This is a genomic window from Undibacterium umbellatum, from assembly GCF_014284125.1.
In the GTDB taxonomy this organism is placed as follows: domain Bacteria; phylum Pseudomonadota; class Gammaproteobacteria; order Burkholderiales; family Burkholderiaceae_D; genus Undibacterium; species Undibacterium umbellatum.
This window is the reverse complement of record NZ_JACOFX010000001.1, coordinates 456,661-514,331: the sequence shown is the minus strand read 5'-3', so window position 1 is coordinate 514,331 and position 57,671 is coordinate 456,661. Positions and strand designations below refer to the sequence as shown.

55 protein-coding genes (2 of these 55 only partly in view) are annotated in these 57,671 nt (G+C 47.8%); 35 read left to right on the top strand and 20 right to left on the bottom strand.

The window, feature by feature from the left end:
- From moaA to H8L47_RS02415, 3 genes are all read right to left on the bottom strand, one after another.
- Nucleotides 1-128, bottom strand: partial view of a GTP 3',8-cyclase MoaA gene (moaA, locus tag H8L47_RS02425; RefSeq protein WP_186951634.1) — the start only. 991 nt of this gene lie to the left of the window's left edge; only the first 128 of its 1,119 coding nucleotides appear in the window; its start codon is at nt 126-128; the stop codon falls past the left edge of the window.
- Nucleotides 129-212: 84 nt separating this feature from the next.
- A complete protein-coding gene (chrA, locus tag H8L47_RS02420) occupies nt 213-1,520 on the bottom strand; it encodes a chromate efflux transporter (protein WP_186951633.1) in 1,308 nt (435 codons plus the stop codon).
- A gap of 148 nt (nt 1,521-1,668) precedes the next feature.
- Nucleotides 1,669-4,647, bottom strand: coding sequence for a ribonuclease E/G (locus tag H8L47_RS02415; protein WP_186951632.1), 2,979 nt, complete (start codon nt 4,645-4,647; stop codon nt 1,669-1,671).
- 627 nt (nt 4,648-5,274) lie between these two features.
- On the opposite strand from H8L47_RS02415, the gene H8L47_RS02410 reads away from it, so the two are divergent.
- The 7 genes from H8L47_RS02410 to ccoS all read left to right on the top strand — a co-directional run bounded on the left by H8L47_RS02410 (nt 5,275) and on the right by ccoS (nt 11,556).
- Nucleotides 5,275-6,282 carry an RluA family pseudouridine synthase gene (locus H8L47_RS02410; protein WP_186951631.1) on the top strand — a complete coding sequence of 336 codons (1,008 nt, stop codon included), beginning with the start codon at nt 5,275-5,277 and terminating at the stop codon, nt 6,280-6,282.
- A gap of 92 nt (nt 6,283-6,374) precedes the next feature.
- Nucleotides 6,375-7,034, top strand: coding sequence for an HAD-IIIA family hydrolase (locus H8L47_RS02405; RefSeq protein WP_186951630.1), 660 nt, complete (start codon nt 6,375-6,377; stop codon nt 7,032-7,034).
- Between the two features lie 26 nt (nt 7,035-7,060).
- Complete coding sequence (locus H8L47_RS02400) at nt 7,061-7,426, top strand: Rieske (2Fe-2S) protein (RefSeq protein WP_186951629.1); 366 nt, start codon at nt 7,061-7,063, stop codon at nt 7,424-7,426.
- A 14-nt stretch (nt 7,427-7,440) separates the two neighbouring features.
- Nucleotides 7,441-8,421 carry a S49 family peptidase gene (locus tag H8L47_RS02395; RefSeq protein ID WP_186951628.1) on the top strand — a complete coding sequence of 327 codons (981 nt, stop codon included), beginning with the start codon at nt 7,441-7,443 and terminating at the stop codon, nt 8,419-8,421.
- Nucleotides 8,422-8,895: 474 nt separating this feature from the next.
- Nucleotides 8,896-9,138 carry a heavy metal translocating P-type ATPase metal-binding domain-containing protein gene (locus H8L47_RS02390; RefSeq protein WP_186951627.1) on the top strand — a complete coding sequence of 81 codons (243 nt, stop codon included), beginning with the start codon at nt 8,896-8,898 and terminating at the stop codon, nt 9,136-9,138.
- 4 nt (nt 9,139-9,142) lie between these two features.
- The gene (locus tag H8L47_RS02385) at nt 9,143-11,389 is read left to right on the top strand and encodes a heavy metal translocating P-type ATPase (protein WP_186951626.1); all 2,247 of its coding nucleotides are present in this window, start codon (nt 9,143-9,145) and stop codon (nt 11,387-11,389) included.
- Nucleotides 11,390-11,412: 23 nt separating this feature from the next.
- Nucleotides 11,413-11,556, top strand: coding sequence for a cbb3-type cytochrome oxidase assembly protein CcoS (ccoS, locus tag H8L47_RS02380; RefSeq protein WP_186951625.1), 144 nt, complete (start codon nt 11,413-11,415; stop codon nt 11,554-11,556).
- 7 nt (nt 11,557-11,563) lie between these two features.
- Here ccoS and mnmH read toward each other — a convergent pair whose 3' ends face one another.
- Nucleotides 11,564-12,652 (bottom strand): tRNA 2-selenouridine(34) synthase MnmH, encoded by a 1,089-nt coding sequence (gene mnmH / locus H8L47_RS02375; protein WP_230413546.1) that lies wholly within the window; start codon nt 12,650-12,652, stop codon nt 11,564-11,566.
- A gap of 1 nt (nt 12,653) precedes the next feature.
- Entirely contained in the window at nt 12,654-13,304 is a 651-nt protein-coding gene (locus H8L47_RS02370; protein ID WP_186951624.1) for an arylesterase, read from the bottom strand.
- A 13-nt stretch (nt 13,305-13,317) separates the two neighbouring features.
- On the opposite strand from H8L47_RS02370, the gene H8L47_RS02365 reads away from it, so the two are divergent.
- Nucleotides 13,318-14,010, top strand: a complete 693-nt coding sequence (locus tag H8L47_RS02365; protein WP_186951623.1) for an ABC transporter ATP-binding protein — start codon at nt 13,318-13,320, stop codon at nt 14,008-14,010.
- 12 nt (nt 14,011-14,022) lie between these two features.
- Here H8L47_RS02365 and H8L47_RS02360 read toward each other — a convergent pair whose 3' ends face one another.
- Genes H8L47_RS02360 through H8L47_RS02340 form a run of 5 tightly spaced genes read right to left on the bottom strand, consistent with a single transcriptional unit; the run spans nt 14,023 to nt 18,354 of the window.
- On the bottom strand, nt 14,023-14,814 hold the full coding sequence (locus tag H8L47_RS02360) for a UDP-2,3-diacylglucosamine diphosphatase (RefSeq protein WP_186951622.1): 792 nt from the start codon (nt 14,812-14,814) through the stop codon (nt 14,023-14,025).
- 18 nt (nt 14,815-14,832) lie between these two features.
- Entirely contained in the window at nt 14,833-15,321 is a 489-nt protein-coding gene (locus H8L47_RS02355) for a peptidylprolyl isomerase (RefSeq protein WP_186951621.1), read from the bottom strand.
- Nucleotides 15,322-15,356: 35 nt separating this feature from the next.
- Nucleotides 15,357-16,019 carry a peptidylprolyl isomerase gene (locus tag H8L47_RS02350; RefSeq protein ID WP_408057680.1) on the bottom strand — a complete coding sequence of 221 codons (663 nt, stop codon included), beginning with the start codon at nt 16,017-16,019 and terminating at the stop codon, nt 15,357-15,359.
- A gap of 47 nt (nt 16,020-16,066) precedes the next feature.
- Nucleotides 16,067-17,335 (bottom strand): L,D-transpeptidase family protein, encoded by a 1,269-nt coding sequence (locus H8L47_RS02345; protein ID WP_230413545.1) that lies wholly within the window; start codon nt 17,333-17,335, stop codon nt 16,067-16,069.
- Nucleotides 17,335-18,354 (bottom strand): YybH family protein, encoded by a 1,020-nt coding sequence (locus H8L47_RS02340; RefSeq protein WP_186951619.1) that lies wholly within the window; start codon nt 18,352-18,354, stop codon nt 17,335-17,337. Before H8L47_RS02340 ends, H8L47_RS02345 begins: the two co-directional genes overlap by 1 nt.
- Before the next feature lie 482 nt (nt 18,355-18,836).
- Between H8L47_RS02340 and H8L47_RS02335 the strand changes: the two genes are divergently transcribed.
- The 21 genes from H8L47_RS02335 to H8L47_RS02235 all read left to right on the top strand — a co-directional run bounded on the left by H8L47_RS02335 (nt 18,837) and on the right by H8L47_RS02235 (nt 43,489).
- Entirely contained in the window at nt 18,837-19,811 is a 975-nt protein-coding gene (locus H8L47_RS02335) for an acetyl-CoA carboxylase carboxyltransferase subunit alpha (protein ID WP_186951618.1), read from the top strand.
- On the top strand, nt 19,808-21,199 hold the full coding sequence (gene tilS, locus H8L47_RS02330; protein WP_186951617.1) for a tRNA lysidine(34) synthetase TilS: 1,392 nt from the start codon (nt 19,808-19,810) through the stop codon (nt 21,197-21,199). Before H8L47_RS02335 ends, tilS begins: the two co-directional genes overlap by 4 nt.
- Nucleotides 21,200-21,232: 33 nt before the next feature.
- On the top strand, nt 21,233-21,937 hold the full coding sequence (gene dnaQ / locus H8L47_RS02325) for a DNA polymerase III subunit epsilon (protein ID WP_186951616.1): 705 nt from the start codon (nt 21,233-21,235) through the stop codon (nt 21,935-21,937).
- A gap of 536 nt (nt 21,938-22,473) precedes the next feature.
- On the top strand, nt 22,474-22,791 hold the full coding sequence (gene flhD, locus H8L47_RS02320) for a flagellar transcriptional regulator FlhD (protein WP_110254236.1): 318 nt from the start codon (nt 22,474-22,476) through the stop codon (nt 22,789-22,791).
- 38 nt (nt 22,792-22,829) lie between these two features.
- Nucleotides 22,830-23,384, top strand: coding sequence for a flagellar transcriptional regulator FlhC (flhC, locus tag H8L47_RS02315; protein WP_186951615.1), 555 nt, complete (start codon nt 22,830-22,832; stop codon nt 23,382-23,384).
- Between the two features lie 15 nt (nt 23,385-23,399).
- Nucleotides 23,400-24,206, top strand: a complete 807-nt coding sequence (locus H8L47_RS02310; RefSeq protein ID WP_222616373.1) for a class I SAM-dependent methyltransferase — start codon at nt 23,400-23,402, stop codon at nt 24,204-24,206.
- Between the two features lie 118 nt (nt 24,207-24,324).
- A complete protein-coding gene (gene motA, locus H8L47_RS02305) occupies nt 24,325-25,185 on the top strand; it encodes a flagellar motor stator protein MotA (RefSeq protein WP_186951613.1) in 861 nt (286 codons plus the stop codon).
- Between the two features lie 17 nt (nt 25,186-25,202).
- Nucleotides 25,203-26,126: a flagellar motor protein MotB gene (gene motB / locus H8L47_RS02300; RefSeq protein WP_186951612.1), complete on the top strand. Its 924-nt coding sequence runs from the start codon at nt 25,203-25,205 to the stop codon at nt 26,124-26,126.
- Nucleotides 26,127-26,212: 86 nt separating this feature from the next.
- Nucleotides 26,213-26,761 (top strand): chemotaxis protein, encoded by a 549-nt coding sequence (locus tag H8L47_RS02295; protein WP_186951611.1) that lies wholly within the window; start codon nt 26,213-26,215, stop codon nt 26,759-26,761.
- A 51-nt stretch (nt 26,762-26,812) separates the two neighbouring features.
- Nucleotides 26,813-27,178 (top strand): response regulator, encoded by a 366-nt coding sequence (locus tag H8L47_RS02290; protein ID WP_110253733.1) that lies wholly within the window; start codon nt 26,813-26,815, stop codon nt 27,176-27,178.
- 50 nt (nt 27,179-27,228) lie between these two features.
- The gene (gene cheA, locus H8L47_RS02285; protein ID WP_186951610.1) at nt 27,229-29,262 is read left to right on the top strand and encodes a chemotaxis protein CheA; all 2,034 of its coding nucleotides are present in this window, start codon (nt 27,229-27,231) and stop codon (nt 29,260-29,262) included.
- Nucleotides 29,263-29,297: 35 nt separating this feature from the next.
- The gene (locus H8L47_RS02280; protein ID WP_186951609.1) at nt 29,298-29,807 is read left to right on the top strand and encodes a chemotaxis protein CheW; all 510 of its coding nucleotides are present in this window, start codon (nt 29,298-29,300) and stop codon (nt 29,805-29,807) included.
- Between the two features lie 76 nt (nt 29,808-29,883).
- Nucleotides 29,884-31,617 (top strand): methyl-accepting chemotaxis protein, encoded by a 1,734-nt coding sequence (locus tag H8L47_RS02275; protein WP_186951608.1) that lies wholly within the window; start codon nt 29,884-29,886, stop codon nt 31,615-31,617.
- A 227-nt stretch (nt 31,618-31,844) separates the two neighbouring features.
- Nucleotides 31,845-32,744 carry a CheR family methyltransferase gene (locus tag H8L47_RS02270; RefSeq protein ID WP_186951607.1) on the top strand — a complete coding sequence of 300 codons (900 nt, stop codon included), beginning with the start codon at nt 31,845-31,847 and terminating at the stop codon, nt 32,742-32,744.
- Complete coding sequence (cheD, locus tag H8L47_RS02265) at nt 32,741-33,349, top strand: chemoreceptor glutamine deamidase CheD (RefSeq protein WP_186951606.1); 609 nt, start codon at nt 32,741-32,743, stop codon at nt 33,347-33,349. Before H8L47_RS02270 ends, cheD begins: the two co-directional genes overlap by 4 nt.
- A 50-nt stretch (nt 33,350-33,399) precedes the next feature.
- Nucleotides 33,400-34,476: a protein-glutamate methylesterase/protein-glutamine glutaminase gene (locus H8L47_RS02260; RefSeq protein WP_186951605.1), complete on the top strand. Its 1,077-nt coding sequence runs from the start codon at nt 33,400-33,402 to the stop codon at nt 34,474-34,476.
- Between the two features lie 103 nt (nt 34,477-34,579).
- The gene (gene cheY, locus H8L47_RS02255) at nt 34,580-34,969 is read left to right on the top strand and encodes a chemotaxis response regulator CheY (protein ID WP_110253727.1); all 390 of its coding nucleotides are present in this window, start codon (nt 34,580-34,582) and stop codon (nt 34,967-34,969) included.
- A 438-nt stretch (nt 34,970-35,407) separates the two neighbouring features.
- Nucleotides 35,408-36,625, top strand: a complete 1,218-nt coding sequence (locus H8L47_RS02250) for an EAL and HDOD domain-containing protein (RefSeq protein WP_186951604.1) — start codon at nt 35,408-35,410, stop codon at nt 36,623-36,625.
- A 143-nt stretch (nt 36,626-36,768) separates the two neighbouring features.
- Entirely contained in the window at nt 36,769-38,454 is a 1,686-nt protein-coding gene (locus H8L47_RS02245; protein WP_186951603.1) for a phospholipid carrier-dependent glycosyltransferase, read from the top strand.
- Between the two features lie 137 nt (nt 38,455-38,591).
- Nucleotides 38,592-42,587, top strand: coding sequence for a phosphoribosylformylglycinamidine synthase (gene purL / locus H8L47_RS02240; protein ID WP_186951602.1), 3,996 nt, complete (start codon nt 38,592-38,594; stop codon nt 42,585-42,587).
- Nucleotides 42,588-42,748: 161 nt separating this feature from the next.
- Complete coding sequence (locus H8L47_RS02235; protein ID WP_186951601.1) at nt 42,749-43,489, top strand: substrate-binding periplasmic protein; 741 nt, start codon at nt 42,749-42,751, stop codon at nt 43,487-43,489.
- A 66-nt stretch (nt 43,490-43,555) separates the two neighbouring features.
- Here the strand turns inward: H8L47_RS02235 and H8L47_RS02230 are convergent, their stop codons facing one another.
- From H8L47_RS02230 to H8L47_RS02195, 8 genes are all read right to left on the bottom strand, one after another.
- Nucleotides 43,556-44,332, bottom strand: a complete 777-nt coding sequence (locus H8L47_RS02230) for a peptidylprolyl isomerase (RefSeq protein WP_186951600.1) — start codon at nt 44,330-44,332, stop codon at nt 43,556-43,558.
- Nucleotides 44,333-44,382: 50 nt separating this feature from the next.
- Entirely contained in the window at nt 44,383-44,655 is a 273-nt protein-coding gene (locus H8L47_RS02225) for a BolA family protein (RefSeq protein ID WP_186951599.1), read from the bottom strand.
- The gene (locus H8L47_RS02220) at nt 44,652-45,275 is read right to left on the bottom strand and encodes a septation protein A (RefSeq protein ID WP_186951598.1); all 624 of its coding nucleotides are present in this window, start codon (nt 45,273-45,275) and stop codon (nt 44,652-44,654) included. The genes H8L47_RS02225 and H8L47_RS02220 overlap by 4 nt, the downstream gene beginning before the upstream one ends.
- 10 nt (nt 45,276-45,285) lie before the next feature.
- Complete coding sequence (msrB, locus tag H8L47_RS02215) at nt 45,286-45,681, bottom strand: peptide-methionine (R)-S-oxide reductase MsrB (protein WP_222616372.1); 396 nt, start codon at nt 45,679-45,681, stop codon at nt 45,286-45,288.
- 26 nt (nt 45,682-45,707) lie between these two features.
- A complete protein-coding gene (locus tag H8L47_RS02210; RefSeq protein ID WP_186951597.1) occupies nt 45,708-47,186 on the bottom strand; it encodes a protein adenylyltransferase SelO in 1,479 nt (492 codons plus the stop codon).
- A 97-nt stretch (nt 47,187-47,283) separates the two neighbouring features.
- Nucleotides 47,284-49,134, bottom strand: a complete 1,851-nt coding sequence (locus H8L47_RS02205) for a chemotaxis protein CheA (RefSeq protein ID WP_186951596.1) — start codon at nt 49,132-49,134, stop codon at nt 47,284-47,286.
- On the bottom strand, nt 49,134-49,895 hold the full coding sequence (locus H8L47_RS02200) for a protein phosphatase CheZ (RefSeq protein ID WP_186951595.1): 762 nt from the start codon (nt 49,893-49,895) through the stop codon (nt 49,134-49,136). The genes H8L47_RS02205 and H8L47_RS02200 overlap by 1 nt, the downstream gene beginning before the upstream one ends.
- A gap of 270 nt (nt 49,896-50,165) precedes the next feature.
- Nucleotides 50,166-50,630 carry a putative toxin-antitoxin system toxin component, PIN family gene (locus H8L47_RS02195; protein ID WP_329605384.1) on the bottom strand — a complete coding sequence of 155 codons (465 nt, stop codon included), beginning with the start codon at nt 50,628-50,630 and terminating at the stop codon, nt 50,166-50,168.
- Nucleotides 50,631-50,652: 22 nt separating this feature from the next.
- On the opposite strand from H8L47_RS02195, the gene yaaA reads away from it, so the two are divergent.
- On the top strand, nt 50,653-51,429 hold the full coding sequence (yaaA, locus tag H8L47_RS02190; protein WP_186952006.1) for a peroxide stress protein YaaA: 777 nt from the start codon (nt 50,653-50,655) through the stop codon (nt 51,427-51,429).
- A 61-nt stretch (nt 51,430-51,490) separates the two neighbouring features.
- On the opposite strand, the gene H8L47_RS02185 is transcribed toward yaaA, so the two are convergent.
- The gene (locus H8L47_RS02185) at nt 51,491-52,294 is read right to left on the bottom strand and encodes an outer membrane protein assembly factor BamD (protein WP_186951593.1); all 804 of its coding nucleotides are present in this window, start codon (nt 52,292-52,294) and stop codon (nt 51,491-51,493) included.
- A 43-nt stretch (nt 52,295-52,337) separates the two neighbouring features.
- Between H8L47_RS02185 and H8L47_RS02180 the strand changes: the two genes are divergently transcribed.
- Together H8L47_RS02180 and pgeF are read left to right on the top strand one after the other, a co-directional pair.
- Nucleotides 52,338-53,378 carry an RluA family pseudouridine synthase gene (locus tag H8L47_RS02180; RefSeq protein ID WP_186951592.1) on the top strand — a complete coding sequence of 347 codons (1,041 nt, stop codon included), beginning with the start codon at nt 52,338-52,340 and terminating at the stop codon, nt 53,376-53,378.
- Nucleotides 53,375-54,178 carry a peptidoglycan editing factor PgeF gene (gene pgeF / locus H8L47_RS02175; RefSeq protein ID WP_186951591.1) on the top strand — a complete coding sequence of 268 codons (804 nt, stop codon included), beginning with the start codon at nt 53,375-53,377 and terminating at the stop codon, nt 54,176-54,178. Before H8L47_RS02180 ends, pgeF begins: the two co-directional genes overlap by 4 nt.
- 13 nt (nt 54,179-54,191) lie before the next feature.
- Here pgeF and H8L47_RS02170 read toward each other — a convergent pair whose 3' ends face one another.
- A complete protein-coding gene (locus tag H8L47_RS02170; RefSeq protein WP_186951590.1) occupies nt 54,192-54,437 on the bottom strand; it encodes a hypothetical protein in 246 nt (81 codons plus the stop codon).
- Between the two features lie 133 nt (nt 54,438-54,570).
- Between H8L47_RS02170 and phaC the strand changes: the two genes are divergently transcribed.
- From phaC to phaR, 3 genes are all read left to right on the top strand, one after another.
- A complete protein-coding gene (gene phaC / locus H8L47_RS02165) occupies nt 54,571-56,289 on the top strand; it encodes a class I poly(R)-hydroxyalkanoic acid synthase (RefSeq protein ID WP_186951589.1) in 1,719 nt (572 codons plus the stop codon).
- Nucleotides 56,290-56,333: 44 nt separating this feature from the next.
- On the top strand, nt 56,334-57,074 hold the full coding sequence (locus tag H8L47_RS02160; RefSeq protein WP_186951588.1) for a 3-ketoacyl-ACP reductase: 741 nt from the start codon (nt 56,334-56,336) through the stop codon (nt 57,072-57,074).
- Between the two features lie 447 nt (nt 57,075-57,521).
- Nucleotides 57,522-57,671 carry the beginning of a polyhydroxyalkanoate synthesis repressor PhaR gene (phaR, locus tag H8L47_RS02155; protein WP_186951587.1) on the top strand. 408 nt of this gene lie beyond the right edge of the window, so the window shows 150 of its 558 coding nt (coding positions 1-150); its start codon is at nt 57,522-57,524; the stop codon falls past the right edge of the window.

Genomic DNA, 57,671 nt, shown 5'->3' with positions numbered 1-57,671 from the left:
CGCAGATCATGCAGGGGGCGTGACAAGGCATCCTTCAATTGGCCATCGGGTGTTTTCAATACTTCTGGAACAGACAATGCAGGACTAAATCGTTTTAATTCTGATAGCGGAATAAATTTTTCCGTCATGGCTAGGGCAGGTAATTTTTAAGCTTAATGATGAACAATAGCACGACTTGAAATCTCATGTGACTGCATAGGTTTTTGTTAAATTTAAGCTAATAGTGAGAGGGTATATCCCGCCAAGGCGCAGGCTGCCAGCAGCTTGACAGTAGAAAGCTTGAATTTGAATACAGCGATACCGGCCAGGGCAGTGAGTACTATGGCTTGAATATCCAAAGTTGCCGCATCTTTAAAAAAGACATGGCTGGCAAACATCCAGGCCAAGCTGACAATAACGCCAACTACCGCAGCTGAAATGGCATTCAGCGGTGCATTCAAATGCAAATTATTCCTGCTGGATTCAACCAGTGGACCACCTGCCAGAATGAAAATAAACGAAGGCAGAAAAGTGAAGAAGCAGGCCACGCTTGCCCCCAGGCCTGCTGCCAGTAGTAGATGATCCGCACCTAAAAAAGCATGGCTCCAGCCGCCAATGAAGCCGACAAAAGCAACGATCATGATCAAGGGGCCGGGTGTGGTTTCACCCAGTGCCAAACCATCCATCATTTGCGTTGTACTTAACCAGTGGTATTGCTCAACTGCTGCCTGTACCATATACGGCAGCACTGCATAAGCGCCACCAAAACTGAGCATGGCTGCCTTGGTGAAAAAGCTGGCCATATCGGTTAATGGGTGAAGCAGGCCAAAACTGAGCGCAAGCAACAGCCACACCGCAACAGCAAACAAGATGCCCACGCCTAGCGTGATGAGCAGTTTTAACCAGGAAAAGCGTGCATGTTCTGGCGTTGGTGTGTCGTCACCAATAATCGCGGGCAGATGTTGATGTTTGGTTTGTCGGTGGGCAGATTGTGCTGTGTTGCAGAATTTGCGAAAGATCAGGCCCGTGCACGCAGCAGCAATGATGACCAGAGGAAAGGGGAGATGTAGCCAGGCGATGGCAACAAAGGCCGCAAGTGCGACTGCAATCAGTACGCCGGTCTTTAGAGTGCGCTGAGCGATGCGCCAGGCTGCAGCCAGTACGATGGCGACTACCGCAGGCTTGATGCCATTCATAAGCGCTTGAACGACAGTATTGTCGCCAAAAGCTATATATATCCAGGATAGCAAGATCAATATCAGGAATCCTGGCAAAACAAATAACAGGCCAGCCATGATGCCACCCCTGGTCTTGTGCATGAGCCAGCCTATGTAAATGGCAAGCTGGGTTGCTTCAGGGCCGGGTAAAAGCATGCAGTAATTCAGTGCATGTAAAAAGCGTGTCTCGGATATCCATCGGCGCTTTTCCACCAGTTCTGTATGCATTAGCGCAATTTGCCCTGCCGGGCCACCAAAGCTGATGAATCCCAGCTTGAGCCAGTAAAGAAAAGCTGCTTTCAGGGTAATCTCATGCGTCGGCAAAGGTCAGCTCTCGGTATTTTTTTGGCAAACATTGTGCCAACATATTGTTGCGTATTTAATGACCCGCATAAAAAAACCGGCAATCAAAAGAAAGCCGGTTTTTTCCTTAAGCCTGCATTGAAAACTGCCTACAGGCTGCCCATCAACATCATGGACGACGTGTTTCCACCATAACCAATGGCTCATCGGCAGCGACTGGTGCAGGTTTGCGTTCACGTGGAACGCGTACTGGTGCTGCCAGCTTTTCTGCTTCGGCTTTGGCTGCTTGCAGTTTGATAGGGTCGGTACTTGCTAATTCCAGCCCGGCTTCTTTCAGCATGCTATGCAGGGTTTCCAAAGGCATGGCTGCATCCAGTGGTTTTGCTGCCGGAGTGCTGACTACCTGAACTGGAGCGGCAGGAGCTGTAATTACCGGGGCTGTCACTACTTCAACAGGCGCAACTTGAGTTGCCACTTCTGCGGGAGCAGCAATGATAACTTCAGGTGTCGGTGTTTGTGCAGGCGCAACTTCTGCAGGTGCAGCGATCTCTACAGTCGCTGGTGCTGCTTCAGGCACCTCAGGCACTTCAATAGCAACTGGTGCAGTGATGACTTCCTGCGGAGCAGGAGTAATTAATGCAGGTGCAGAAACGACAGGTGCAACAACGTCATCAACTACATTTGCATCAGGAGTTGCTCCCTCTGGTGCAAATTCAGGCGCCGTAGCTACTGGTGTTTCTGCAAAAACGACAGGCTGCCTGACTTCTGCAGTATGGCTTACTGCATCGATAGTCACTTCCTGTACGGCAACAGCAGGGGTGGCTACTAGCGCATTTATTACTGCTTCATTGCTGCCTGCATCAGCATCGACTACTTCGCTACCATCAATTGGCAATTCACCTTGCTCATTGACTATCTCGTTACCGTCGCGGTCGCGGCGATTGCGGTTGCGGCCACCACGACGACGACGGCGGCGGCGTTCTTCGCCTTGCTCGCTGTTATCGTTTTCGGCACCAGATTCCAGTGCTTCCAGTTGTGGTGCAGCAGGCATGACATCGACAGGTACAGGGTCTACATGCTTGTGGATAGGTTCTTCCTTGCTTTCCTGAGCCTGGTTTTCCTTACGCTCGTCACGTTGACGTTGCTGACGTTCGCGACGGGTTTCCTGGGATTCGCGCTCTTCACGTGGTGGTTTGGGGGCTTTTGGTGGGCGCGGGTTTTCCGCTGCAACTGGTTTGGCTGCTTCTTGCTCTGGCTTTTCTAGCTTTTCTGCCTTCGCCGGGCGGTCTTCCCGTTCATCGCGGTCACGGTTGCGGCGATTGCGGTTGCGTTGACCATTGCCACTTCCATTGCGCGGGCCACGGGCGGTGCGGTCGCGTTCGCCAGCTTTTTCTTCTGCTGGCTTTGGTGCTTCTACCTGGACTGCTGGTTCAGACTTACCAAACAGGAAGCCAAACAGCTTGCCAAAGAAGCCTGGTTCTGCCGGCGCTGTCACTGGCGTAACGATAACAGGTACAACTTCCTTGCGTTCAACGATAGGCGCTGTCTCAGGCGTAATGCTCTTGACCATGGCTTCCTGGCGCGGCTTGACGTCTTCTTTCTGACGTTTGCTGTAGCCGATGTCGGTGTCAGCCTGCTCAGCCATGGCATAGCTGGCGTGATGATCTTCCAGACGTGGATCATCTGTTTTCAGGCGATCCAGCTTGTAATGCGGGGTTTCCAGATGTTTGTTCGGGATCAGGATGACAGTCACGCGATGCCGCGTTTCTATCTTCAGAATCTCACCACGTTTTTCATTCAGCAGGAAAGCGGCAACGTCGACAGGTACCTGGACGTGGATTGCTGCTGAGTTTTCCTTCATTGCCTCTTCCTGGATAATGCGCAGGACTTGCAGGGCTGAAGATTCGGTATCGCGGATATGACCAGTGCCGTTACAACGTGGGCAGGTCACATGGCTGCCTTCGGACAGCGAAGGGCGCAGGCGCTGGCGTGATAATTCCATCAGGCCAAAGCGGGAAATTTTGCCCATTTGCACACGTGCGCGGTCATAGCGCAGGGCATCTTTGAGGCGGGTTTCAACTTCGCGCTGGTTCTTGGCGTTTTCCATGTCGATAAAATCGATCACGATCAAACCACCCAAGTCACGCAGGCGCAACTGGCGTGCTACTTCTTCAGCTGCTTCCAGATTGGTATTGAAAGCTGTCGTTTCAATATCACCACCACGGGTAGAGCGGGCCGAGTTAACGTCCACGGACACAAGGGCTTCTGTATGATCAATGACGATCGCGCCGCCGGATGGCAGTGGTACGGTACGGGAATAGGCTGTTTCGATCTGGTGTTCGATCTGGAAGCGCGAGAACAGCGGTACATCATCGCTATAGCGTTTAACGCGATGCACCATGTCAGGCATCACGTGGCTCATGAACTGCTGAGCCTGTTCGTAGATTTCATCGGTATCGATGAGGATTTCACCGATGTCAGGCTGGAAATAATCGCGAATGGCGCGGATGACCAGGGAAGACTCTTGATAAATCAGGAAAGCGCCTGGGGAAGATTTGCCAGCACCTTCAATGGCACGCCAGAGTTGCATCAGGTAATTCAAATCCCATTGCAATTCGTCAACGTTGCGGCCTATGCCAGCAGTGCGGGCAATCACGGACATGCCGCCTGGCAAGTCCAGTTTGTCCATGGTTTCGCGCAATTCCTGACGGTCTTCACCCTCAACGCGGCGGGAAACACCACCACCACGCGGGTTGTTAGGCATCAACACCAGATAGCGGCCAGCCAGGGAAATGAACGAGGTCAGGGCTGCGCCCTTGTTGCCACGTTCTTCTTTTTCCACCTGGACCATGATTTCCTGGCCCTCGCGCAGTGCTTCTTTAATTGAAGCATTGCGTACGTCCACACCTTCTTTAAAGTAGGTGCGGGCAACTTCTTTGAAGGGGAGGAAGCCGTGACGTTCTTCGCCGTAGTTGACGAAACAGGCTTCAAGGGAAGGCTCGATACGAGTGATCACGCCTTTGTAGATATTGGACTTGCGCAATTCGCGACCGGCAGTCTCGATATCAATGTCAATGAGTTTTTGTCCATTGACAATGGCAACGCGCAACTCTTCTTGCTGCGTCGCATTGAACAGCATACGTTTCATGTTTTACTCCGTGACCTGGTGGTCATCTTGTGTTGCCTTCTTTTATGGAGGCAACTGTGCTGATACGGGATGTATGCGGGAGCGGAGTGTTTGAGGGGGAGGGAAATGCCTGAGGCAAAGCAGGGCGAAGTCTATATGGCGTAAAAAGCCAGGTAGAGCTGGTAAAACGGCCATCTGTTTTGCGTTGGGCGCGGACGATCAAGGTAAGAGAGTTCGAGTGCACATGTCCCCCGCGTTGTCTGACTTGCTTATTGATTGAACAAGCAAGTACAACGCCAGGCGATGAGCAACTTTGGTGCCAGACCATCTTATTGTGTTGTGTCTGGCGGAATCGACCCTGTTACTTCAATCATCAACCGGCAAGCTCACAGGTTCATATTTAAACCCGCGCCTCTTGCCAGACTAATATCCTTACAATTCAAACTCTCTGATCCAACTTCATTTGTCTACGCCCGATAACAACAATTGGCTGCTACCTTGACCTGCAAATGACGCTGCATACACATCTTTTCCATCAAATTTGCAAACAGGCGAGGCCGATGGACATGCCCCTGTGTAAAATAGGCGTTTATTCCTCTTACACTGCTAAAGCATAAATGCTGAAGCGAAAATGATTATATATTCAAAATGAAGGACTTAGCGACAATTAATAGGGGAGCACATCAAATTCAGATGGAAAAGCCTTCCCCTCAGCAGCCTTCGGCCTCCCAACCCAAAGTTCAGATGCTCACGATCTCGGAAGAAGAGGCGGGGCAGCGTATTGATAATTTCTTGCTGCGCATCTGTAAGGGCGTGCCAAAAAGCCATGTTTACCGGGTTTTACGTTCCGGTGAAGTGCGTGTTAACAAAGGGCGTATAGACCAGTTGTACCGTCTGGTAGAGGGGGATGTTGTCCGCATCCCGCCAATACGCATGGCAGAAGCCATTGAACAGATCGTGCCCAAGCATGAATTTCCCATCCTGTTTGAAGATAATCATTTATTAATTATCAATAAACCGGCTGGTGTAGCCGTGCATGGCGGCTCAGGCATCAGTTATGGCGTAATCGAGCAATTGCGTGCTTCCAGGCCCGATGCCAAGTTCCTTGAACTGGTGCACCGGCTGGACAGGGAAACATCAGGCATACTTCTGCTGGCCAAAAAACGTAGCGCATTGACAAATTTACATGAGCAAATGCGCGATGGCGTCACCGACAAACGTTACCTGACTCTGGTGCATGGTGACTGGAAGAATGCCCGCCAACATGTCAAACTGGCATTGCATAAATACACGACGTCAGAAGGTGAGCGTCGTGTACGGGTGCAGGCTGATGGCATGGCATCGCATACGGTATTTACTTTGCAGAAAAAATATCGGGATTTCGCCTTGCTTGAGGCTGAACTAAAAACCGGGCGTACCCATCAAATCCGTGTACATCTGTCGGCTAGTGGTTTTGCCATTGCTGGCGATGACAAGTATGGTGACTTTTCCCTGAATCGTGTTTTGCTTAAGGCAGGCGAAGGACGTGGCGCATTGAAACGCATGTTCCTGCATGCGCACCAGATAAGCTTCGTCCATCCTGAGACGGGCAAGACCGTGACAGTGAATGCGGGCTTGCCTAAAGAATGTGATGATTTTCTGAAAAGCCTGGCTTAGTGCGGAAAGTCTTAATGGTTTAGTAATGGTATGATGCTGTTATTGATGAGAAACATGTCGCGCATGCCGACGTATGCGCGCCTAATGAATATATGGCAAAAAAGCAATTCGATTTAATTGTATTTGACTGGGACGGAACCTTGATGGACAGCACAGCTGCCATCGTCAAATGCATGCAGTCCGCAGCGAAAGACCTTGGTTTGCCGGTTCCCAAAGAAGAGATCGCTTCCTATGTCATTGGTCTGGCCTTGCCTGAAGCGATCCAGGTGGCCATGCCGGGCATAGATCACAAACTGTATCCAAGGGTCGTTGAGCGTTTTCGCCATCATTTTTTAACCAGGGACCACGAACTGCCCCTGTTTAAGGGGGTCAGGGAAATGCTGGCTGAATTGTCGCAAGAAGGGTATTTTCTTGCTGTGGCAACAGGTGCCAGCCGGGTTGGCCTGAGTCGCGCTTTACATACAGCCAAGCTGACCTCGCTATTTGATGCGACACGTTGTTCCGACGAGACATTTTCCAAGCCACATCCCGCCATGTTGCAGGAGTTGACTCGTGAACTGGGTCAGGATATGCGCCGCACTGTCATGATAGGTGACACTACCCATGATTTGCAGATGGCCAATAATGCTGGTGCTGCAGCGATTGCGGTTGAATATGGTGCACATGACGTGTTAGCCCTAAAAAACATGCAACCTCTGTTTTCTGCAAAAGATGTTGCGCAGCTGCATGAGTGGCTGCGCCAAAACGCCTGAACACAAGTGGTAGATACGAGGTAGAGATGACGGCAATTTCTGTATGTAAGTCAGATGATTTGATAGAAGGTGGCAAGGGAGTACGCTTTCCTGTTACCGCTGGGAGCGATGATGCCGTAGGTTTTGTCATTCGCTATGACGGTGTAGTGCATGGTTATTTGAACCGTTGTGCTCACGTACCAGTCGAGCTGGACTGGAATCCTGGTGAATTCCTTGAATCCAGTGGGCTTTACATCATGTGTGCAACCCATGGCGCAATTTATCAGCCAGACACTGGCTATTGCACGGGTGGCCCTTGTCGCGGTGGTCGCCTGCGAAAAATCAATGTCAGCGAAGAAGACGGGCAGATTTACTGGCATCCCGACGATTATATACAAGCTGTTATTGCCTGATTTCTGGAAAAATTATGAATGAGCAATTCCCGAGTTTGCCAATAGGCGAAAGCGACAAAAAAGAAGGTTGGGAACGTCAGCTTCTGGAAAAGCTGGCTACCGACTCCTTGCGTGAGCAACGACTGCGCAGGCGCTGGAGCATCTTCTTCAGGTTCGCATTTTTGTCGGTGATGATTTTCTCGTTTTACTATTTTAGTGATTATGCAACGGGTGAAATGGAAAACCTGGGGCATCATACAGCGCTCATAGAAATTGATGGCACCATAGAGTCTGAAGGTGCTGGTAGTGCGCAAACAGTGATCCCGGCATTGAACCGGGCGTTTGCTGATCCTGGTTCTGTTGCTGTCATTGTGCGTATCAATAGCCCTGGTGGCAGTCCAGTACAAGCGGGCATGATCAATGATGAGATGGGCAGGCTACGTAAGGAATACCCGGATAAAAAGTTGTATGTCGTGGTTGATGAAATCTGCGCGTCGGGCGGCTATTACATTGCTGTTGCCGCTGATAAAATTTTCGTCAATAAAGCCAGTGTAGTCGGTTCTATCGGCGTACTCATGGATGGCTTTGGTTTCACTGGCTTGATGGATAAATTGGGTGTTGAGCGCCGCCTGATGACGGCAGGTGAAAACAAGGGCTTCATGGACCCATTTTCGCCGCAGACTGAAAAACAAAAAGCTTTTTCGCAGACCATGCTCAACGAAATTCATCAGCAATTTATTGATGCGGTGCGAACTGGGCGTGGCCAGCGCTTAAAAGAAACGCCAGAAATGTTTTCGGGTCTTTTTTGGATAGGTAGCAAGGCCGTGCAAATGGGTTTGGCAGATGATTTTGGTTCTGTTGATTCAGTGGTGCGAGATATTGTCAAGGTCGAAAATATTGTTGATTACACTCAAAAAGAGGGTTTGCCTGAGCGTGTCTTGAAAAAATTTGGCGCGTCCATAGGCTCTAGTGCAGCGACCACGATGCTAAAGGGAAATACGCCAGGCATACGTTAATTGAGTATTTAGTTTGGTTGATTTTCTTAATCTTGTTGGCTGCTTGCATAGTTATTTTTTTCTTTCACTCGCAAATGAGTTGGCATATATTAGGGGCGTAACTGGTTCAAAAGAAGGAGGTCGATATACAAAATAGTTTTTTGTATCCTAGGCGGATTGAATTTGAGCTCCGGTAATGTCTTGTGTGCCGGTTATTAATGAAGTGGATATGCCTACAATTTGTGCAGTACCTATCCGCGTAGTCTGCGGACCTGAGGTTTCTCGGATTCCTCGCTATGTATTAGCATCGCAGTAGCAGTATAGTATTTGTAAAGCTCCATGTAGTATCCATGAAGTAAAAGAAACGGTAGTGCAATGCTACCGTTTTTTTGTGTCTAAATTTCCTTCCCTGAACTTGATTCGCGTCAAGCATCCTTATTTTGTTTCCTGTAATATCAACGTCAACTTATCCTTGAAAATATCTTTCTGGAAAACATGGCATTCGCATTTTCATCGTTTCTTGACTCAGTTCTTTTCTCTTTTAAAACAGGGGAAAAGATAGACTGCTTTCATTGTGGTGAAAAAATGCGTAAAAGCAATGCACTAACCGTCCAGTTTAATGGCTACACGCAACCAGTTTGCTGTCACGGTTGCCTTGCTATCCTGAGCACTGTTGAGCAAAATAATCTGGTCAATGAATATATGAAAAACAAAGCCAGCCAGCCAGTTATTGGGTGAGCACATGAGGGATGCGCATGGTGCGATACCAGACATAAGTGAAATAGGTCAGCAGCAACAGCTTGTCACGGAAAGACTGATTCTCTCAGGTATGCGATGTGCTGCCTGTGTGCAATTGATTGAATTTCGCATCAAGCAGTTACATGGCGTGGTTACATTCAAGATACTTCCTGCCAGCCATCGCGCTGAAATTTCCTGGGATGCAGAATTGCTGACGCTCAAGCGAATTCTTGCAGCCATTACAGACCTTGGATACGGCGCTTTACCCGCCAGCCAGTCGCCAGATGAGCTTGAGCAAAAAGAAAATAAGCGCGCCCTGTGGCGCTTATTTGTCGCCGGATTTGCCATGATGCAGGTGATGATGTATGCCTTTCCTGCCTACATGGTTCCCGTGCCGCAGCTTGATGGTGATCTGACGCCGGATGTCGATAAGCTGTTGAAGCTGGCTAGCATGATCATCGCAGTACCTGTCATCGGCTTTTCAGCTACGCCTTTCTTTTCTTCTGCCTGGCGTGATTTGAAGAATCGCCATATAGGTATGGATGTGCCTGTGTCGCTTGGCATATTGTTGACGTTCTTCGCCAGCGTCTGGTCGACTTTTCACGGCGGGGCCGTGTACTTTGACTCCGCCATCATGTTTGTTTTCCTCTTGCTCGGTGCGCGGCTGATTGAGACCAGGGTGCAAAAGCGAACAACTGCAGCACTGAGAATATTGACGCAATTATCGCCAGCGATGGCACAACGTTTTCTTTCATATCCACAGCAGGCTGTTGAGACTGTCGATGTTGCCAGTTTGCAGACGAATGATTATTTGCTGGTGGCAGCCGGTGAGCATATCCCTGCGGATGGTGTCGTCATCACCGGTGAAAGCAGTTGCGACGAAGCATTGATGACGGGTGAATCTTTACCGGTCAGTAAGTCTATAGGTAGTCATGTGCTGGCGGGGTCTGTGAATATTCACGGCACTCTTGTGATGCAGGCAAAAGAAGTGGGTGGTGCAACGCAATTGTCGGCATTGATAGGCATGATGGAATCGGCCTCGCTGGAAAAGCCGCCGCTGGTTTTGCTGGCAGATAAGCATGCCAGCCGCTTTTTGATCATCATCCTCATCTTAGCCTTTTTCAGCGGCTTGGTCTGGTGGCAAATAGATGCTGACCGAGCCTTGTGGATAGCCATCAGCATCATCGTCGTGACTTGTCCTTGTGCCTTGTCATTGGCGACACCTGGAGTGATGTCCGCAGCCATAGGTATTCTGGCTAAGAATGGTGTTTTACTGGCGAAGTCAAAAGCCATACAAGCCATGGCATCGGCTACACATATCGTTTTCGATAAAACCGGGACTTTGACCATGGGTAAATTACAGGTCAGGGAGATGCTGCTTGCAGGCGAAAATTCGATGGGTACGGCAATTGCCATGGCGTTGGCCTGTCAATCTACACATCCGGTTTCCAAAGCAATTGGTGATTATCTGGCGCAAAGGAAATCGCATCAAGACTTACCTGAGTTGAGTAAAATCAGGGAGGTGCCTGGAGGCGGTATTGAAGCTGAATTTGATGGAGAAGTTTATCGCCTGGGTAGTCTGGAATTTGCACATGAACTGCATGTTCAGGAAATGATCGTACCTCCACGCTTTTCAGGGCAAACCTTAACTGTTCTGGCCAATCAACGTGGCAACCTTTTGTGGTTCGCACTCGATGACATATTGCGTGATGATGCGATTGAAGCGATTAGAAATTTAAAGAATAAGGGGAAGACAATACTGCTTTTGTCTGGTGACAGGCTGGATGTCGTCAAGAAAATAGCTGCACAATGCGATATTCAGGAGGCGCATTCGGGGCTAAGCCCCGCAGGTAAATATGAAATAGTGCGAAAGCTACAAGCGAATGGTGCCACAGTAGTCATGGTTGGAGACGGCATGAATGATGGGCCTGTGCTGGCGTTGGCTGATGTATCCGTGGCGATGGGGCAGGGGGCACCAATTTCGCAATCGCGCAGTGATGTATTATTGATGTCTAACCGCTTGCTTGATCTTGATTTTGGAATGACAGTCGCCACTAAAGCCTACCGGCTGATACGCGAAAATCTGGCGTGGGCTGTACTGTACAATGTGCTGGCGATACCAGCAGCCATGGCAGGCTGGCTGGAACCGTGGCACGCTGCTCTGGGAATGTCGCTTAGTTCGTTGATTGTGGTTGTGAATGCGCTGCGCTTGTACTTATTGAGGCAAGTTGTTTATTTGATGCCGGATTGATATAGAGAGCTGCAAGGGAAATTATGGATATACTTTACTTGTTAATACCGCTCAGCCTGGTCCTGGTGTTTGCGATTGGTGCCGTATTTTGGTGGGCAGTCAATCACAAACAATTTGATGATCTGGAAGATCAGGGTAAAAGTATTGTTGATGATGTAGATGGTTGAAGATTGGTTATGATGAGCGATCGGCTAAACTCAATATCTGATTTGCCGTGTCAATGAAGTCAAATTCATCAATATTATTTTGTTGTATTGACTGGGCATTGAGGTATTTTGCAAAATTTCGAATAATGGATTTGTTGTAGGCAGGGTCGTAATGCTGCTCCAGTAACTCATGCACCAGACCTTGTAGTTCGCGACCTTCTGCCATTCTTCGCCAACTGAGTATTTTTTCTTTCCCGTGCAGTGCTGTCAGAAAGTGCAATTGTTTATTCAGGCTTTCAGTGTCATGCATGAAATGGGCATATTCTTCGATCAATAACTCCACTCTTCTGGCTGTCGGTAGCCTGAGCTGTATGCAAGTCGAGGCGCGCATGGCACTCATCAGGTGTTCAGGAACTCGCAGGTCCCCGATCTTTTTACTTTCCGCTTCTACATAAATCACTTTTTGAGGTGAAAATTCCTGCATGCGCTCGAAAATGCGACTTTCGAACTGCTTTTGAGATGGTTGAATATGTTCGGGCAAGCCACCCAGAACTGAACCACGATGTTCTGCCAGTTGTTCAAGGTCAAGGACTTGTGCGCCCAGGCGTTCCAAGGTTTGCAGGGTGCGGCTTTTGCCACTGCCAGTCGGGCCGCATAATACCTGCCACTGAAACTGGTCCAGCTCTGCACTCAGGCTGTTATTAACAAATTGCCTGTATGCTTTGTAACCACCATTCAATTGCGCTACTGGCCAGCCTATTTTTGCGAAAACATGGGCCATGGAACCGCTGCGGTTTCCACCTCGCCAGCAATAAATCAGCGGTTTCCAGTCGCGCGGTTTGTCCTGAAATAAGCTTTCTATATGCTGTCCTATATTCTTTGCGACCAGAGCTGCGCCCAGACGTTTGGCTTCAAATGAACCAACTTGCTTATACTTGGTGCCAACTACAATGCGTTCATCGTTGTCGAGTACCGGGCAATTAATGGCGTTGGCAATATGGTCTTCAGCAAACTCAGCGGGACTGCGCACATCGATGATGGTTTCAAATTCTGCGCGTCGCTCGAATACCTCCGGGAAGTCAAGTAGCTCTGGATATTTCATGAATTGTTTACTCAACTTATTTACTTAAAAGTGGCAACAAATGTGGCCAGACATTATTGAGTATAGCTGGATGGGCCTCTGCAGCAGGGTGGATGCGGTCTGCCTGGAACAGCGTCTCTTTTTCTGCTATGCCTTCCAGTAAAAAGGGAACTAATGCTGTCTTGTTTGCCTTTGCCAATTTTTCATAAAGAGAGAAAAAACGCTCGGAATAATCGGGGCCATAATTTGGTGGGATTTTCATGCCAGCTAAGAGCACTTTGCTGCGCTGCATCTTTGCCATGTCTATCATGCCTTTGAAATTATCTTCAGAAGCTTTTAGCGAGAGGCCACGCAAGGCATCATTGCCACCTAGTTCGATGATAAGTATATCTGGATGATGTTTTTCCAGTAGTTTGGCCAGTCTTGCCTTTCCACCGCTGGTAGTGTCGCCGCTGATGCTGGCATTGATGACAGTGGCCGGGATATTTTTTTGCTGCAATCTCTGCTCCAGCAAGGCTACCCAGCCTTTGCCACGCACCAGTCCATATTCGGCAGATAAGCTGTCGCCGAGCACAAGGATGGTTTTTGATGCAGAATATGCGGGTAAAGTAGTAACTGCAAACATGACGAGCACCAGGGCTTGCTTTAATAAGCTGCTGACGTGACCTGACAATCGAGTAAAAAGCATACGTAAAGACCTTATGGAATCAAATAAAGCGGCAATAGAAGTAAAGCACCTGACCAAGCGCGTAGCGGATGCGACTGGCGAGTTGAGCATACTGAATGGCATAGATTTTACCGCGCAAGCTGGGCAAACGCTTGCAATTGTTGGGGCATCTGGTTCTGGCAAGTCAACCTTGCTTGGTATTCTTGCAGGTCTGGATACGCCAACGGAAGGCAAGGTCATGCTGGATGGCGTAGATATTTTTGATTTGACAGAAGATGGTAGAGCGCAATTCCGTAAGGAGAAACTGGGTTTTGTATTTCAGTCTTTTCAATTATTGATGCATTTGAATGCATTGGAAAATGTCATGTTGCCGCTGGAGTTGCGTGGTGATAAACAGGCTCGTGCCAAGGCAGAGAAAATGCTGGAACACGTTGGACTGGGTTCAAGACTCAGGCATTATCCCAAGTTTCTGTCAGGTGGTGAGCAGCAGCGGGTGGCGCTGGCTCGGGCGTTTGTCACCGAGCCGCCTTTGTTGTTTGCTGATGAACCTACCGGCAGCCTGGATGCCGCCACTGGCGAGGCTATCATCAATCTGATGTTCACTTTGAATCGCGAGCGTGGATCAACCCTGGTCCTGGTTACGCACGACTTGTCGATTGCAGCAAGATGTGGGAGGGTGTTAAGCATCAGTGCCGGTCATTTGCGGTCTGACACTGTCAATGCATGAGGATGCATTAATTTACTTCAGGTTCCCGTCCCAGTTGTAAGCCTGAATATTGCCATCACTATAGGCAGCCAGCCAGCCGCCACGCTTGGTCTGGTCATCGCAATCGCAATCCCAGTCCGGCAATACATGCCTGGTTTGACCATTATTGGTGTGTATGGCTGGCCTGTGCGTATGCCCATGTATCATGGTGCTGCTGCCAGTTTGTAAAAACAATGCTGCAATGGCATCAGCGTTGACATCCATGATGGCGACGGATTTTTGTTTTTGTTCCATCTTGCTTTCTGTCCGCAAGCCTTCAATGATTTTTTTGCGTTGCTCAAGTGGCATAGCCAGGAAAGTCGTTTGCCACTCTGCTTGCCTGACTTGCGCCCTGAATTTCATGTACGCGTGATCATCTGTGCATTGCGCATCGCCATGGCTAAGCACTATTTTTTTGCCTGCCAGATCAATTACGCTGGGATCATTCAGCAAGATTGCCCCGGTTGCGGCAGAAAAATCGGCGCCGATCAAAAAATCGCGATTTCCAGCTATCCAGTATAGTTGCACGCCGTGATCACGGACTTTGCGCAGGGCCTGGACGATGGGCAAATTATAGCTGTCGTTGATATTGTCATCACCCACCCAATATTCAAACAAATCCCCCAATAAATACAGTGACTTGGCCTGAGTCGCCTGCTTGTCGAGAAAACTTAAAAATGCCGCCGTGGTCAAGGGCAGAGTGGTATTTAAATGGGTGTCAGAAACAAAAAGCGCAACCAGTTCAGGTTGCGCTTTTGTCTGATTCGCGCTGTGGTCTGCGATCATGGATTGTGCTAATAGATATTAAACGATTTCTGCTTTTTCGATCAGGACGTTTTCTACCGGTACGTCCTGGAACATGCCAGTACGGGTGGTTTTTACCGCTGTGATTTTGTCGACGATATCCATACCCTCAACTACTTTACCAAATACGCAGTAACCCCAACCATCCTGGCCTGGGTAATCGAGGAAGTCATTTTTTTTTGTATTGATGAAAAACTGGGCTGAAGCAGAGTGCGGATCGCCAGTGCGTGCCATGGCCAGTGCATAACGCTCATTTTTCAAGCCATTCTTGGCTTCATTTTCGATAGGGGCATTGGTGGACTTTTGGTTCATGCCTGGCTCAAAACCGCCGCCTTGTATCATGAAGCCGTCAATGACACGATGGAAAATGGTGCCATTGTAGTGACCGGATTCAACATAGGCCAGGAAATTGGCAACGGTTTTAGGAGCTTTTTCTTCGTTCAGGTCAATCTTGATATTACCGAAGTTGGTGGTCAGAATAACGGCCATGATAGTCTTTCGTTTCAAAAAGTTTAGAGATTTGTTTACTTTAGCAGGGTAGCGGATTGAATGATAACTGGTTTGATAGGCACATTTTGCATCATTTTTGCCTCGCCAGTTTCGACCACTTTAATTTTTTCAACCACTTCCATACCCTTGATGACCTTGCCAAATGGCGTGTAGCCTGCTGTCATTGCCAGTGCTCGGGCGCGTCTTTCGTTGACGGTGTTGCCACGGTACTGGAATTCTACAGGGTCTCCCTCAGGCAGGATTTGATGGTTCAGGAACTCATTGTCTTTGACATTGATGTAAAACTGCGCGCTTGCCGAATTAGGGTCTTGCGTGCGGGCCATGGCAACCACGCCGAGGTCATTTTTCAAGCCGCGGTCCAGCGCTTCACGTGCTTCCAGCGGGACAGGTTTATTGGTCGGCTTTTCTTTCATATCCTTGTCGTAACCCCCACCTTGTATCATGAAGTTATCAATGACACGATGAAAGATGGTTCCTTTGTAATGTCCGCTTTTAACGTACTTGAGGAAATTTTCGACGGTTTTTGGGGCCGCCTCAGGGTAGAGTTCAATAACGATTTCACCCATGTTGGTCTTAAATGCGACCTTTGGTTGCCCTTCGGCAAAACTGAAGGCGCTTGCCATCATCAGGCAGGTGCCCAGAAATACACTGCCCAGTCCGGTTTTTGATATTTTCATATTCAGCATACGTTAGTGATGGAAGAAATAAGTTTACAGTAAACTGCTCAGACGGTGGTCTCGTAAATGATGCGCCATCTGGCTGCTTCTTTCAGCCAGTATTGACGTTTGCGAACCGCCGCTCTGGCTTTGCCATTCGTGGTTTCCTGGGTAAAGGTGCTGACGATGAGCTCATCCTTGCCTGGGTAACGAAAATGGGTGACATCTTTCAATTTTATAACAGGATTATGCCAGTTATCCCAACTTTGCTGCTGCTTGGGAAACCAGGTATTCAGGTTATCACCCTGCATAGTCTTAAAATTACGCGAATAATTAGTCAAAATGCGATTGGCATTCTGGCTTTGCATGTCCATGCGCCAGTCATCGACCAGCTTTTCTGCCAGATGCCTATCAAGTATCCATTTATTGCGGCTGACAAATTCCAGTTGCTCACTAATGATGACTGGGGTTTTTCCTATGTCCACCATGGACGAAATTTTCAAAAAATCCGGATTCGTCAATACCACGCAGCCATCAGATGCTAAGGGTGGGCGGCTGAAACTCTCAGGCGGCATGCCATGCAGCCAGATGCCAGAGCCATTGCGGCCATTGAATTTGTCCCATTCATTGGGGTAATTCAGGGGCAGGGCGCCAGGGCCATAAAAGCTAGGCAGCTTAGCGCCAGCCAGACGGCTGGTGATGTAATACACGCCTATGGGTGTTTTTTGATCACCTTCTTTGAGTTTATTGATGCCAAATTTTCCCTGGCTGATGTAGAAGTCGTTGACCAGACGTGGCTGGCCCCCGGTATTTTCATAAACATATAAACGCGATTTTTTGGCATCAACGACAATGGCCTGTTTCTGGTCGTCGCGCAATTGCAGGATGACTCTAGGGATAAGCTCGGGGTCTGGGCGTTCACGGTAAGAACGTAGTCGAGCTGCCGCTTCATCTCTGAGGTCTTTCAATTTGTCCGGTTGGGTCAAAGCGCCAACGCCAAAATTGCGTACCGGGCGAGTATGCATTAACAACAAATCGCCTTGTATCAGATGGGCTAGTTGAAAATGTGGATAAGCTTCAACCAAAGCATCTATCTTGCTTTGAGCCTTTTGCAAGTTATTGGCAGCCAGGCTTTTATAGACTTCAATGAGCAAGGTATCCGGGTCAGGTGCATTTGGATTGATTTCAGCAGGCGCGACCTTGTTTGGTCGTGACTTGGCCATGACCAATGCTGGCGATAGTGCATATGCCAGGCATGTCAGTACAATAATAGCAAAAATACGCAATTTTCCGACTTTGCCAGCAGCCGGAATATCAGGATTGACAGCGAAAAACATTAGCTACCCGCACGCTCCTGTTTGATCTGCCATTTGCCGTCCTGCTTTACCATTTGCAGGGTTTTACGGCTATTGGCAGTCAACTGATCAGATGTATAAATCTGGCGGAATTTGACGGTTGCGGTATTACCATCCACATCGACTTTGGATGATTCAATTTTGACGTTGATGCGGCCTTTGCCTTCTATCCTGTTGCGGCGTTCTTCTGCCCATGCTTTGAAGCTTTCACCCTTTGGAGGTTGAAAGTCTTTTGCGTAATGGCCCAGATAGGCATTGGTATCTTTATTGCTCCAGGCCTTGGCCCAATTTTCTACCGCTTTCATGACATCTTCTTCTGATTTGTCAGTGGTGGCAGCAACAGGCGCGGGCTTGGTTTTGGGTTCTGGCTTGGCGGTTTCAACTTCAGGTTTTGCCGCCGCAACAGCAGCGGAATTAGTCTTGACTGGCGCAGCAGGTGTTGGCGCTGCTGTTGCTGCCATGGCTGCTTTAGGATTGGTGCCGCCAGTGGTATTGCCAACCAGATTTTTAACCAGGGTGAGTTTCAGCTTGGCGGTATTGTTTCCAGAATCGAGCTGTAAGGCCTTGTCATAAGCCTGGCTTGCCAGTTTGGCATACACATCGCCCAGGTTTTCATGGGCCGTGCCATAAGTTGGATTGGTCCTGATGGCCATTTCCAAAGCGGCACGTGCCTTGTCATATTGCCCTGATGAAGCATATAGCACTGCCAGATTATTATAAGGTTCAGGCAATTCCGGATAATCGTCGGTCAGTTTAGTGAAAATGCTGATGGCTTCCGCAGACTTGTTTTGCTCTGTCAGTATTAAACCCTTGAGAAAGCGCATCTGCGCATCCTTGGGGCGCTGTGCTAATGCCGCATCCACTTTCTGCAAGGCTTCACCTACTTGGCCAGCCCTGAGTAATTTGCCAACATCTGCGGCCTCATCAGCGCGCGCATAGGCAGACATCAATAACAAGGACAGACTGGATACGGTAAGTACATTCTTTAAAATGTGGCGCATGGTGTTCGGTCTTGGATTTATAGGGGTTAGGCAGAACATATAAGCAGCAATGTTATACTGGCTTGCAAGCAAAGCGCCATCTTATCAAATAAGTTGCCGACTATGGGTGTTTGACAAACAAACAGCATTTTCCCTTCACTTTATTTTTCAGTTTTAACTGAATCTGTGACGTCACGTGACTTGTATGCAAGTTGTGGGCTATAGGGATTTGTGTCATGGAAACAGGTATCTGGATGCTGATTTTTACTGCTCTGGCGCAAGCCAAAAGCGGGGAATACTGGACAGCAGGGCAGGTTTTGATATCTAATCTGGTCCGTCAGGACTAATTGTCCATTATAAAAACATACGAATTTTGCAAAACAGGCATCTAAATTCTTGTTTTGTACGCTTAGCATAGCGACACTTGATTCAATTAAACACAGCGCCAGCGCCAGAATGAAATTGGATTTTTTTATCAACTCGTGTGATGTTAAGGAGGCACGATGACTAAAACGACATTTTTAAATTTTGAACAATCAATTGCAGAACTGGAAACAAAAATAGAAGAACTGCGTTTTGTTCAAGATGATTCCGCAGTCGATATTTCTGAAGAAATAGACAGGCTGTCGAAGAAAAGCCAGATGTTGACAAAGGATATTTACGCCAAGTTGACCCCGTGGCAAGTGTCGCAAATCTCCCGCCACCCTCAGCGTCCATATACGATGGACTACATCAATCAGATGTTCACTGATTTCCATGAGTTGCATGGCGACCGCAGTTTTTCAGATGATCAATCCATCGTGGGCGGTCTGGCAAGGTTCAATGGTCAGGCATGTATGGTCATGGGGCACCAAAAAGGTCGTGATACCAAAGAACGTGCCATGCGCAATTTCGGTATGCCCAAGCCAGAGGGCTATCGCAAGGCCATGCGCCTGATGAAGCTGGCTGAAAAATTCGATATACCTGTATTTACTTTTGTTGATACCACTGGCGCATGGCCAGGCATAGATGCCGAAGAGCGCGGCCAGTCCGAGGCTATTGGTCATAACCTGTATGTTATGGCAGAGCTGAAGGTGCCGCTGATCACCACTATTATTGGTGAAGGTGGTTCTGGTGGTGCGCTGGCGCTGGCAGTAGGTGATGCCGTATTGATGTTGCAATATGCAACTTATTCCGTGATTTCTCCGGAAGGTTGTGCTTCTATCCTGTGGAAGACGTCTGATCGCGCATCTGATGCTGCTGAAGCGCTGGGTCTGACCGCGCACAGATTGAAAGCTATGGGCCTGATTGACAAGATCATCAATGAACCTTTGGGCGGCGCCCACAGGGATCCAAAACAGATGTGTGCCTTGGTAAAACGCGCACTGGCTGACACTTTGCGTCAATTCCAGGGCGTGAAAACCAAGGATTTACTGACTGCCCGCCATGAAAAATTACTGAGCTATGGCAAGTTTAAGGAAACGAAACTTGCTGAATGAGGTCAGATCAACATTGCTCAGGTCTTGAGCAAACATTCTCAAAAAAACTCGATGCCATTATTGCTGATTTCTGTGAAGGAAAGCTGCAAAATGGCGTCGCTGTAGCTTATAGCGGCGGACTGGATTCCACGGTTTTGCTATCCCTGGCGATGAATTACTGCCGCCGCAGCGATATCCCCCTGTTTGCCTTTCATGTGCACCACGGCCTGAGTTCCAATGCCGACGCCTGGCTCGAGCACTGCCGGGCCAGCTGTGTTGCCGCTGGCATCAGCTTTCAATCTGAATGCATACAGGTTAGCCGCGATAGCGGCGATGGTGTGGAGGCGTCTGCGCGTAAGGGGCGCTACCTGGCGTTGGGGCGAATGTCAAAAAATACAGGTACTCCATTAATCCTGGCTGCTCATCATCAGGATGACCAGGCTGAAACTCTGTTATTGCAGTTGTTACGCGGCAGCGGCGTAGCTGGCATGTCGGGTATGGATGTTTGTCATCGTGCACCCAATTTGTTTGGCCATGATGAAGTCATGCTGGGGCGGCCTCTGCTGACCGAAAAACGAAGCACACTGGAAGCTTATGCGAGTCAGCAGGGTTTAAACTACATCGAAGATGAATCCAATACTGACCAGCGCTATCTGCGCAATGCCATACGCCACAGTGTAATGCCGGTGCTTGAAGCTTTATCACCCGGTTATTCGGAGCGCATCGCGCGTTCTGCTACCCATTTTCAGGCGGCACAAGATTTGCTGCTGGAAGTTGCTCAGCAGGATTTTGTCAATTGCACGTATGAGACTGGCCTCGCAATTGCTGCCATGCGAGCACTGAGTCCTGCACGCAGGGACAATTTGTTCCGCTACTGGTTTTCCAGGGCTGGTGTGCGCATGCCAACGACCTCGCGCTTGCAAGAAATGCAAAGCCAGCTGTTTGATGGGCGTGAAGATGCACGTATTACAGTGCATCACGATACTATCGCCATACACCGCTATAAAGACACTGTCTATTTATCAGATCAACAAGCTGAAGTGGCAGAGGAAGGTCGTTTGCAGGAGTTTGTCTGGCAGGGGCAGGCGTATATTCATTTCCCTGAGTTTGCTGGTAGCCTTTATTTTGACCAGAGTGTTCATGGTCTGGAAGCATCCTGGTTGCAGTCGCAGGCGCTTTCCCTGCATTTACGCAGGGGAGGAGAGCGATTAAAGTTGGCAGAAAACCGTTCGACCCGCGACATGAAGAGTCATTTTCAGTCTTTGCGCATACCATTCTGGCAGCGGGAACGCTTACCCTATGTCTCGATAGGCCAGGATTTACTGTTTGCTGCCGGCGTAGGCATGCAAAGCCGGTTTTGCCAGGCTGCACCAGGCGCATGTATTTCCCTGCGCTGGGTTTTTGATTAAATTAAGTATTGTCGTCTTATAGGAATATTCAATATGCGTAGGCAACTAGTCCTCGATACCGAAACCACAGGTTTAAATGCACGCAATGGCGACCGAATCATAGAAATTGGCTGTGTAGAATTAATTAATCGTAAGCTGACTGGTAATAATTTCCATCGCTATATCAATCCTGAGCGTGATTCTGAAGAAGGCGCGCTGGCAGTTCACGGCTTAACGACAGAGTTTTTAAGCGATAAGCCCAAGTTTGCCGAAGTGGTTGAAGAGTTCTGTAGCTATATCAAGGGTGCGGAAATCATTATCCATAATGCACCCTTTGACGTCGGCTTCTTGAATGCAGAGCTCACGCGCCTGAATTTGCCAGTGCTGACTGAATATTGCCCCAGCATTGTAGATACCCTGGTGCAGGCTAAGGAATTGCATCCTGGAAAGCGCAATTCTCTAGATGCACTCTGTACCCGCTATGAAATTTCAAACTCGCACCGCAAATTGCATGGCGCTTTGCTGGATGCTGAATTGTTGGCAGATGTTTTTCTGGCAATGTCGCGCGGGCAAAATAGTTTTGAGATCGATATTGAGGAAGATGACGCCCCAAAGCAGGAGGTCGTCACCTTTGATATGCCAGTGGGAGAGATTGCAGTCTTGATGGCAACGGATGAAGAGATGGGGGAACATGAAGCCCTGTTGTCAGGTCTGGATAAGCAAATCAAGGATAAATGCATCTGGCGCACGACTGTGTAGGAAATAATGGTAAATATTGCTTTTAAAGAAATGCATAAAGAGCAATAAATATAAGAATTGCTAGCTTTAATAGCCATCTAAATGACTCAAAAAAGATCACTTGTTGCAAACAGGTGATTTTTTTTTGAGTTTTTTTTGATCCCAACCCTAAAGTTTTCACAATTTGTTGCCGTTACGAGGGTATGAAAATAAATCGAAAATATTTTTAAATTTTCCCTAAAGTTTTCTAAAGTGCTGCCGTTAATGATTGTAAGGCGATGAAGTAAAACCTCGTTTTTTACGTAAGTAATTGTTTTCATTGATGTTTTTTGAATTGGCCAATTTTGCTGATCCGAAAAATAAAAATCAGTTTTCTACGAAATTTAGTTTTGTAGATGTCTAAATGTGCCTGTAGGATATTTTCCTACGGCATGCCTTCGTTTTATTCTTGGTTTAAATACGGATTCTCGCTTATACAGCCGCTTTTCCACAGCCTGCACAATGTATCTCACTGGCAACGCAAACATGCCGCTGATTACAAACTGGAGGGTGAGAAAATGACGCAGAACGATATGATGGCCGAGATTCGGGATGCCAATTTGAGTTATTTGATGTTGGCACAACAAATGATTCGCGCTGATAAAGCGACCGCTATTTTCCGTTTGGGTATCGGTAAGGAAATTGCAGACCTGATCGAAGGTTTGAATAACGCCCAGATTTTGAAATTGGCTGGCTCCAATATGATGTTGGCGCGCTTCCGCTTTGAAGATAGCTCGATTTTGTGTATGTTGACAAATTACAACAAGGAACGTGCTCTTGCGCATTCCCATGCTGCGATTTTGATGGCTGGTCAGCCAGTTGAAGAAATCCATTAATTTGTCGGGCATTGAATCGAAGCGGACGGAGAAAAATCATGGCAAGCAAAAGCGTAGTAAACGAAGCTCACGAAATTCAACTGGCAATTGAATTGGTCAATCTGGGTGCCAGATTGCAATTGCTGGAATCTGAGACTTCCTTGTCGCGTGAGCGTCTGCTGAAGATATACAAGGAATTGAAGGGGGTATCTCCACCAAAAGGCATGTTGCCTTTTTCTGCTGACTGGTTTGTTACCTGGCAGCCAAATATTCATTCTTCCCTGTTTATGAATATTCATAAATATTTGCGCGAACATGCGGGAGTGACTGGCATCGAGGCCGTCATCAAGGCATATCGCCTATACTTGGAGCAATTTCCAGTGCCAGCGGGTGAGGAGCCAGTATTGTCTCTGACACGTGCCTGGACTCTGGTTCGCTTCTTTGAAGGAAAAATGCTGAGTTTTGCAAAATGTTGCAAATGTGGTGGGCATTTTGTTGCACATAGTCTGGATTTGCATGATGATTATGCATGTGGTTTGTGCCACGTCCCGTCAAGGGCAGGTAAAACAAAAAAAGCAAAAGATGCTGAGGTCTCGCTGGAAATGGTGGCTTAAAATTCAGGAGGAGCCTTGGAGGTAGTATCATCGAAAACTCGCAAAGGCAAACTCCTATTGGGTGATGGAGTCTTTTCTTCGCCCGTCTTTCTGGCGCTGTTATTGCAGTTACTCGCTTTTGGCTTGTCTTATTTGTTGTATGTCACTGATCAGTGGTGGTTTGGCGGCATACTGTCTCCTTATTTTCTTCTCACTATTCACGCTAGTTTAGCCGCTGGCCTCAGCATTATGTTGGGCATGAGTTGGTGGTGGTGGTTAATACAATTTATTTTCCCGCTTGCAGTTATTGCTTCTCTTGTTTTTCAGTTGCATCCAGCACTTAGTTTGTGCATCTTTTTGCTGATGGTATTGTTGTTTTGGTCAACTTACCGTACGCAAGTTCCATATTTTCCTTCCAAATCCAGTTTATTGCCGTGTATTCTTGAGCAACTACCTGCGCGCGATGATTTGCGTTTCATTGATATAGGTAGTGGCTTTGGTGGTGTATCCGTCAGTCTCGCAAAACTGCGGCCACAGCAATCATTTTATGGCGTCGAAATCGCGCCTTTTCCCTGGCTAGTAAGTTGGTTCAGGGCGAAACTGGCGGGGCCCAGACTTGGTTTTTACTTGAAAGACTATCTTCGACTTGATTTCGCTGAATTTGATGTGGTGTTCGCGTATTTGTCGCCAGCGGCCATGCCAGAGTTGTGGGTGAAAGTGAGGTCTGAGATGCGGTCGGATACCTTGTTCATGAGTTATGAGTTTAAAGTGCCTGGTATTGATGCGGATGTAACTATAAAAAGCAATGCGAATGACCCCGCTCTCTATATCTGGCGCATATAATGATCATAGTGAAATGTATTCCTGAAGCAATATTTAACCTTCCATTTCTGGTGAATGTTTCAGGTCTGAGGTAGTGTAGTCGATATTATAAAAAATCCTCTCTAAGGAGTAAAAGCCTGTGTTAGTTATCGTTGGCTATATCATTGTGGTTGGCTCGGTCTTTGGCGGCTTCGTCATGTCCGGCGGACACGTTGCTGTATTGTTTCAGCCACTGGAATTGTTAATGATAGGTGGCGCCGCGGTAGGTGCTTCACTGGTGGGTAATAATGCAAAAACTCTGAAGGCTTCATTGAAAGCACTTCCTGGCGTTTTGAAAGGCTCAAAATACAATAAAGCTTTGTACATGGAGTTGATGACCATGTTGTTTGATGTGCTAACCAAAGTGCGTAAGGAAGGCCTGATGTCCATCGAAGGTGACATCGAACGTCCGGAAGAAAGCCCGCTGTTCAGTAAATATCCTTCAATTGTTCATGATCATCATATGATGGAGTTCATATCGGATTATTTGCGGCTGATGGTCTCAGGGAACATGGATGCTTTTCAGATCGAAAACTTGATGGATAATGAGTTGGAAACGCATCATCACGAAGGTGCAGTTCCTGCACATTTCATCGCCAAGCTTGGTGATGGCTTGCCTGCTTTTGGGATTGTGGCTGCGGTGATGGGCGTTGTGCACACGATGGAATCGGTTGGTATTCCGCCTGCTGAATTGGGGATTCTGATCGCGAAGGCCTTGGTCGGTACCTTTCTGGGTATCTTGCTGGCATATGGATTTGTCGGTCCTTTGTCTAGTTTGATGGAGCAACAGTTGGATGAGTCATCCAAGACTTTTCAATGCATCAAGGTCACTTTGTTGGCCAGTCTGAATGGTTATGCCCCAGCTTTGGCAGTGGAATTTGGGCGGAAAGTGCTATATTCAACTGAGAGGCCCACCTTTTCGGAGTTGGAAGATCATATTAAGCAATCAAAATCTAAATAATAAAAACAGGTTTGATGATGGCAAGCGAAGAACTTCGACCAATTATAGTCAAACGCATCAAGAAGGTGGCCGGTGGTCATCATGGTGGTGCGTGGAAGATTGCGTACGCTGACTTTGTCACTGCGATGATGGCTTTCTTCTTATTGATGTGGTTGCTGGGGTCTACAGCCAAGGGTAATTTGAACGGCATTGCCGAGTATTTCCAGACTCCCCTGAAGGTGGCAATGGCTGGTGGTGATGGCAGTGGCGATAGTTCTAGTGTTATCAAGGGCGGTGGTAAGGATCTCAGCGCACGAGAAGGGCAAAATCGCAAAGGTGATATTGACGCACAGAAGAAAACTTATAATCTCCAGGCTGCAGAGGCTGCTTTGGCCAAAGTTGAAGCTGAGAGGTTAAAGGGCTTGAAAACAAAAATTGAAGCGGCGATTGAGTCTAATCCTACCTTGAAGCAATACAAGAAACAATTGTTGTTGGATATTACAACCGATGGTTTGCGTATTCAAATGGTCGATGAACAAAATCGCCCTATGTTTGCCTCTGCCAAGGCAGATTTACAGCCCTATACCAGAGAAATTTTGCATGAGATAGGCAAAGCACTTAATGATGTGCCTAATCGCATCAGTTTGTCTGGCCACACTGATGCAGCGCCGTATGGTAGTGGCGAACGCGGCTACAGCAATTGGGAGCTCTCTGCTGACCGTGCCAATGCATCAAGACGTGAGTTGATTTATGGGGGGATGGATGAGACCAAGATGTTAAGAGTCGTTGGCCTTTCTTCTTCGGTACTCTTTGACAAGCAAGATCCTTTGAATCCTATCAATCGTAGAATCAGCATTATCGTCATGAATAAGAAAGCAGAGCAGTCTGCATCGCAGGACGGAGGCACCATTGAAGTCGAAAGTCAACCTGACTCAAGTGCAGAAATTTCAGTCAAGCCTTGAAAGAAGTAATGACAGGCAAGGCAGTAGCAAGCTACAAGTAAGACTGCAGCATCATTAAGTCAAAATGCATAGATAGGATGCTTAAGATGTCCAAAAAGAAACTGTTGGGTTCTCAGGTTAAGCAACTTTTATCAGGTGTGTCTGATCATGGAAATGCACATTTGCTGGAGGTTGAGACCGACCTTGCGCAAACAACGATACTCCTGGGTGAGGCGATAGAAAAGCTGGGTGTCAGCTTCATGGCGCTGCATGCAGCAATATCGAGTGAGCAGGAGGAAATCAATTTGATCGTCAGCTCTGGCGGTGTTTCAGATGAAAGTGTGTTGCGGCTCAAGGTCATACAGGAAGATATTTCCAAGCATATCAGCTCAGCAGTAACCAGCTTGCAATTTCAGGATTTGACCAGTCAATTGATTTCACGAACCTTGCAAAGATGTGAAGGCTTGCGCGAAGTGCTGGGGACTTTAGGTGTGTTGGGTAATGATATTGAACATGATGGTGAATCTGATGAATTGACGGCGTTGCTGCGCGAAACTAACTTACGCCTGGAAAAGCAAAGTGCGGATCTGAAGAATTTGTTACGTAAAGCAGTGCATCAAAAGCATCTGGATAGTGGTGACATAGAGTTATTTTAAATCAAGTGGCAGTGAGCGGAAGCTGCCTATAATTCGTATAACGGAGTAAATATGGCCAAGACAATTTTAGCTGTGGATGATTCTGGCTCCTTGAGGCAGATGGTAGCTTTCAGTTTAAAAGCAGCGGGATATCAGGTAATTGAAGCAGTTGATGGTCAGGATGGTCTGGAAAAAGCACGTAATCAAGTAGTCGATTTGGTGCTGACGGACCAAAACATGCCAAGAATGGATGGTCTTACTCTCATCAAGTCTTTGCGTGGTTTGCCATCTTATGCGCGCGTGCCCATCCTGATGCTGACAACTGAGTCAAGCGACGATATGAAGGCTAAAGGTCGTGCTGCTGGTGCCAATGGCTGGCTGGTAAAACCATTTGATCCGCAGAAACTGACTGAAGTGGTTAAAAAAGTGATTGGCTGAATTCATGGCCCGCAGTTTGGGCAAACAAATGTAAATCACGGAGTTTAATAATGACGATTGACATGAGTCAGTTTTTCCAAGTGTTTTTCGACGAGGCGGAAGAGCTTCTTGCCGAGAAGGAAAAATTGTTACTTGCCGTCGATATCTCTTCGCCAGATCCTGAGGATTTGAATGCCATTTTCCGGGCAGCTCATTCCATCAAGGGTGGAGCTTCGACTTTTGGCCTGACGGACATGACAGAAGTGACTCATATTCTGGAGTCGCTGCTCGATAAAATACGCAAGGGAGAGATGGCGCTTACTGGGGAGCACGTCGACGCTTTTCTCATCGCCAAAGATATTTTGAAAATGCAGCTTGATGGCCATAGGCTCGGTACCCCTGTTGATCAGGATGCTGTTGCTGATGTCAGGATGTTGCTGCAATCGCTGTCACAGGATCCGGTGCCCGCATCGGCACCTATCGCCAGTTTTAATAGCCGAATCCCAGAGCTTGATCATTCCGATGTCGTCTTTAAAACGGCATTTAAAATTGAAATGCCTGAAGTATCTGAAGCTGATGCTGTCGCCATCATGTCTGAGTTAGGGTTGCTGGGTGCGATTTCCAGGCTCGATAATAATGGTAAAAACGTAGTTCTGGCATTACGCACCAATGAAAGCAAAGATGACATCATTTCGATTTGTTCTTTCATACTTAATCCTGATACTCTGAAAATAAGCGAAGAACAGATTGCCAGCTTACCTGCTGGCAAGGCAGAGCCTACCGAAGATGAGCTTGGATATGGATTCTTTGAACCTCTGGAATCCATGTTTCCACCAGAAGAAAATAAAGCCGCTCCTGTAGCTGAAAAAATGGTGGATGTTGTTGCCGCTGAAAAGCAAGTTCAGCAAGCCGAGAAAAAAATTGAAAAACCTGCGGCCTCTCAAGAATCCTCAACCATACGGGTTGGTATAGAGAAAGTGGATCAGTTGATTAATCTGATCGGTGAGCTGGTGATTACCCAGGCCATGCTGGAACAGCGTACTCAGGATCTTGACCCTATCGCCAATGAGCGCTTGTTAAGCAGCGTTGCACATTTGACGCGCAATACCCGTGATCTGCAAGAGGCCGTCATGTCCATACGAATGATGCCTATGGATTATGTGTTTTCACGTTTCCCGCGCATGGTCAGAGATCTGGCGACCAAACTTGGCAAGAAAGTTGAATTTGTCACTTATGGCGCTTCGACGGAGCTGGATAAAGGCTTGATTGAACGCATCGTTGATCCACTTACCCATCTGGTTAGAAATAGTATCGATCATGGTATAGAGATGCCGGCAACCAGGGCGCAATCTGGTAAAAATGAAACCGGTAAATTATCCCTTTCTGCTGTGCATCAGGGCGGCAATATTGTTATTGAAGTCAGTGATGACGGTGGTGGTTTGCACAGGGAAAAAATTCTCGCCAAGGCAAAGCAGAATGGTTTGACTGTATCTGACTCTATGACTGATAGTGAGGTCTGGCTCCTGATTTTTGCTCCCGGCTTTTCTACTGCTGAGACTGTCACTGATGTTTCAGGTCGCGGTGTTGGCATGGATGTCGTCAAACGTAATATAACTGCCATGGGTGGGGTAGTCGATATACGCTCGGCGAAAGGATATGGAACAACTATCACGATTTCCCTGCCTTTGACACTGGCAATACTTGATGGCATGTCGATTAAATTTGGTAACGAGATTTATATCTTGCCTTTGGGCTTCGTTATGGAATCGTTGCAACCGACCAAGGCGGACATTAAAGAAATCAGCGGCAAGGGCAGGGTGGTCAAGGTCCGTGACGAGTATCTGCCACTCGTGCCGTTGTACGAATATTTTGACATTCAGCCCAAATATACTGATCCATCCGATGGCATTGTTGTCATTGTTGAGGTGGATGGAAAAAAAGCGGCGCTGTTTGTTGATGATCTGGTAGGTCAGCAGCAAGTTGTGGTGAAAAACATAGAATCAAATTACAAGAAAGTCCCCGGAATCTCAGGTGCAACGATTCTGGGCGACGGTGGTGTTGCACTTATTTTGGATGTCGCTGCTGTTTTGCGCACCGCGCGATGAAGATTGAATTAGAAATTTAAGACGAGGAAAAAGAAATGACGCAAATTTCACAGGCTGGTGATCATGGTTCCAATGATGGAACTAAGTCCGATATTGCTGGGCATGAATTCCTTGCTTTCACTTTGGGAAATGAAGAGTACGGTATTGACATTCTCAAGGTGCAGGAAATACGAGGTTACGAAGCAGTAACTCGCATCGCCAATGCCCCAGATTTCTTGAAGGGTGTTATCAACTTGCGCGGCATTATTGTTCCCGTCGTTGATATGCGCATTAAGTTTAATTTGGGTACGCCTACCTACGATCAATTCACGGTCGTTATTATTTTGAATATCGAGGGTCGCATAGTTGGTATGGTCGTGGATAGCGTTTCCGATGTTACTACCTTGTTGCCAGAGCAGGTCAGGCCAGCACCAGAAATGGGAACAACGTTTAGCACAGACTTCCTGATTGGTCTCGGTACGCTGGATGATCGCATGTTGATACTTGTAGACATTGATAAATTGATGTCGAGTCCAGAAATGGGCTTGGTTGATACCGCGGCATAGAGCCTGTTTTTCCTGGATTGATTGGCAAGAAAATAGAGTCGGTGTAGTAGCTAGCAAAAAATAAAATGGAGACGCTATGAATCTGAGAAATTTTAAAATCGGCACCCGCCTGGGATTAGGCTTTGCACTTATTTTGGTGGGCCTGATTGCAGTTATTCTATTTGTTAATGCGCTTAGCGGCAACAATCGCAAGGCAATGGCGGATGGTTTGAACCTGTCCGCACAAAAGCAGGTATTGGCAAATAATATGAAAAGTGCCTTGTTTGAAGGCGGAATAGCCATGCGCAATATCGGCATACAGTCAGATGTCGGTGAAATGCAAAAAGAAGAGGCCAAGGTCAAGCTGCAAAAGAAAAAATATGAAGAAGCCAAGGATAAAATTGCTTCTTTGGGTTTGAGTGAAGAAGAAAAGAAAATTCTTGGTGATATTGCCAAAATTGATAAGGAAATAGATAAGCCATTAAAGGATGCTGTTGGCCAGGCGTTGGCATTTAATGCGGAAGGTGCTGCAAAGATTATTGCGACAGTGATTGATCCCTTGAGCACCAAATCAATCCAGGAAATGAATAAGTTGGTCGATGTGCAGGATGTGGCTTCGAAGCAGGTTTTTGAAACCTTTGCAGCTGCAGGCGCGAAACTGACTAATTGGCTTTATGTCATTTTGTTGTCTGCTCTGGCATTAGGCGCACTGTTTGCCTGGACCATCACTCGTAGTATTACACAGCCCTTGCAAGAAGCCCTGAGTCTGGCTGAAACTGTGGCAGAAGGAGATTTACGTAGTCAGGTCGCAGTAACAGGTAATGATGAAGTGGCTTCATTGTTCCAGGCTTTGAAGAATATGAACGACAATTTGGCTGCCACGGTTGGGCAGGTAAGGACCGGTACAGAGACAATCACGGTAGCATCCCAAGAGATTGCTTCTGGTAATGCTGATCTGTCCAGTCGCACGGAATCGCAGGCCAGTTCGCTGGAAGAAACCGCCAGTTCGATGGAAGAGCTGACCAGTACAGTCAGGCAAAATGCCGACAATGCACGCCAGGCTAATCAGCTGGTAGTCTCTGCATCCGGTGTTGCTGTCAAAGGTGGTGCAGTGGTTGGTCAAGTTGTGAGTACCATGGGTTCGATCAAGGAAAGTTCTCGCAAGATTGTTGACATCATTGGCGTGATTGACGGTATCGCCTTCCAGACCAATATCCTGGCCTTGAATGCGGCAGTGGAGGCCGCCAGGGCAGGTGAACAGGGTCGCGGCTTTGCCGTGGTGGCGGCAGAAGTGCGCAACCTGGCGCAGCGTAGTGCCAGTGCTGCGAAAGAAATCAAATCGCTCATCAGTGATTCAGTAGACAAAGTCGATCAGGGTAGTAAGCTGGTAGATGAGGCTGGCAAGACCATGGATGAAATTGTCACCAGTGTCCAGCATGTGGCCGACATCATGAGCGAGATCACAGCAGCCAGCCAGGAACAAAGTTCAGGTATAGAACAAGTGAATCTGGCGATTACGCAAATGGATGAAATGACGCAACAGAATGCAGCCCTGGTTGAACAGGCAGCGGCTGCGGCAGAAAGCATGGAAGAACAGGCTGTCGCACTGGCCCAGGCAGTAAGCGTGTTCAAGCTGAACATTGCTGGAGGGCATGTCTCACACCAGTCAAAACCAGTGGTCAGCAAAGCAGTGAGCAAACCTGCTGCACCTGCCAGATCTGAGCTAAAAGCATTGCCAAGAGCAGCGCCAGCAGGTACTTCTGGTGCTGGTGCCAGAGCTAGTAAGCCCGCAGTCGATGCAGGAAAGCAAGACGACTGGGAAGAGTTTTGACAGCTGCAGGATGATGGTAATTATGCAAAATTGGTGTTTGACTCATATTGCTAAGACTTGCATCAGCTTATTAAAGTGTTGTGAATCACGGATTTAGTTTAACTTAATTAACAGCAAATATTTTTTAGTCTGGCAAAATGCCTGTGTAGATATTGGTTGTCTGGATTTTTATTTGAAATCAGCTTTCGTCTCTGAAACAGGATGGGGAAAGTTTAGGAAAGCATTGAATGACAAAATCCATCGATAAAACCAGGTCGGATACTTCAAAAGAGTTTTCATTTAACTCAAGAGATTTTGACCGTGTCAGAGACTTGATTTATAAAAGAGCCGGCATTTCATTGGCTGATAGTAAGCAGGAAATGGTGTATAGCCGCTTGGCGCGTCGTTTGCGGGCGACGGGCATCAGTTCGTTTTCTGAATATCTTGATGGTTTGGAAAGTCATCAAATTGAGTCTGAATGGGAGGCGTTTACGAATGCGTTGACAACCAATCTGACTTCGTTTTTCAGGGAAGAGCATCATTTCCCTATCCTTGCTGAACATATTGCAAAAAAGCATGAAACAGTAAATATCTGGTGCTCAGCCAGTTCGACAGGGGAGGAGCCTTACTCTATTGCCATGACGCTTTGTGAGGCATTTGGAACGCTGCGTCCCCCTGCCCATATCATTGCAACGGATATAGATACCAATGTGCTCGAAACAGCCTCGCGAGGGGTCTATAACTTGGATCGCATAGAGAAATTGTCTGCAGAGAGAACACGCAAATTTTTTCTTAAAGGCAAAGGTGCGCAAGATGGCTTGGTTAGGGTGCGGCCCGAATTGAGGGATTTGATCACATTTAAGCAATTGAACTTATTGGAAGATAATTGGCCTTTGAACGGTGAATTTGATGCAATTTTTTGTCGAAATGTCATGATATATTTTGACAAGCCAACGCAAGGCAAAATTTTGAAGAAATTTGTTCCCTTGATGAAGCCGGATGGCCTCTTGTTCGCGGGTCATTCAGAGAATTTTCTGTATGTCTCGGATGATTTCAAGTTGAGAGGCAAGACGGTCTATGAACTGGCTAAATCCCATTCTTCAGGCACCAGACCGACATTGCGCCATTTGCAAAAGGGTAATCCATGAGCCAGCTAAGTGAAGAGCATTTTGCAACGAACGTCTATTACGACCGAACTTTCGATTGTGATGCTGCGAAAATATTGCCTGGTGAATTTTATTTCACCAACAAGGACATGCTGATCGTGACGGTTTTGGGATCTTGTGTTTCTGCATGCATACGCGATCGTGTGTCTGGTGTGGGTGGAATGAATCACTTCATGTTGCCCGATTCTGGTGGTGATGCAGATAACCCAGTGTCAGCATCCATGCGTTATGGAACCTATGCCATGGAAGTACTGATCAATGAATTGCTAAAGGCTGGTGCCAAGCGAGAAAATATGGAGGCGAAGGTATTTGGTGGTGGCAATGTCTTGCGCGGCTTTACAGCGATCAATGTCGGTGAGCGCAATGCGAAATTCGTGCTCGACTATTTGCGTGCAGAGAGAATGCGCGTCATTGCTGAAGATTTGAATGATATTTATCCGCGCAAAGTTTATTTTTTTCCTCGGACTGGCAAGGTTTTGGTCAAGAAACTCAAAGTGGAACATAACGATACCCTCAGAAGGCGTGAGCAGGATTATGCCAGCAGGCTCAAAACGACTTCAGTTGGTGGTGAAGTGGATTTGTTCTAGTTAATTAAGGTGTGGTGTCTGTATCTGGACAGCACACGGAGTAATTTTGAATGAAAATAAAAGTATTAATTGTCGATGACTCTGCGTTGATACGAAGTGTCATGAGCGAGATTATCAGTAGTCAGCCAGACATGGAAGTGGTCGGCGTGGCACCTGATCCATTGGTTGCGCGCGAATTGATCAAGCAGACTAATCCAGATGTGCTGACTTTGGATGTGGAAATGCCAAAAATGGACGGTTTGGATTTCCTTGAACGTTTGATGCGCTTGCGGCCCATGCCTGTCATCATGGTGTCTTCTTTGACTGAGCGAGGCTCGGAGATCACTATGCGCGCGCTGGAATTGGGGGCGGTTGACTTTGTCACCAAACCCAAACTGTCCATACAAAGTGGCATGCGGGAATATACTGAGCTTATTGCCGACAAGGTTAGAATCGCCTCCAAGGCCAGAATTAGGCCAAGAAGTGTACCATTAGCAGGTTCTTCGCAGGCAACTGTTGGTGTATTGCCACAGGTGCGCAATCCACTGACCAGTAGTGAGAAACTCATTATTATTGGCGCGTCTACAGGAGGAACTGAGGCGATAAAAAATTTCCTGGTGCAGATGCCTTCTGACTGCCCGGGAATACTGATCACTCAGCATATGCCGGAAGGCTTTACGCGCTCATTTGCAAAGCGTCTGGATGGTTTGTGCAAGATTTCAGTGTCTGAGGCAGCAGGTGGTGAGCGTGTCTTGCCTGGTCATGCCTACATCGCTCCAGGTCATTCTCATTTGTTGTTGGGGCGTAGTGGAGCCAACTATGTGACACAACTCGACCAGGGAGAGCCGGTAAATCGCCACAGGCCTTCGGTAGATGTCTTGTTCAGATCTGCTGCAACTTATGCAGGTAAGAATGCTGTTGGGGTGATTTTGACTGGTATGGGTAAAGACGGTGCGGCTGGAATGCTGGAAATGAAAAACGCCGGCGCATACAATTTTGCCCAAGATGAGGCAAGTTGTGTAGTATTTGGTATGCCGCGAGAAGCAATTGCAATTGGCGCGACACATGAGGTTGGCCCTTTGAATGAATTGCCCGCAAAGGTGCTGCATTATCTTGCAACGCATGGCAGTAGAGCCTTGAGGGTGTGACGTTTTGATAGAATTTAATGTGTTACAGTAATTTCAGCACCGTTTTATCTCAATTTGTCCGATAATGCTAATAACTGTCCTTAAAGAAATAGTGGAGTAATTCATGGCCGATCAAAATCTCAAATTTTTAGTAGTCGACGACTTTTCTACTATGCGTCGCATAGTGCGGAATTTGCTGAAAGAATTGGGATATTCCAATGTCGATGAAGCCGAAGACGGTGCAATGGGACTGGCAAAACTCAAGAATGGTGATTTCGATTTCGTCATTTCAGACTGGAATATGCCTAACATGGATGGACTGACGATGTTGCAGCATATCCGTGCAGATCCAGCTTTATCAAAAATGCCGGTATTGATGGTGACTGCTGAAGCCAAAAAAGAAAATATCATTGCTGCTGCCCAGGCGGGTGCCAATGGTTATGTGGTGAAGCCATTCACTGCAGCCACTCTGGATGAAAAACTGACCAAAATTTTCGAAAAACTTGGTAAATAGCAGGACAATCAGTTTTGCCTGGAGAGGAAAATGAGTCAGTGTATCAATCCAGATACTCAAGCAAAAAATCTCCCAGACAGAACAGGGTGTATCGTCAGGTTGTTGCGTAATAATTTTGCCATTTTGCAAATGGGCAAAACATTTCGCCGGAGAAGCGCCGGATGTATATTGTCGCCTTGGTTCTGCTGCCAAAATAATGGAAATAACCGTGCAGGCATCCATCATGTTGTTAGCAATTCAATGCACGGTTTATTGGGTGCTTGATGATGGCAACTGACAGTAAATTGAGTAGATTGCAGGAGCCGTCTTGAATGGCACGCACATTAATCGACAACGCAATTCCGGGCTGCTTTAAATCAGAATTAACTTGATGATTTGCGTGGTAGCCTTGGAGGCTGAATTTTTCAATCATATTAATCCAACATAAATAATACTAAGATGATAGAAGAAAGCTTCATCGTAAGAGAACCCTTACTCGATCCTAAGCAGAGAGTTATTGGTTTTCAAATTTCCTGGCAGCAGCCAGATCAGAATGCAGAAGCAAGCACGGAAAGCCTGAGTGCTTTGCTTGAGTTTGTTGCTGTGCAATTGCATGATGACGACAAAGGTTTCTTGCTCGGTGATAGCCTGCTGTTCCTGGAAGCGGTACCTGAGTTATTGCATGCAGAGGGCTTGAAACTTCTTCCTGCCAAGAATACCGTATTGATACTTCATAAAAAATATTTTGCTGATCCTGAAACACTGGCGGCAGTGACAGAATTGCGCCAACTTGGTTATGGCATATGTTTGCGCGGCGCTGAAGTAACTACGCTGGAGCGCGCTTATTTTGCACAAATTACCCATCTCGAAGTTAAATTGAACGCGTCCAATTTTGCATCTCAGGCCAAGGTGTATGCAGCTTTGAAGCAGTCAACTGTCCGTATGGTGGCGCGCGATATCACTGCCTGGCAGGATTTTGACGCTTGCTCAGCATTGGGACTGGATAGCTTTGTCGGTAAACTGCATTTGACACCAAGGCCAAGCACTGCACCCAAAACTTTAAATACCTCGCAAACGACTATTTTGCAATTAATGGAAATGGTTAGAAAAAATGCGGACATCCAGCAGCTAGAAGCAGTAGTCAAGCGCGATGCGACTCTGGCGTATAAGCTTTTGCGCTACATTAATTCTGCTGGTTTTGGTTTGCGTTCTGAAGTGCAATCCTTGAAGCATGCGGTCCAGATGCTGGGCTATAGTCCCTTGTATCGATGGCTGACACTGTTGTTGGCTACTGCCAGTACCAGTGGTTATTCCCCGGTATTGTTGGAGACTGCCATCGTTCGTGGTCGTCTTGCCGAGATTCTGGGGCAAAGCAAAATGTCCAAGAGTGAAGCGGAAAATCTGTTTGTGGCGGGCATGTTCTCTTTGTTGGACAGGCTCTTGGGCATTCCTATGGAAGAAGTGCTGTCATCCATACAATTGCCTGAGGTTGTTACCGAGGCGCTAATATCTCGCGGCGGCACTTACGGCCCATTCCTGGCGCTGGCTGAGGCATGTGAATTGAATAGCATGTTGGTTGGTTCTTTGGCTGAATCTTTGAAGATTACTCCACCGGACCTGAATGCGGCACACATGGCGGCCTTGGTGTGGGCAAAAAATGTTGCATCCGTAGCCTGAATAAACTGTACACCTCCAAAAAGACAAGCATATTGCTTGTCTTTTTTTTGCTTTATTCATCAAGAATGGATACAGTTCGCTACTTGAAAAAAATTCGCCAATTCTCTCTTTGAATTGTCCTTAGGGAATCATTCTTTACCAACATGAGTGCTGTACAAGCTGAAATTGAAGTGCATCAAACAAGCATACCGGTCTGGCTGGTGTGGTCAGTGACGTTCTTCTTTTTGGCTTATGGTCTGGGCTGTTACCCTATACTGGATAATAATGAAGGTCTTTACGCGGAAATTCCAAGGGAAATGCTGGCTTCAGGGGATTGGCGCCATTGGATCATCCCTCATCTTAATGGCTTGGCGTATATGGAGAAGCCACCCCTGTTATATTGGTTGACAGCGATTTCCTTTGCTATTTTTGGTGAAAATGAATGGTCTGCCCGACTAGTACCAGCATTTTCAGCACTCTCATGTGTGGCTATGATTCTATGGTTTGGTCGGCAGATTGAGCGGGTTACTGCTGCCAGACTAGCTGCATTAATGTTTATTACTGGCTTTGGCGTCATGGCCATGTCGCGCACCCTGATGTTCGATATGCTCTTGACAGTGTTTTTTACGGGCGCTGTGATGAATGGCTATTTATTTAGTCGATCGGGGGCCAGGGAAAAACTCAATTGGTCTTTGGGCTTGCTAGCTTTTGCGTTGTTGGCCAAGGGTTTTGTGGCGATTATTTTATTTGTTGCCGTCACCTTCACCTACACCGCGCTGTTTTCCAGTTCGGTGTCAGATTTTCTAAAAAGAATTATTGCCTGGTTTAATCCTAAGGCACTAGGTATTTTCTTGCTGATAGCCTTGCCCTGGCATATTGCTGCGATACTAGCTGAGCCTATATTTGCCTGGTTTTATTTTATCAATGAACATGTGCTGCGTTTTTTGGGTAAGCGTGAGCCGCATGATTATTATGCTGGTGCCTGGTGGTATTACTTGCCTCGGATGGTGATTTATCTTTTTCCCTGGTCTTTCTTTTTGCCGGTGCTTTTGTTTGTCAAAACCAGGAATCCATGTCAAAGAATGCTGCATATTTTCCTGGCATGTGCATGGATCATGCCAGTGCTGTTCTTTTCTGTATCCAGTGCCAAAGCGAACTACTACCTCGTCGTAGTCATGCCTCTCGTCGCCCTGCAACTTGCAATAGCCCTGGAAGACAGGCAATTTGGGCGAGCATGGGGCAGGGGGCTGGTTGGCTTGGTCATGGCGCTATTGTTTGGGGCGCTCGCCTGGCTGGCAAGCAAGCAAGGTACGTCTCAATTTTCTTCTTTGCTTGTCTTCGGTATGCAAAGCATGCAATTTTTTCAGGCATTTATGATTTCTGCGTGCATAGTAAGTCTATGCGTCGCGCTTATCGTGTGGCGTTTGCCACGCTTAGGGATTTTCCCTTTTGCGGCATTGCCTGCGCTGATTCTGGTTGGATTGATTGGTGTCCTGCAGGCGGCAGCGCAATGGACATCGACCCAACCCCTGGTAGCGGAATTGTCTGCAATGAAAATCAAGCGCGAAGTGTTTTTGTTTAGAGTCTTTGAACATCAGTCTTCTCTGCCATTTTATTTGAGGCAGCCAGTGAGGGTAGTTGAAAGTCGAAGTAGTGATTTGTTCTGGGGTAATAAATTGCACAAAAATAATATTGTTATTTCAGACATGATTTTCGACAAGATTACAGACCAACAATTGGTTAGCCTGATTGTGCTAGACGAGGATATGCCTAGTTTTATTGATAAAAAATATGTATCAAAATTCAAAAACAGTAAAAAAATTGGTCGTAGCACCCTGTTTATGAATTGAGTTTGGCTGACAAGACAATTTCTTCCTGCTGGCGTCTGGAGTCGGGTAGGTCATCAAGGTATAATCACGCTTTCTGATCCAACCAGCACTTGTGCACGGCAGGTTTTGTGTACATTGCCTCAACTACCTCGCTCACCATGTTGATATTGCCAGGCTCCAACGCCCTGTCTGCTTTTCGTACCTCCGGTCTTCTTTCTCGCTTACAAGCTGTCGATGCCAATATTGTTGGCGTCAGTGGTCGCTATGTTCATTTTGTCGATACTACATCTGAACTGGTCAAGGAAGACGCTGATCGCCTGAATGCTTTGCTGGTGTATGGCGATGCATTTGCCGCTAGTAGTGAAGGGGATGTGTTTGTTGTCATTCCGCGCTTTGGCACGATCTCTCCATGGGCCAGCAAGGCCACAGATATCGTCCACAATTGCGGTATGACGCATATCCATCGTCTCGAACGCGGCATTATCTACTATGTGCAGGTAAAGACTGGATTGCTCGGTGGTGCCAAGAAACTCGCTGATGGCAGTCGTGAGCAAGTAGCCGCACTTTTGCATGATCGCATGACAGAAATGGTGCTGTCCGATGCGCAGCAAGCACAGGCGCTGTTCTCTGAACTGGTTGCTAAAGATCTGGAGCATGTTGATGTATTGCAAGGTGGCAAGGCTGCCCTGTTGCAAGCCAATACTGAACTGGGTCTGGCCTTATCTGATGATGAGATCGATTATCTGGTTGATGCCTTCACCATAGCGAAACGTAATCCTACTGACGTTGAACTGATGATGTTTGCCCAAGCAAACAGCGAACATTGCCGTCACAAGATTTTCAATGCAGACTGGACTATCGATGGTCAGAAACAGGATAAATCCCTGTTCCAGATGATCAAGAATACCCACGAGCTTCAACCTAAGGGCACCATCGTTGCCTATAGCGATAATTCTTCCATCATGGAAGGTGCGGTGGTCAATCGTTTCTTCCCTTCTGGTAAGGGTCAGGTCTATCAGGTCACAGAAGAACTGACGCATACCCTGATGAAGGTGGAAACGCATAATCACCCAACCGCCATTTCTCCATTCCCAGGCGCTTCTACTGGCGCTGGTGGTGAAATTCGCGATGAGGGTGCGACCGGTCGTGGTGCCCGTCCAAAAGCGGGCCTGACCGGCTTTACTGTATCCAACCTGATGTTGCCAGGCGCACGCCAGGCCTGGGAAAATGCTGGTGACAGCTTGACTGCAAAAGTCGATGCGAATGCCTACGGCAAGCCAGACCGCATTGCTTCACCGCTACAAATCATGATAGAGGGCCCTTTGGGTGGCGCGGCTTTCAATAATGAATTTGGTCGTCCTGTTCTTGGTGGTTATTTCCGGACCTTCGAGCAAAACGTCGGTGGCACGGTGTATGGCTATCATAAGCCCATCATGATTGCTGGTGGTATCGGCAATATTTCGGACAGGCACACCAAAAAGAATGATTTGCCAGTAGGCAGTCTGTTGATACAACTGGGTGGCCCCGGCATGCGCATAGGCATGGGCGGTAGTGCGGCTTCTTCAATGGCGACAGGTACTAACACGGCGGATCTGGATTTTGATTCTGTGCAACGTGGTAATCCTGAGATGGAGCGTCGTGCTCAGGAGGTCATCAATTCCTGCTGGCAGTTGGGCGATGATAATCCTGTCTTGTCCATTCATGACGTAGGTGCCGGCGGCCTGTCGAATGCCTTCCCGGAAATCACTAATGATGCCAAACGTGGCGCCTTGTTTGATTTGCGCAAAGTGCCGCTGGAAGAAAGCGGCATGGCCCCGAAAGAAATCTGGAGCAATGAATCGCAGGAGCGATATGTCCTGGGTATTGCACCGGAAAGCCTGGAGCTGTTCCGCCATTTCTGCGAACGTGAGCGTTGCCCGTTTGCCGTGGTTGGTACCGCGACTGAAGAACGCCAGTTGCGCGTCATCGATCCGCTAAACGACACCTCACCGGTGGATATGCCTATGAATGTCTTGCTGGGCAAACCACCCAAGATGCATAGGGATGTTACCCATGTCAGCAATGACTTCCCTAAAATTGATTTGACAGGCATCGATCTGCAAGTTGCTGCTGAACGCGTGCTGAGCCTGCCCACAGTTGCGGACAAGTCCTTCCTGATCACCATTGGTGACCGCACAGTTGGTGCGACTTCAGTGCGTGACCAGATGGTGGGGCCATGGCAAGTGCCAGTAGCAGATTGTGCCGTGACGACCATGAGCCTGGAAGGCTATCTGGGTGAAGCAATGTCCATGGGTGAGCGTACACCGCTGGCCGTGATTGATGCTGCGGCATCGGGCCGTATGGCAGTCGGTGAAGCAATCACCAATATCGCCGCTGCACCAATCAAGGATATTTCGGACATCAAATTGTCGGCCAACTGGATGGCGGCCTGCGGCCAGCCTGGCCAGGATGCTGCCTTGTTTGATACTGTAAAAGCAGTCGGCATGGAATTATGTCCGGCACTGGGCATCAGTATCCCGGTCGGTAAAGATTCTCTGTCCATGCGTACTACCTGGAAGGATGAAGGAGAAAGTAAGGCGGTGACTTCGCCAGTATCGCTGATTATTTCTGCTTTCTCGCCAGTCTATGACGTGCGCAAGTCATTGACGCCGCAAATACGGCTGGACCAGGGCGATACCAGCCTGATTCTGATTGACCTGGGACGTGGCAAGAATCGCTTGGGCGCTTCCTGCTTCGCGCAAGTCATGCAGCAACTTGGGAATGAAGCACCTGATGTTGATAGTGCAGAAGACCTCAAAGCTTTCTTTGCTGCTATCCAGCAGTTGAATAGCGAAGACAAATTGCTGGCTTACCATGACCGCTCTGACGGTGGCCTGTACGCCAGTCTGTGTGAAATGGCTTTTGCTGGTCGCGCTGGCTTGTCCGTCAATCTCGATATCCTGACCATGGATAGCGAGCATGCGGCAGACCAGGGTGATGCCAAGAACTGGGCCAGCCAGGTATCTGAACGTCGTAATGACATGACATTGCGGGCCTTGTTCAATGAAGAGCTGGGTGCCGTGATACAAGTGCGCACTGAACAACGTTCAGAAGTCATGGACGTCTTGCGCAGCTTTAATCTTGGTGCCTGCAGCCATATCATCGGCAAGCCAAACAATAGCGGTGTCATCGAATTTACCCGCGATGCCAAGCAAATCTATACTCAACCAAGAACTGCCTTGCACCAGTTGTGGAGTAAAACCAGTTGGCAAATCGCTCGCCTGCGCGATAATCCTGCTGGTGCAGATGCTGAATATGCGCGCATCGTTGATGCAAATGACCGAGGCATGCAGCCTAAATTGAGTTTCGATCCTCAGCAAGACGTGGCCGCGCCGTTCATTGCCACTGGCGTGCGTCCCAAGGTCGCCATCTTGCGTGAGCAGGGTGTGAACTCGCACATTGAAACTGCCTATGTCATGCACAAGTCAGGCTTTGAAGCCGTAGATGTACACATGAGTGACCTGATTGCTGGTCGCGCAAAACTGGCTGACTTCAAGGGCCTGATCGCAGTTGGTGGCTTCTCTTATGGTGACGTACTTGGGGCAGGTGAAGGCTGGGCAAAAACTATTCTGTTCAATGCCATGATGTCTGATCAGTTCTCGCAATTTTTCCATCGCGACGATACTTTTGGCTTGGGTATCTGTAATGGTTGCCAGATGATGAGTAATCTGAAATCCATCATCCCTGGTGCGCATGCTTGGCCCAAATTCACCAAGAATAAGTCTGAACAATTCGAGGGCCGTTTTGCCATGGTGGAGGTGGCTGAGTCTGCTTCCATCTTCTTCCAAGGTATGGCTGGCACTCAAACACCTATCGCGATTGCCCATGGCGAAGGTTTTGCTGACTTCTCAACGACGGGTGATATTGCCAGGGCACAGGTTGCCATGCGCTTTATTAATAATGCTGGCCTGGCAACGGAAGCTTATCCTTACAATCCAAATGGTTCGCCGCAGGGCATTACATCGGTCACCAATGAAGACGGTCGCTTTACCGTGTTGATGCCGCATGCAGAACGTGTGTTCCGCTCCGTGTTGCATTCATGGCATCCAGATGGTTGGGGCGAAGATTCTCCGTGGATGCGCATGTTCCGTAATGCACGGGTATTTGTTAGTTAGGTTTTTGAAGGCGCAGACTACAGGGCGAAATCATGGAAATGATTTCGCCCGTTTTATTTAATCCATGTCTTGTGAAGTTGCTTTACATTTGGATTAATATGAATGCGTTGGGAGGCGCAGCTTTCCCTATAATGAATCGTCAGGGAAACTTCTCTAGATAAATGCAATATTTGTTATTCTTTACGTTGTTGTTTGCCTTGCATGCTACTGCAGCAGCAGAGCGTTTGCGTGCCTGCGGTGGTGACGGTAACTGGCCACCCATGTCTTATGTCAAGGTGGCTGGGGCGGCTGTTGAGGGGCTGTCCGCCGATGTGATGCGAAGTATCTTTGCCGATCCCAAGATAGAGCTCAGACCCTGGGCGCGTTGCCTGTTTGAAGTGCAGGCACGTGAGGGTTTTGATATCGTAATGTCGATATTCAAGAATCCCGAACGCGAGAAGATTTACCTCTTTTCTCGTAGTTATCACAGCCTCACACCGTCCTACCTGTATTCTGCCAGGCGCTTCCCGCAGCCACCCCTGCAAGCGCTCAGTGATCTGGAAAAATACAAAGTATGTTCGTTGCACGGCTCATCCACTTTTTACACTAAACTGCCCGCATCGGCGATTGAGAGTGGGGCGACCAGTTATACTAGTCTGATGCGCAAGATAGAGCGCGGCCATTGCGACATCGTGGTGGATATGCAGGAAGTATTGTGGGGATTTGCGCGCCTGAGCCTTTTGCCTCTGGATATGAGTACTTATAAAATACTCAGTCTGCCGCAGACAGAAAAGTACCCTTTGCATTTCGGCGTCAGCAAAGAGCATCCACAGGCGACACAAATCATCGAGCAATTAGATAAGGGGCTGGCTGAGTTGCAGCGTAATGGCAAGTTGATCAGCATTATTGGCAAATACCAATAGCATGGTGTGGAAGGCAAAAAAGAGGTGCATGTGCACCTCTTTTTTATCAAGCAGAGCTAGATGGAATTACTGTATCTTGGCTTTTTTGATCAGTGCTTGCTGATATGCCTGGACGCGCTGCTGCTGCAAACCTTCTACAAACTGAGGTTTGACTTCTTCTACGGTAGGAAACTTTGCAGTACGGGTATCATCCAGTTTGATGATATGGAAGCCAGCTTGGGATTTCACAGGTGTTTCAGTGAATTGACCTTTTTGCAGGGCTTTTACAGCTGTTGCAAAAGTTGGATCCCAGTTATTAGGAGTCGACCATTCCAAGTCGCCGCCTTTGGAAGCAGAGCCAGCATCTTTTGATTGCTTGGCAAGTTCTTCGAACTTGGCACCGGCTTTCAGTTTGGAGATAACGGCTTTGGCGTCATCTTCTTTCTCCAGCAAGATATGGTACAGGTGATATTCTTTATCGCCAGCCTGTGCTTTCAACTTGTCATACTCGGCTTGTACTTCTGCATCGCTAACAGGGCTCTTTTTCAATTGCTCTATCATCAGCGCGCGCACCAGTATGGATTGACGGCTTGCTTCGATGGCTTGCTTTACTTCAGCGTTATTTGCTAATCCTGATTTTTCCGCTTCTTGTATCAATACTTCGCGGTTAATCAGTTCCTGCTTCAACATGGCGCGCAATTGCGGGCTGTCTTGCTGTTGTCCTTGAGCAGTTACTTGTTTGACTAATATTTCAAGGCGGCTGGCGGGGATTGCTTTGCCATTGACCGTAGCCAGATTTTGAGCCATTGCAGGGAGGGCAGTTGCAAGAAGTACTACCAGCAAATGAGCAGGTTTAAAAGTCATTGTCTGTTCCTAAATAACAAAATAAAAAAAACGGATTATAAATAAACTGCTTAGGTCGCTATCTCTGACGGACTTAATGCCACAATATTGAGGGCATGAATTTCCGTTTGCATCATATCGCCAACGGCATCATACACTAGTCGATGGCGGGAAATACGGTTTAATCCGTCAAATTGCTGACAAACTATTCTTACACTGTAATGACCTGCGCCACCTGCAGCACCAGCATGGCCGCGATGTGCTTCGGAGTCATCTGTTAGTTGACATTGCGCAGGCTGCAAGGTTTCCGTCAGGCGCGCTAATATTTTCTCCTGACGTGTCATTGTGCTGGTTCTTCCATGTATTTAGCTAAAAACAGGCTTTGGATGATGATAAATGCTGGCATGATGGCAACAACAGCAAGTAGTTTGAAGTTCGCCCAGGTGTCCGTAGAGAAATTAAACGCTACATACAGATTGACGAATCCCATGAGCAAGAAGAAAAGCATCCAGGCATAGCTGAGGCGTGTCCAGATTTGCTCAGGCAGTTTGATTTGCTCGCCCATTGCCATTTGAATCAGGTTTTTCTTGAAAACAAGCTGAGCCAGGGCAAAAGCACCAAAGTAACACCAGTACAGCACGGTGGGCTTCCATTTAATGAAGGCTTCGCTCTGGAAATACAGGGTCGCGCCACCAAACACCATGATGATGATGAAGGAGATCCACAACATGGCATCGACTTTTTTACGACGCACGACCAGGTAGCCAATCTGGCATATGGATGCGACCAGAGTAAGCGCTGTTGCCAACAATATAGGGGCCAGTTCGGCGCTTGTTACGCCTCCTGATACTACGCTGGAAAAATAATCGGATACCAGGGATTGTGCAGTAGCAGGATTTCTCTCACCCCATTTAAAGGTGACAAAAAATAAAACTACCGGAAACATGTCAAAGAGAAATTTCATTTACAGACAATTAGGTTGCAGGGTCAAATTTCAAGGAGGCGGAATTGATGCAATACCGCAATCTCGTAGGTGGTGGTCCATCCGGGAATACATGTCCCAGATGGGCGTCGCAGATATTACACAATATCTCAGTGCGCGTCATGCCATGAGATGTATCAATTTTCTCACGCACATAGGCTGGATTAATTGCTTTGAAGTAACTTGGCCATCCGCAGCCAGAATCAAACTTGGCATCTGAGGTGAATAAGGGGGTGCTGCAACAGACGCAGGTGTAGGTTCCGACCTCATGGTGGTCCCAAAATTTCCCACTGAAAGCACGTTCGGTAGCTGCATGCCGGGTGACTTCATACTCCATGGAGCTGAGCTGCGCTTTCCATTCGGCATCCGATTTGACGATTTTACTCATAATTTTCTCTGCATTTCTTTTTCATATCAGGATGAACAGCTGACTTCCAGATGTTTGGCCCAGTCGGGTGGCAATTCTGCATAGCCGTCATGTTCCACTTGTTCGTCATACGGGTTTTCCAGAATATTCAATAATTTCCTGACTTCTGAAAAATCCTTTTTTTGCGCTTTTTCTATCGCTACTTGGGCAAGATAATTTCTTAAAATATATTTCGGATTGACTGACAACATGCTGGTTTGACGAGTCTGTTCATCACTTTGTTCCATAGCCAGGCGAGCGCGGTAATTAATCAGCCACAGGTCAAGGCCATCCCTATCCAAAAACAAATCACGTACTAGCTCATCCTTGGTCGATTTCTGATTTGAAAGCTTACTTAAATGACGGAAACTCAGGGTAAAGTCGGCATGATTACTTTGTAACAAAGTGAAAAAGTTGGCGAATAAGTCCAGATCACCTTCGTGATCTGTCTTTAAGCCAAACTTTTGATGCATGAGTTCTGTCCCTTTCTGTCGATAAACGGCTGGATAATGGCTCAGTGCAGCGTTGGTGTCGTCGACGCTGCCTATGAGCGGGGACAGAGCTTGCGCCAAAGCCTGGCAATTCCAGTTGCCTATGGCTGGTTGCATGCGGTAGGAATAGCGCCCTTGCTGGTCGGTATGGTTACAAATGTGTTTTTCATCGTAAGCTTCCATGAAGCCGAAAGGACCATAGTCCAAAGTCTGACCCAAGATGGACATATTGTCGGTATTCATGACCCCGTGCATAAAGCCAACAGCCTGCCAGTGAGCCATCAATTCAGCCGTGCGTGTGGTGACGGTGGAAAGCAACGCCTGGTAGGGATTATTTTCTGCCAGCAGTTCAGGGTAAGACTGTGCAATGACATAATCGGCAAGCAAGCGCAGGTCGTCCATCCTGTCGTTGTAATACCAATGTTCAAAAGAGCCAAAGCGTACAAAGCTGGGTGCTACACGGGCGACGACGGCGCTGCTTTCTGGCGTTTCGCGAAAAACCATTTGGTCTGAACCGATAACGCACAGTGCGCGTGAAGTGGGGATGCTCAACGCCGCCATTGCTTCCGAACATAAAAATTCGCGTATGGAAGAGCGCAATACTGCACGCCCGTCACCCATGCGTGAATAGGGGGTCATGCCTGCGCCTTTCAGCTGGATCTCGAGATACTGATCAGCATGGGACCTGCCGCCTAGTAGCAAGGCGCGGCCGTCACCGAGTTGACCAGCCCAGACACCAAACTGATGCCCCGAGTACACGGCTGCCAAGGGTTCGCTGCCAGGCAGGATCTGGTTGCCGGAAAAATAGTCAAGAAATTCAGGTGAATTCAGGCTGGCCCGATCCAGGTTTAATTGCGCAGCAACTTCAGCGCTGGCTGCCACCAGATAAGGCTTGTCTATAGGGCTGGCGGAAAGATGGGTATGGAAATGCGGAGGAAGATCGGCAAACTGATTCTCCAGCACGAAATCCTGCAGAGAGAGTGGGGGAGTGGTCATGAGGCGCCGTATGGCTATAAAAAGAATAAACGCATTTTGACAGATTTGGCCAAAATGCGTTTATCAGGTGCTTTGCTACTTAAATTTATACTGCAACTCAGGCGGTAATGCGTTCCCTTGTCTTGCAACCATCAATCAGGAAGGACAGGCTGATTACCAGGACCAGCTCACCTTCAGCAGAACGGGCAGTGCCGGTAATGCCCGGTGTGCTGATGCAGGTTAGTGGCTTGATCACCAGATCTGCTGTGCCATCTACCGCATCTACAGACAGGATGTATGGGCTGGGGGCGGCAATGACAATGCCAACTCTTTCAGATGCTGGCGTATAGCCCAGTATCTTGCCTAGTGACTTGACGGGTAAAGGCCGGCCGAGATCGCGCAATACAGGTTGACCACCCACACTTTCAAAGGTTTCAGGCAATTCAACGACGCGTTGTACAGTCGCCATTGGCAATGCCAGTGAAGCACCATCGGTGCGAACTAGCATGGTCGGTACGATAGACAGCTCAATCGGCAGACGGATCAGAAAGGTTGTACCTGATCCCAATTGAGAGGCAATTCGTATCGCGCCACGGTGGCGCTCAACGGCGGTTTTTACCACGTCCATACCAACGCCGCGGCCAGATACGCTGGATGCGACTTCCTTGGTAGAGAAGCCTGGCAAGAACACCAGTTGGAAAGCTTCGTCATCCGTACGGGCATCATGCATATTGATTAAGCCTTTGGAGACGGCTTTATCACGCAGTCTTTGCGCATCCATGCCTTTGCCGTCATCAGTCACTTCTATCATGACGCTGCTGGCTTCCTGCCAGGCTTTCAATGAAATCGTAGCGCGGGGTGACTTGTTGGCATTGATGCGCTCTTCAGCGGTTTCTATGCCATGATCAAGCGCATTGCGCAGCATATGCACCAGCGGGTCGTACAAGCTGTCAACGACAACACGATCCACTTCAGTCTCGGCACCAGCAATGTTCAGGTCTACTTCTTTACCGAGGTCACGTGCCAGTTCCCTGATCAATCTGGGGAACTTCTGGAACAAACGTCCCACTGGTTGCATGCGGGTTGCAAGTGTGGCACGTTGCAACTCGGTTGAATAGCGGGATGCTCGGGTCAGTGTCTCTGTTAAAGCTGACATCAAGGGCGCAGCTTGCCCATCAAATTTGAATTGCGAGAGTTTTTCCAGAAGTACAGCGGCCTGATTGGCGGCTTGCACAGATTCGCCTGCAACTTCGAGCAAGACATTCAACTTGACCGCATCAATACGTATGCTTTCTTCTTTGGCAGGCGCGTTTTGCTTGACTTCTCCTCCAGAGAGTGAAGATTTGACAGCTTCTGTTTCTTCTCTTGGTGTTGGCGCATGTACGTCTTCTGCCTGTGCTTCCTCAGCTTCTGCCTCGACTACATCTTCGGGCAGGGTGCCAGGTGGCGTCACAGCACGGTAGTAAGCATTCCAGTCGACTTCACCGGTTGCAGCTTTTTTAGCCTCCGGAGCTGCAGCTTTTACTTCGGCTTTGGGTGCTTCTGGCGTTTTTGCTTTGGCTGCTGCTGGTTTCTTGCTGACACCCTTCATTTCTATGGCATCAGTCAACATTTTTTCCAGTGACTTGGGCATGGTAGACAATTTGTCCGGCTCAGTACCATTATTTAGCGCAGTCAGTTGGTCAGCTACAAAGCCACTGGCTTCAAGCGCTGCTTCTATGGCTTCTGGCGTGACAGGTACTTGGCCTGTGCGCAAAGCGTCGAAGAGATTTTCGGTCAAGTGGCATGCCGACACCATGGCGCTCAAATTCATGAAGCCTGCGCCACCCTTGATTGTATGGAACGACCGGAATACGGCATTGAGCGTATTCATGTCGCCGGGATTGCGCTCGAGTGACAGTAGATGTTCTTCTACATTGGTCGCCAGATCGAGCGCTTCGACGACAAATTCTTTGAGCATGTCATCCATTAGAAGCCCAGACTATCAAGTAGGTTATCTACATCATCCTGTTCCAAAGCTGCGTTCGGGACGGAAGGGCCTTCCATCAATTCTACTGCTTTTTCTTTCAGATCAGATGGTGCATTATCCAGGAGTATCTGTGCAAGCTCGTGTTCCACACGTTTATTGATGGCGACCACTTTTTTAATTAGCTGGCCAGTCAGATCCTGAAAGTCCTGCGCCATCATGATGTCCAACAGGCGCGCCTTTTCAGCATCTGTAGCAGTCAGTACAACGTTGGCAAAGGCTTTGGAGTCGGCTGCGAGAGACTTGAATTCTTCAACGTTGAGTTTGCCATCGAATAATTCTGTCCAGCGCGCATCCATAGATTTGGCTTTTTTTGCCAGTTCATCTTGTTCTGGCATGCCAAGGTCTGTTGCATTCAAGACTTTGTTGGCTGCCTGCTCAGTGAGGGTGGCGACATATTCGAGTCTGCCCTGAGCATCTGCAATTTGTTCTGCAACATCGGACAAGGAGCGGTCATAGCCCAACTCGCGCATGGAGTCGTGCAACATTCTCACTAGCCCACCCAAACGATCAAACATTGGTAGGCTTGAATCAGCATCGCCACCATGAAGATTGAATTTGACAGGAGGGGCTTCCTGCAATGGTGAAGCGCTGCTCGTGGCGGGCGGAGTCTCTTCGGAAGTGGCGGGGGCTACATTGGTTTCCAGGCGCTGATTGGCCATTTCCTCAAACAATGCGTCCAGATCATCTGCTGAATCGGTCATAGTCCTTTGTTCTCCATAATCGCATTGATCATTGTGTAAAACATTCACGAATGTCATGGTGTGTCAGCGAGAGTATGCAGAAATTATCTGATGTAGCTGCCATTCAGATACTAAGATTCCGCATGGACTCCGGTCATTTTCCCAATTTAATTTCAATAAATTCGGGTTTAGTTTAATGCATGAACAAGACTGCTTTTTGCTCTCGTTCATAGTAGCAGGACATTACCGAAGAATAACTCAGAGTAATAAAATTTGTCATTCTTTTGTTGGTCACGATGCAGTTTTGTCACATTCTTTTACGTAAGTTCGCAAAAATTGTTCTGGAGTCTCTATCCTGAACATGCCCGCTTGCTTCATTTTTCTGGCGAGCTTGAGTAAAGCCTTATCTTTGGTGATCAATACCTCTGCTTGTGCGTCGCGCGCAATTTCCAGGAACTTCTGGTCATCTTTGTCACTACAGACTGGGAGTTTACATCCGGTGTCAGCGGGCGAGAGACAATTGATGTTTGCATCAAACACTGCAGTGACCGCTGTTGCGTTTTCGTGTCTGGCCGCTAGGTGGGGGTAATTGAGTACAGCTATCCATTCATCGCGACAGTCTGCGCGTGTTATTGCCTGCAACTGCCCACTGCCGAGGCCCTGGAGCAAAACAGACCATCTGGAATCTTTGAATACAAATAAATCCAGGCATACATTGGTGTCAATCACTACGCGCTTAGGTATGATGTCGGTCATTTTTGTCATTTATATTCAATTTATGCTCATTGTATTATCTCCAGCCAAGAGCCTGGACTTTGACACAGTTGTAAAGTCCAGAACGGTGACCACTCCCCATTTTTTGGACGAAGCCAACGAGCTGATAGCCATTACGAGGACCTATAAGCCCGAACAATTGGCGGACTTGATGGGCATTTCGCCGGCCCTGGCGCAACTTAATGTCCAACGTTTTGCCGATTGGCAGGTGCAAGCGACGCCATTAAATAGCAAGCAGGCAGTTTTCGCGTTTAATGGCGACGTTTACGAGGGGCTGAATGCTGCCAGCCTGACTGCGTCACAGTTAAAGTACTTACAAAATCATGTGCGCATTTTGTCTGGTTTGTACGGTTTGTTGAGGCCGTTTGATGCCTTGCAAGCATACCGCCTGGAAATGGGAACAAGACTCAATAACGTTCACGGTAAAAATTTATATGCCTTTTGGGGAGATAAAATAAGTTTGTTATTGAGTGATGTTATTCAGCAACAAAAATCCAAGAATTTGGTGAATCTGGCTTCGGATGAGTACTTTAAAGCTGTCAAGCCAGCTTTATTGGGCGCACCAGTGATCTCTCCAGTTTTCAAGGATTGGAAGAATGGTCAATACAAAATCATTTCTTTCTATGCAAAACGCGCCAGGGGCTTAATGGCCAAGTATAGTGCGCAGCATGCGATACGCAAGGTCGAAGACTTGAAAGCCTTTTCCGAGGAGGGGTATACCTATTGCGAAGAAGAATCGACCAAGCTCAGCTGGGTATTTCGCCGAAAAATTGAAGATTAAGATGCAAAATCAACATTCACCAGACCGTCAGTCGAGCTGGTGGATGCAGAAATTTGCGGATCTACCAGAATTTCCACCATGCGGTGTTTGCCTTACCTTTGCCTGTCAGGTAGTCACTTTTCGGGAAGTTTTGCAGGAATACTCTGTTGGCGTCATCGCGCAACTCTGTCATACCCATGGCATCGTAAGAGCGTATCAGGATAAACATCGCTTCTTCAATGGAAGGTGCATCTGGATATTCCTTGATTGCTGCCTGGGCGCGGTTGGCCGCTGCCAGGTAGGCACCGCGGCGCAAATAATAGCGTGCCACGTGCACGTCGTATTGTGCCAGGGCATTCACCAGATATTTCATGCGCAAGATCGCGTCTGGCGTATACTTACTGTCTGGGAACTGGGTTGCCAGTTGTTTGAAGGCGTCAAAAGAGTCGCGGGAGGCTTTTGGGTCGCGTTCAGTAATATCCTGATTGGCCAAGAAATTCAATAAACCGACCTGGTCATTGAAATTGATGACGCCGCGCAAATAGTACATATAGTCTACGTGGCTATGATTTGGGTGCAACTTGATGAAACGTTCAACTGCCGCCAATGCCTGGGCTTGATCGCCTTGCTTGTAATAAGCGTAGGCAGTTTCCATTTGAGCTTGTTGTGCATACGTACCAAAAGGAAAGCGAGATTCCAGCTTTTCAAAGTACTGAACTGCTCTTTCATAGCTCCCACTAGACATTTCGTCTTTTGCTTCAGCGTATAATTTTGATGCTGACCAGGTTCTGGTCTCATCGCCTTTTTCGCCAAACACCCCGCAGCCGCTTAAACTTAAGGACGCGGCAACAGCCAGAACCAGCAATTTCAAAGATTTAATGTGCATAAATTTGTGCGTGAGCATGAAAACAATTTACGGATTATAGCCGATGGCAAAAAATGTGAAACAAACTACTACAGTGATTTTGTCAGATTCCGACCTGGAGACTGAATTTGAAGAGCTGAATGATAGCGCCGAAGCGGACGAAGTTTTTTCGCCGGTAGTCGAAAACATAGAATTAAAGCTCACATCAGAAGCCTGTGGTGAGCGTTTGGACAAGACTTTGTCCAAACTGGTTCCCCAATATTCCAGAAGTCGCATCCAGCAATGGATAGAGGCAGGCTTTGTCAGTGTTGATGGCAAACCAGGTCGTGGCAAAATGACCATGTTGGGTGATGAAAAAATCATTATTGAGCCGCAAGCAGCGCCTGACGAAGGTGCTTATGCGCCTGAAGACATCGCTTTGAACGTGGTGTATGAAGATGATGACATTCTGGTCATCAATAAACCGGCTGATATGGTAGTGCACCCGGCAGCTGGTAACTGGTCAGGTACTTTGCTGAATGGCTTACTGTATCGCTGGCCTGCTTTGCTGGGCGTGCCGCGTGCCGGCATCGTCCATAGGCTGGATAAAGATACCTCGGGCCTGATGGTCGTCGCAAAAACCCTGATTGCCCATACTGAACTGGTGCGCCAGTTGCAGGACAGGACAGTCAAACGTGAATATAATGCGCTGGTATGGGGTACACCTAATTTGTCAGGTACAGTAGATGCGCCTATGGCCAGACATCCGCGTGATCGCATCAAGATGGCAGTTTCACAAAGCATGCTCGCCAAACCAGCAGTCACGCATTTCCAGCGTGTAGCAGCTGGTATGCTGGAAAAATTTCCTGTCAGTCTGGTGGCCTGCCAACTCGAAACTGGTCGCACTCATCAGATACGTGTGCATATGTTGTCATTAGGTTTTCCTTTGGTTGGCGATCCTTTGTATGGCAAGCAGCATCTGGCGCGTTTCTTTAATCGCCAGGCATTGCAAGCGCGCAAGCTGGGTTTGACGCACCCGACCACAGGTGAGCATGTGGAGTGGGAAATCCCATTGGCTGATGACTTCGCAGCATTGCTGCTGCAGGCTGGCATACAGACAGTATGAAATCGGACAGCAAGGTCCTAACTGCACTTGCTCCTTTCCCGGTAGTGCTGCCCAACTGGCAGCATGCGCCCGCCGCCGTGCGGGCGTTCACCACTACCCGTCACGGCGGGTTCAGCAATGGTCCCTATGGAGAAGCGGCCGGCAGCGCTGGCCTCAATCTCGGTGACCATGTCAACGACAACCCGGTCGCAGTAAAACATAATCGGGATAAATTAAATCTGCTATTGCCTTCAGATGTCATATTCTTATCACAAGTGCATGGCAATATAATACTTGATGCGGCTGATCTCGCTGCTGGCAATATCGGCGATGCCGTGCTCAGTACGCAAGTTGGCCAGGTCTGCGCAGTGTTAACTGCGGATTGTTTACCCGTCTTATTCACTGACGTTTCTGGCAAGGTGGTTGCAGCAGCGCATGCGGGCTGGCGTGGTTTGGCATCAGGAGTGTTGCAAAATACTGTGACAGCCATGCGTGCCAAGGGTGCGCAAGAAATTATCGCCTGGCTTGGTCCGGCGATAGGGCCGCAAGAATTTGAGGTTGGGCGCGATGTATTGGATGTTTTTGCTGCGCAGGTTCCTGATGTGCAGGCTTATTTTGAAGCGAAAGCCAGCCAGGATGGTTCGGAAAAATATCTGGCTGATCTGTATGGGCTGGCAAGAAAATTGCTCAATGACATAGGCCTTAGTCAGGTTGCTGGTGGTGACCGCTGTACGGTGACCGAAGTTGCGGAATTTTATTCTTATCGCCGTGACAGAGTTACCGGAAGAATGGCCAGCCTGATCTGGATAGCACCAAATTAACAAAATGTTTGGATTAATCTGCTTTTGTTTCTGCTTGTTGATGGTCACCTGAAACTGTTGGAGTTCCAGATTGTTTTTGCAGTGCAGCTTGTTTTTCCCGTTGTTCACGCTTGCGCTGTGGTGTACGCATCAGGTATAAAACTATTGTTAAAGGAAAAACGCAATACAAGAGGAAAGTCATGATGCCTGCAATAACAGAGTGCTCTGTGATTGACATCATCAGTACGACATAAATCCAGGCGATTGCGACGATATACATAAAAAGACCTTAATTATTATTGTGAGTATTGGGTGGGCATTTGCAATAACGGGAATTGTATTGCGGCCTCATTAATCAGGGAAAGAAAGCTTAAAATTATTTCGAAACGATACGCGAAAATCAGGAGGCACGCATGAAGACTTTCGATCCTCAAGCTATGTACTCCGAGTGGATGTCACAGCTAGTGAATCAAGATAAATGGCAGGAGTGGATGAAACCTGCCGCAACGATGAACCCTATGCCGGCGGCAGACATGCTGAAGGATTTGGGGGCGCAGATAGACCAAGCCACAATGACGCGCTTGCAAACGGAGTATATGCAAGAGTTTGGCAAGCTATGGCAAGACTTTGCCATATCCAAAATTCCTGATTTGAATGACAGGCGTTTTTCTGCCCCGGACTGGCATAACCATGCCATGCACTCTTATAGTGCGGCTTCTTATCTTTTGAATGCGCGATTTTTGATGGCCATGGCTGAGTCTGTTCAGGCGCCAATCAAGACAAAACAGAAAATCGGTTTTGCAGTGCAGCAAATGATTGATGCCATGTCGCCGGCTAATTTTCTTGTCACCAATCCAGAAGCGCAAAGCAAACTGATAGAGAGTAAAGGCGAGAGCCTGGCCAAGGGCATTACCCAAATGCTGGCCGACATGCAAAAAGGTCGTATTTCCCAGACAGATGAATCTGCCTTTGAAGTCGGTAAGAATGTCGCTACCTCAGCTGGCACGGTGGTGTATGAAAACCGTTTGTTCCAATTGATTCAATATCAGCCAACCACCAAGACTGTTCATCAGCGCCCGTTGCTGATGGTGCCACCTTGCATCAATAAATTCTATATCCTGGATTTGCAACCTGAGAACTCGGTTGTGCGTTATGCAGTTGATCAGGGGCATACAGTTTTCCTGGTGTCATGGGCAAATCCGGACGAAAGCATGGCTGAAGTCAGCTGGAATGACTATATCGAAGATGGTGCCATACAGGCTATCAAGGTCGTGCAAAAGATCAGCAAGCAAGACAAGATCAATACATTCGGCTTTTGCGTAGGCGGCACGATTGTTTCTACAGCCTTGTCAGTATTGGCGGCACGTGGCGAACATCCGGCCAGTAGCTTGACATTATTGACCACTTTGCTCGACTTTACACAGACTGGTGTGCTGGATGTGTTCGTCGACGAAATGCAAGTCAAGATGCGTGAGCAAACAATAGGTAGCCGCGGGATTTTGCCTGGTAAAGACCTGGCTAGTACGTTCTCCAGCCTGCGAGCGAATGACTTGGTCTGGAATTATGTTCAGTCAAATTACCTCAAGGGTGAAGCACCGCCACCATTTGATCTCTTGTATTGGAATGCGGATAGCACCAACTTGCCTGGCCCCATGTTTTGCTGGTATCTGCGCAATACCTATCTGGAAAACAAGCTCAAGCAGCCAGGTGCGTTGACAGTGGCAGGCAGCAAGGTTGATCTTGGCAAAATAGACGCGCCTTGCTTTGTCTATGGTTCCCGTGAAGATCATATTGTCCCTTGGCAGGCAGCTTACGCTTCCACGGCTTTGCTAAATCCCCGTCATAAAAACAGGAACCGTTTTGTACTGGGTGCTTCTGGCCATATCGCTGGTGTGGTCAATCCTCCGGCCAAGAAAAAAAGAAGTTACTGGACCAATGAGCAAACTGGCCTGGATTCAGAAAGTTGGCTGGCAAGCGCTACCGAACACCCAGGTAGCTGGTGGCCAGAATGGTCGGCCTTTTTGGCGGAACATGGTGGTAAAATGGTAAAAATACCAACGATCCCTGGTAATGCAGATTTCCCGGCGATTGAAGCTGCACCAGGGCGTTACGTGAAGGTAAGAGCAGATTGAAGGTTTGTTGTTAAGTAATAAAAATTTCAATTAGGAGAACAAATATGTCAAAACGTGTTGCTTATGTAACTGGTGGTATGGGTGGTATTGGAACTCCAATTTGCAGACGTTTGTGCAGAGATGGTTATACAGTAGTTGCTGGTTGTGGCCCTAATTCAGCCCGTAAAGATAAATGGCTGGCAGATATGCGTGCTGAAGGCCTGGATATTCACGCTTCTGAAGGAAATGTGTCGGATTGGGAGTCAACCAGAGCAGCTTTTGAAAAAGTCAGGGCAGAAATTGGTGAAGTCGATGTGTTGGTGAATAATGCTGGTATCACCCGTGACGGCCAGTTCCGCAAGATGAGCAAGGCAGATTGGGATGCAGTCATGGATACCAATCTGAATTCTCTGTTCAACGTCACCAAGCAAGTCATCGATGGTATGGTAGACCGCGGTTGGGGTCGTATCATCAATATTTCCTCCGTTAATGGTCAAAAAGGTCAGTTTGGGCAAACTAATTACTCTACTGCTAAAGCTGGCATTCATGGATTCTCCATGGCTCTGGCGCAGGAAGTGGCGACCAAGGGTGTGACTGTCAATACGGTTTCCCCAGGCTATGTTGGTACTGACATGGTCAAGGCTATACGTCCTGATGTATTGGAAAAAATTGTTGCTGGTATCCCCGTCAAGCGTCTGGCTGAGCCTGAAGAAATTGCTTCTATTGTTGCCTGGATTGCATCTGATGAAGGTGGTTATGCTACTGGCTCAGACTTCTCCATCAATGGTGGTTTGCATATGGGCTAATCACCGCCATCCTTCAGAACCTGTTTCCGATCTTACTGCGCGTGCGTGGTCGAGGCTCATGTGTTGCTCAAAATGCTCATGTACTAGTGTACATTCCGCTTTTTGCGTTACTCTTCACCTCGCTGACGCTCGCTCGCTACAGATCCTAAACAGGTTCTTAGAAACTGCCGGGAATTAGAATAAATTTTTTAAATTGGCTTTTTAGCCTCCCTGATTGCTGTCTTTCTTCTGCAGTGCGGTAAAATATGCCCATCCGAGTCGCAAGATTTCGATGGGCATATCTTTTGCAGGCTGCAGAATATAAGATGCAAATAAAAAGGGGACAAACATGAAAGCTGTTTTGGTCGTGCCAGAACAAGAAATCATGTTTGCGTGAATAGTCTGTGCTGCTTTGACGAGTGATCCTCAGCAAGTGGCAGGATATCGAAGTGTTTAACTGAGATCTCAATGAATAGCGCAAAAAAATCAACACAGCATCTGATCAAGAAATATCCTAACCGTCGTCTGTACGACACGCAAACCAGTAGCTATATCACGTTGGTCGACGTCAAACAGTTTGTATTGGAAAACGATGATTTCGCGGTAGTCGATGCAAAA

Excerpts from the sequence above, each read along its gene's own strand:
- msrB (WP_222616372.1), bottom strand. The coding sequence starts at position 45,681 with ATGAGTAAAATCGTCAAATCGGATGCCGAATGGAAAGCGCAGCTCAGC.
- H8L47_RS02290 (WP_110253733.1), top strand. The coding sequence starts at position 26,813 with ATGGCCAAGACAATTTTAGCTGTGGATGATTCTGGCTCCTTGAGGCAG.
- H8L47_RS02370 (WP_186951624.1), bottom strand. The coding sequence starts at position 13,304 with ATGCTTTTTACTCGATTGTCAGGTCACGTCAGCAGCTTATTAAAGCAA.
- H8L47_RS02345 (WP_230413545.1), bottom strand. The coding sequence starts at position 17,335 with ATGTTTTTCGCTGTCAATCCTGATATTCCGGCTGCTGGCAAAGTCGGA.
- cheA (WP_186951610.1), top strand. The coding sequence starts at position 27,229 with ATGACGATTGACATGAGTCAGTTTTTCCAAGTGTTTTTCGACGAGGCG.
- H8L47_RS02245 (WP_186951603.1), top strand. The coding sequence starts at position 36,769 with ATGAGTGCTGTACAAGCTGAAATTGAAGTGCATCAAACAAGCATACCG.
- H8L47_RS02405 (WP_186951630.1), top strand. The coding sequence starts at position 6,375 with ATGGCAAAAAAGCAATTCGATTTAATTGTATTTGACTGGGACGGAACC.
- H8L47_RS02185 (WP_186951593.1), bottom strand. The coding sequence starts at position 52,294 with ATGCACATTAAATCTTTGAAATTGCTGGTTCTGGCTGTTGCCGCGTCC.
- H8L47_RS02210 (WP_186951597.1), bottom strand. The coding sequence starts at position 47,186 with ATGACCACTCCCCCACTCTCTCTGCAGGATTTCGTGCTGGAGAATCAG.
- flhD (WP_110254236.1), top strand. The coding sequence starts at position 22,474 with ATGACGCAGAACGATATGATGGCCGAGATTCGGGATGCCAATTTGAGT.
- H8L47_RS02195 (WP_329605384.1), bottom strand. The coding sequence starts at position 50,630 with ATGACCGACATCATACCTAAGCGCGTAGTGATTGACACCAATGTATGC.
- H8L47_RS02260 (WP_186951605.1), top strand. The coding sequence starts at position 33,400 with ATGAAAATAAAAGTATTAATTGTCGATGACTCTGCGTTGATACGAAGT.
- H8L47_RS02350 (WP_408057680.1), bottom strand. The coding sequence starts at position 16,019 with ATGAAAATATCAAAAACCGGACTGGGCAGTGTATTTCTGGGCACCTGC.
- flhC (WP_186951615.1), top strand. The coding sequence starts at position 22,830 with ATGGCAAGCAAAAGCGTAGTAAACGAAGCTCACGAAATTCAACTGGCA.
- purL (WP_186951602.1), top strand. The coding sequence starts at position 38,592 with ATGTTGATATTGCCAGGCTCCAACGCCCTGTCTGCTTTTCGTACCTCC.
- cheD (WP_186951606.1), top strand. The coding sequence starts at position 32,741 with ATGAGCCAGCTAAGTGAAGAGCATTTTGCAACGAACGTCTATTACGAC.
- H8L47_RS02295 (WP_186951611.1), top strand. The coding sequence starts at position 26,213 with ATGTCCAAAAAGAAACTGTTGGGTTCTCAGGTTAAGCAACTTTTATCA.
- H8L47_RS02160 (WP_186951588.1), top strand. The coding sequence starts at position 56,334 with ATGTCAAAACGTGTTGCTTATGTAACTGGTGGTATGGGTGGTATTGGA.
- ccoS (WP_186951625.1), top strand. The coding sequence starts at position 11,413 with ATGGATATACTTTACTTGTTAATACCGCTCAGCCTGGTCCTGGTGTTT.
- H8L47_RS02280 (WP_186951609.1), top strand. The coding sequence starts at position 29,298 with ATGACGCAAATTTCACAGGCTGGTGATCATGGTTCCAATGATGGAACT.
- H8L47_RS02390 (WP_186951627.1), top strand. The coding sequence starts at position 8,896 with ATGGCATTCGCATTTTCATCGTTTCTTGACTCAGTTCTTTTCTCTTTT.
- H8L47_RS02360 (WP_186951622.1), bottom strand. The coding sequence starts at position 14,814 with ATGATCGCAGACCACAGCGCGAATCAGACAAAAGCGCAACCTGAACTG.
- H8L47_RS02385 (WP_186951626.1), top strand. The coding sequence starts at position 9,143 with ATGAGGGATGCGCATGGTGCGATACCAGACATAAGTGAAATAGGTCAG.
- H8L47_RS02400 (WP_186951629.1), top strand. The coding sequence starts at position 7,061 with ATGACGGCAATTTCTGTATGTAAGTCAGATGATTTGATAGAAGGTGGC.
- H8L47_RS02355 (WP_186951621.1), bottom strand. The coding sequence starts at position 15,321 with ATGGCCGTTATTCTGACCACCAACTTCGGTAATATCAAGATTGACCTG.
- H8L47_RS02275 (WP_186951608.1), top strand. The coding sequence starts at position 29,884 with ATGAATCTGAGAAATTTTAAAATCGGCACCCGCCTGGGATTAGGCTTT.
- H8L47_RS02270 (WP_186951607.1), top strand. The coding sequence starts at position 31,845 with ATGACAAAATCCATCGATAAAACCAGGTCGGATACTTCAAAAGAGTTT.
- dnaQ (WP_186951616.1), top strand. The coding sequence starts at position 21,233 with ATGCGTAGGCAACTAGTCCTCGATACCGAAACCACAGGTTTAAATGCA.
- H8L47_RS02395 (WP_186951628.1), top strand. The coding sequence starts at position 7,441 with ATGAATGAGCAATTCCCGAGTTTGCCAATAGGCGAAAGCGACAAAAAA.
- H8L47_RS02225 (WP_186951599.1), bottom strand. The coding sequence starts at position 44,655 with ATGACACGTCAGGAGAAAATATTAGCGCGCCTGACGGAAACCTTGCAG.
- H8L47_RS02410 (WP_186951631.1), top strand. The coding sequence starts at position 5,275 with ATGAAGGACTTAGCGACAATTAATAGGGGAGCACATCAAATTCAGATG.
- H8L47_RS02415 (WP_186951632.1), bottom strand. The coding sequence starts at position 4,647 with ATGAAACGTATGCTGTTCAATGCGACGCAGCAAGAAGAGTTGCGCGTT.
- H8L47_RS02340 (WP_186951619.1), bottom strand. The coding sequence starts at position 18,354 with ATGCGCCACATTTTAAAGAATGTACTTACCGTATCCAGTCTGTCCTTG.
- motB (WP_186951612.1), top strand. The coding sequence starts at position 25,203 with ATGGCAAGCGAAGAACTTCGACCAATTATAGTCAAACGCATCAAGAAG.
- H8L47_RS02200 (WP_186951595.1), bottom strand. The coding sequence starts at position 49,895 with ATGACCGATTCAGCAGATGATCTGGACGCATTGTTTGAGGAAATGGCC.
- H8L47_RS02365 (WP_186951623.1), top strand. The coding sequence starts at position 13,318 with ATGGAATCAAATAAAGCGGCAATAGAAGTAAAGCACCTGACCAAGCGC.
- phaC (WP_186951589.1), top strand. The coding sequence starts at position 54,571 with ATGAAGACTTTCGATCCTCAAGCTATGTACTCCGAGTGGATGTCACAG.
- H8L47_RS02335 (WP_186951618.1), top strand. The coding sequence starts at position 18,837 with ATGACTAAAACGACATTTTTAAATTTTGAACAATCAATTGCAGAACTG.
- H8L47_RS02230 (WP_186951600.1), bottom strand. The coding sequence starts at position 44,332 with ATGACTTTTAAACCTGCTCATTTGCTGGTAGTACTTCTTGCAACTGCC.
- cheY (WP_110253727.1), top strand. The coding sequence starts at position 34,580 with ATGGCCGATCAAAATCTCAAATTTTTAGTAGTCGACGACTTTTCTACT.
- tilS (WP_186951617.1), top strand. The coding sequence starts at position 19,808 with ATGAGGTCAGATCAACATTGCTCAGGTCTTGAGCAAACATTCTCAAAA.
- H8L47_RS02220 (WP_186951598.1), bottom strand. The coding sequence starts at position 45,275 with ATGAAATTTCTCTTTGACATGTTTCCGGTAGTTTTATTTTTTGTCACC.
- H8L47_RS02205 (WP_186951596.1), bottom strand. The coding sequence starts at position 49,134 with ATGGATGACATGCTCAAAGAATTTGTCGTCGAAGCGCTCGATCTGGCG.
- H8L47_RS02250 (WP_186951604.1), top strand. The coding sequence starts at position 35,408 with ATGATAGAAGAAAGCTTCATCGTAAGAGAACCCTTACTCGATCCTAAG.
- H8L47_RS02180 (WP_186951592.1), top strand. The coding sequence starts at position 52,338 with ATGGCAAAAAATGTGAAACAAACTACTACAGTGATTTTGTCAGATTCC.
- yaaA (WP_186952006.1), top strand. The coding sequence starts at position 50,653 with ATGCTCATTGTATTATCTCCAGCCAAGAGCCTGGACTTTGACACAGTT.
- H8L47_RS02235 (WP_186951601.1), top strand. The coding sequence starts at position 42,749 with ATGCAATATTTGTTATTCTTTACGTTGTTGTTTGCCTTGCATGCTACT.
- H8L47_RS02170 (WP_186951590.1), bottom strand. The coding sequence starts at position 54,437 with ATGTATATCGTCGCAATCGCCTGGATTTATGTCGTACTGATGATGTCA.
- pgeF (WP_186951591.1), top strand. The coding sequence starts at position 53,375 with ATGAAATCGGACAGCAAGGTCCTAACTGCACTTGCTCCTTTCCCGGTA.